This window comes from Pseudonocardia sp. EV170527-09, assembly GCF_008369905.1.
Classification (GTDB): Bacteria; Actinomycetota; Actinomycetes; order Mycobacteriales; family Pseudonocardiaceae; genus Pseudonocardia.
The window spans coordinates 1-44,577 of sequence record NZ_VRMC01000051.1 but is presented as its reverse complement, the minus strand read 5'-3'; the positions used below and the strand labels follow the sequence as shown (position 1 = coordinate 44,577).

Below are 44,577 nucleotides of genomic sequence, written 5' to 3'. Positions count from 1 at the left end.
CCGACCCGAACCCGTCTCGTTCTCAGCAGAGCCCATAGGGTCTGATGTCATCACTCACAGTGCCCATCCCGCCGGACGCTGAGGTCCGGCGTGTCGGGCCGGAACCACCGTTCGTTGCACAGGCCCCCTGCATCCTGCGTCGACGAAGGACTGCGGACGGGTGTCGAGCCGCGGTCGGGGCGCAGGAGACCGTCGAGTGCCGCCTCGACCAGTCGTCCCACCGCTTCGGCATCGATCTCCCCGTGACCGACGAGCAGCCGGAAGATGAGGGGAGAGAAGAGCAGGTCGATCGCGGTGTCGGCGTCGATGTCGGGATGTGCCTCGCCGCGAGCCTGGACGCGTTCCCAGAGCACTCGCGTCTGGGCCCGGCGATGCTCGAAGAACCGGTCGCGGAGCTGCTCGGCGGCCTGAGGATCGCTCGCGGACGCTCCGATGAGCTGGCGCAGGACAACCCCGGCGGGGCTGCGGTAGTAGGCGGCGACATGACCGACCTGCTCGAGCAGGTCCCGCCGGCTGTCGCCGGTATCGGCCACCGGGACGTCGTGGCTCATGGTTTCGGCGAACGCGTCGATCGCGAGGGCGAGACGATGCGGCCAGTAGCGGTAGATGGTGGGCTTGCTGACTCCCGACGCGGCGCTGACCGCCTCGATGGTCACGGCAGGCACACCCTTGTCGCGGAGGATGTCAGCAGTCGTGGCGAGCACGGTGGCCTGGATACGGGGGTCGCGGGGGCGCCCCGGCCGGCGCGGCGGGGCGGCGTGCGCCGCCGCCCCGCCGTCGTGGGCCTGCGGGCTCAACGGACCGAGGGCGCTGCGGGGCGGGGGCCGCCCACGCTGCCGGGGCCGTAGCGTTCGCCGCTGACCCTCTCTCCGAGCGGCGCCAGCTCCGAGAGCGCCTGCTCGTCGAGGACGAGGTCGAGCGCGGCGAGGTTCTCCCCGATCCGCTCGGGACGGGTGGTACCAGGGATGGTGGTCACCGAGGTGCCCAACCGCTCGGCCTGCGCGTAGGTCCAGGCGAGCGCGACCTGTGCAGGCTTGGCGCCCAGTCGCTGCGCCACGGCCCGCACGACCTCGGCGATGCCCTCGTTCGCGTCGCCCGCCTCGCCCTGGAACCGGGGGTTGCGGCTGCGGAAGTCGGTCGGGGCCAGCTTCGTGCGATCGATCGTGCCGGTCAGGAACCCGCGTCCCAGCGGGGCGTAGGCGACCAGACCGACACCGAGCTCGGCCATCACCGGGGTGACCTGTTCGACATCGCGGGTCCACAACGAGTACTCCGACTGCACCGCAGCTATGGGGTGCACCGCGTGGGCTCGGCGAAGCTCCGCCGCACTGACCTCGGAGAGTCCGAGCGCACGGACCTTGCCCTGGCTGACCAGCTCGGCCATCGCGGCGACGGTCTCCTCGATGGCGACGTCCTGCGGCGGGCGATGCAGGTAGTACAGGTCGATCACATCAACGCCCAGACGCAGCAGCGAGGCCTCGCAGCACCGCTGGACGTAGGCGGCTTCGCCGCGGAAGCGACGGTTGGCGTCGCCGCCGCTGCGGTCGATGCCGAACTTGGTCGCCAGCCGGACCCGATCCCGCCGGTCATGGATCGCCCGACCGGCCAGGACCTCGTTGTGCCCGGAGCCGTAGATGTCGGCGGTGTCGAGCAGCGAGACGCCCTGCTCGATCGCCTCGTGGATCGTCGCGATCGAGCGGTCCCAGTCCGCCCCGCCGTAGTGCTCGCTCATCCCCATGCAGCCCAGTCCCATCACCGGGACCTCGATGTCTCCCAAGCGGTGTGATCGCACGATCGCGCTCCTCATATAATTTACGTAACGGAACGTAACGCAATCTACTCCCTGCTCGGCGTCGAGACCAGGGCGTGTCGAGGAACAAGGCCCCCTCCGCCCAGATGCCGCGTGGGTCGGCCGCGCCGGCGGTTGCCGTTCGAGCACTGCCGCGGGGACTGCGTGGACGCCGACCCAGGAGCCCGTTGGGCTCCAGCGGGAGCGCGAACCCCCGCGGACGTACGAGCAACCGCCCGCTGCGGCCGATGACGACCCCGGACCCGGCCGGAACGGGTGCGCGCGGACAAGGCCTACTCCTCGCGCGCGATCCGCCGACGTCTGCGCGAGCGCCGGATCGTCGCTGCCGTTCCGGAGCCCTCCGACCAGCAGGGCACCGCAAACCACGCGGCGTCCGGCCGCCCGGAAGCTGGCGCGACGACGTAGCAGTTCACCGGCGGGTGTCGAAGTCGCGGAAGCGACACCGGGCCGCGAAACCGCCACCGACGGAGCCGGCCCGCCGCTCGGTCCAGATCTCGCCGTGCCTCCCCATCCGCAGCGGTGGTCGTGCCGTCCTCGCTCCGCTCGTCGGCAGGTCCCCGAGACCTTCCGTGGGGAGACCGTGTGAGTAGATCAACTCACCTCTCACAGAGGTCGACAGCAAGGCTGTGACCTGGGCTTTTGTGCGGCGGGCCGGGCTCGAACCGGCAACCTGACGGGTTATGAGTCCGCTGCTCTGACCAATTGAGCTACCGCCGCGGCGAGCCGGAGGATACCGGAACCGGCACACTCCGAACCGCCGTCACCCCGGTCCTCCGACAGGGCCGGAGCACCCCCGGCATAGGGTGCCTCGGCATGCGGCTCGGTTACCTCACGCACGTCACCGGTGACGATCCGTCACGCGCCTACCGCGAGACGATCCGGCTGGCGGAGCGGGCCGAGGAACTCGGGTACGATTCGTTCTGGGTGGCCCAGCACCACGACGGACACCTCGGCGGGCGGTTGCCGTCGCCACTGGTCCTGCTGGCCGCGGTGGCCGAGCGGACCCGGCTGATCCGGCTCGGGACGGCGGTCGTCGCGCTGCCGCTGGAGGACCCGCGCCGGCTCGCCGAGGACGCCGGGGTGCTCGACGCGCTCTCCGGTGGGCGGCTGGAGCTCGGCATCGGGGCGGGAGCCGACCCCGACGCGGCGCGACGCTTCGGGCGTCACCACGACGACCGGCACCGCGACACCGTCGCCGCGCTCGACGTCCTGCTGGAGACGCTGCCGCCCGGGCTCGCCACGCAGCGGGTGTGGTGGGCGACGGGGACGCCGTCGTCGGTCGACGCCGCCGCGGTCCGCGGGGTGGGGGTGCTGTCGGGCAGGCCGCCGTCGTCGCACGGCGGGGTCGTCTCCGACCTGGCCCGGTACTGGACCTACGCCCGCGGGGTGCCCCGGGTCGCGCTGTCCCGGCCGCTCCCGGCGGGCCACTCGACCGGCCGGATCATCGACGAACTGCTGGCAGACCCCGCACTGCCGTGGGCGGGCGAGATCATCGTCCAGGCCCAGCCGTCGACGGTGCGGGCCGACGTCCACGACGAGGTGATGGAACGGACCGCGCGCTTCGTGCGGCCGTTCCTCGGGGTGGCGGGGCCGGCGCACGGGGCCGCGGTCGTCGAGGCGGTCGACACCGACGACGACCACCCGCCGGCGATGCGGCCGCGGCCCGTGCTGCGACCCCACCGTTAGGTGTGACTCCCAGCTGGGTCGTCGACGCGGACCGCCGGCACCGGGGCCTCCCGACGCCGCCTCGACACCCGCGCGCCGCGTTCCGCGGAACGCTCACCCCCGGCGCGCGAGCTCGGCCAGCCACTTCTTGAGCAGCACCGTCTCGGGCACCCCGAGGACGTCGTTGTCGTCCGGCAGCGTGAGCAGGGCCGCCGCTGCCGCGCCGACGCCCGGTTCCCCGGGCGCGCGCTCGCCCTGTCCGCCGGTGATCGCGGCGAGGGTGGCCTCCCGCATGTCGGCCGACAGCCCGGGGTCCGGGCGTGCGGTGATGATCTGGCGCAGGGTGACGCCGACGTTGGCGGCGAGGATGTGCGCCGCGGCGCGTTCCGGGGTCACGGTCAGTCGTCCCCGGCGGTCGGCCTCGCGGGTCAGGCCGAGCAGGGCCGCGGACGGCCCGTCCTGGGCCGCGGGCCGTCGTCCGGGTGTGACCTGGCCGTACATGAGGGCGTAGAAGCCGGGGTTCGCGATGCCGAACGAGACGTGGGCGTCCCAGCCGTCGCGGATGTCCTGGATCGGATCCCCGCTGGACTCCTGGGCCCGCTTCGCGGACAGGTACTGCTCGAACCCGTGCTCGACGACGGCGTCGAGCAGACCTTCCTTGCTGCCGAAGAAGTGGTACAGCGTCGGGAGGCGCACACCGGCGGCGTCGCAGATCGCCCGCAGCGGCACGCTCTCCCCCGGCGAGGCCGCGATGAGGTCGGCGGCCGCCCGCAGGAGCCGGTCGCGGGTCCCGGTCTCCGCCGGTCGATCTTCCACCGGCCCACTGTAGGGCGGCCGCGCGGCGCCGGGACGGCGACGGCGGCCTTCCGGCTGCCGCCGCGCCCCGGCGCTCACGACGACGTCCTCACCGCGTGGTGTAGCCGCCGTTGGCGAAGATCGTCTGACCGGTGATCCAGTGCCCCTCGGTGGCGAGGAACCGCACGATCGGGGCGATGTCCTCGATCCTGGTGAGCCGCCCGCCCATCGCCTGCGACTTGTGGAACTCGACCCGCTCCGGGGTCTCCTGCGGGTAGAAGAACGGGGTGTCCATCGGACCGGGCGCGATGCTGTTCACCGAGATGCCGCGGTCGGCGAACTCCTTGGACGCGGCGCGGGTGAAGTGCTCGACCGGGGACTTCCCACCGGCGTAGGTGGAGTAGCCGTCGGTGAAGGCGGCCAGCAGCGCCGTGACGATCGTGATGATCGAGCCGTTGTCGGAGACGCTGCGGCCGGCCTCCTTGATGAAGAAGTACGCGGCCTTGGAGTTGATGTCGAACATCGAGTCGTACTCGGCCTCGGTGGTCTCCACGATCGGCTTGCGGAGCACCTTGCCGACGGCGTTGACGGCGACGTCGATCGAGCCCAGCGAGCCCGTCGCGTCCGCGAAGAGCTTCTCGACCTCCGCCGGGACGGTCAGGTCCCCCTGCAGGAGCACACCCTCGCGGCCCGCGGCCTCGACCGCCTTCAGCGTCTCCTCGGCCTCGGCGCGCGAGGACTCGGAGTTGTAGTGGATCGCGACGTTCGCCCCCGCCTCGGCGGCCTGACGGCTGATCAGGCCCCCGAGGTTCTTGCCGCCCGCGGCGACGAGCACGTTCCGGCCCTGCAACGACTGTGTGGTCATGCGCTCTCCCAGATCGAATGTATCGCTTGTATATCCCTGTGTATCAGCTATACACAGCGTTGTCGACCGGGACCGCTCAGAACGCCCAGGTGCCGGTCATCAGCGCGACCCCCGTGACCGCCAGCAGTCCGACCACGACGTGTTCCCCGGTGCCACCGGTCCGGAACCGCAGCATCCGCGGCCAGCGGATCCCCACAAACGGCCAGAACGCGAACCGGTTCCCGTTCGAGGTCAGCTCGTCGCCGATCGCACCGATCCAGCAGCCCGCACCGGCCGCGACACCGGTCCAGACCGCCGTCTGGCCGGGCAGCAGGTACCCGGTCCCCCACCACGCCAGCAGCCCGACCGCGGCCGCGAACACCGGCGAGTGCGACAGCCCGCGGTGCGACACCCCGGTCGTCACCCGCGACAGCCACCGGATCACCCGGCACAGCAACCAGGTCACCGGCGGCAGCGCCCGCGCCGCGACGCTCGACGGATGGTCCAGGTCCGGCGCGAACGCGGCCAGCGCGCACACCACCACGACCACCGGCGCCAGCATCGGTGGCGGCGGCACCGCCGAGCACACCGCGAGCCCCAGCACCGCACCCGACAACGCGTGCGTACGCCCCATCATCGTGACCCCACCTTCTCCGGAAGAACACGGAACGTAATCACGTGCCACCGTCCCGACCGGTCCCCGACACGCGCGGGACGGTCTTGACCACACCCGGTGGGCCGCGCAGGCTCGCACCGTGACGCAGCGGTGGCGCAACTGGGCGGGCAACCAGCGCACCCGTCCGATCAGGACGGTCCGGGCGCGCGACACCGGCGATGTCGTCGACGCCGTCCGCCGGGCCGCCGAACAGGGCCTGCGGGTGCGTCCGCTCGGCAGCGGCCACTCCTTCACCGGCATCGGCGTGCCCGACGGCGTCGGGCTGACGGTGCCCGCCGACCTGGCCGGGCTGCGGTGCGACGGCGCGCTCGTGACCGTCCCGGCCGGGGTCACCCTGCACACGCTCAACCGGTGGCTGTGGGCGCGCGGACGGGCGCTGCCGAACCTCGGCGACATCGACGCCCAGACCGTCGCCGGCGCGATCTCCACCGGCACCCACGGCACCGGCGCCGGGTACCGCGGCATCGCCGACGCGGTGCGCGGGCTGCTCCTCGTCGACGGCACCGGCACGGTGCACACCCTCGACGCGACCCGCGAGCCCGACCTGTTCGACCTGGCCAGGGTCGGGCTCGGGGCGCTCGGGGTGATCGTCGAGGTGACCCTGGAGACCGTCCCCGCGTTCCACCTGCACGCCCGCGAGAGCGCCCGCCCGCTCGCCGAGGTCCTCGACGGTCTCGACGCGCTCGTCGCGGCACACGACCACGTCGAGTTCTACTGGTTCCCGCACACCACCACCGCGGTGCTGAAGACCGACGACCGGACCGGCGCGACCGCCCCCCGCCGCAGCCGGGCCGCCGCTCTCGTCGGCGACGAGCTGCTCGGCAACGGCGTGTTCGGGCTGGTCCAGCGGGTCGCCGCAGTAGCACCGCCGTCGGTACCGCGGCTCAACCGGGTCATGGCCGGACAGATGGCCGCCGGGGAGTACGTGGCCCCGTCCTACGCGGTGTTCTGCAGCCCGCGCCGCGTGCGGTTCCTGGAGATGGAGTACGCCGTGCCGCGGGCCGCGCTCGGTGAGGCGTTCGCCGGACTGCGGGCCGCCGCCGCCCGGCACGCCGCGGACGTCGCGTTCCCCGTCGAGGTCCGGGTGCTCGGCGGCGACGACATCGCACTGTCCACCGCGTACGGACGCGACACCGCCTACCTCGCGGTGCACGTCCACGCGCGACGCCCGCACGAGGCGTACTTCGGCGCCGTCGAGTCGGTGCTGTCCGCACTGGACGGACGTCCGCACTGGGGCAAGCTGCACACCCGCACCGCGGAGCAGCTGCGGCCCCGCTACCCGCGGTTCGACGCGTTCGTCGCCGCGCGGGACCGGCTCGACCCGGAGGGCCGGTTCCGCAACCCCTACCTCGACCGGGTCCTGGGGGTTCCGTGCACGTCGACGACCTGACCACGCCCGCGCTGCTGGTCGACGCGGCCGCGCTGGAGGCCAACCTCGCGGACATGGCGGCGCTGCTGCCCGGGCCGCGTCTGCGCCCGCACGTGAAGGCGCACAAGACGACCGAGCTGGCCCGACGACAGGCCGCCCACGGCCACACCGGGTTCACCTGTGCCACCGTGCGCGAGGTGGAGGGCATGGCCGCGGCCGGTCTGGGGGCGGACCTGCTGCTGGCCAACGAGGTGCTCGACGCGCGCCGGCTCGGTGCCGTCGTCCGGTCCGGGGCCCGGGTGACACTCGCGATCGACTCCGAGCAGACGCTGCGCGCAGCCGTCGACGGCGGCGTCCGCGAGGTGCTGATCGACGTCAACATCGGACTGCCGCGCTGCGGGATCGCGCCGGCCCGCGCCGGGGCGCTCGCCGACGCCGCCCGCGCCGCCGGGCTGACCGTGCGCGGGGTGATGGGCTACGAGGGCCACCTGCAGATGCTCCCCGACCAGGCCGAACGGGCCCGGCTGACCGCCGAGTGCACCGACCGGCTCCGCGCGGCGCACGCCGACGTCGGCGGCGAGATCGTCTCCGGCGGCGGCACCGGAACACACGCGTTGAACACCGCGTGCACCGAGATCCAGGCCGGGTCCTACGCGCTGATGGACACCGCCTACACCGCCGCCGGGCTGCCGTTCCGCCAGGCGCTCACCGTGCTGTCCACGGTGGTCTCCACGACCGCGCCGGACGGCGACATGCCCGGCTGGGCGGTCGCCGACGCCGGACTCAAGGCGTTCGGCATGGACCACGGCAACCCCTCCGTCCCCCGCGGGAACGTGTGGTTCTGCGCCGACGAGCACCTCGTGTTCGCCGCCGACACCCCACCGGCCACCGGCGACCGGGTGCGGATCGCGCCCGCACACGTCGACCCCACCGTCGCCCTCCACGAGCGGATGCACGTCGTGCAGGGCGACCGGGTCGTCGACACCTGGGCGGTCGACCTGCGCGGCTGGTGAGGTCAGCCGGCGTCGATGCCGCCGCCCGGGGGCCACGGGTCGGGCACGATCGCGTACCGGCCAGGTGGCCCTACGCCGCGTCCGACCGCGGAGCAGGGCCCGCCCGCTCACACCCAGCGTTGCGCCAGCGCGGCCAGCCCGGCCGCGAACGCGCCGTTCGCGAACAGCCCGGCGAGCTCGCCCTCGTCGGCGCCGTCCGCATCGAATTCGGTCCACCACTCACCGAAGGTGTGCCCGACCGCGGTGACCGGGGCCAGCCGGATGGTGGAGACGTAGCGGCGCACTGGGAACGGCGACTCGAGGATCTCGTAGGTGAGGGCGTGCCCGCGCTCGTCGAGTGCGGTCAGCTCCTCGACGACGGTGCCGCCGCCGTCGGCCAGTGTCAGGCGCCGCTGCGCACCGATCTCGCTGCCGGACGCGCCACGGATCAGCTCGCAGGTCGCGATCGCCGGGTGCCAGCGGTGGAGGCCACCGAAGTCACGGACGTGCGGCCACACCTCGGCCAGCGGTGCCGTGATCACGGCGCTGGAGTAGGGACGGGGCATCGGGAGCTCCTCCTCGGGAGTGTCAGGACTGCCGGCGCAGGTGAGGGGCCTGTACCGCGAGCTGGTCGAGCTGACCGCGGCGACCTCGCCTCCCTGCCCGGCGGCGGGGCGGGCATCCGCGCGCCGTCACCGCTCCAGCACCTTCTTGAACGCGCGGGTCTGCTCGGTCAGCGCGGTCTCGGTCGGCAGCCGCTCCATCGACGAGGCCCCGTAGAAGCCGTGGCAGACCGTCGCCGAGCGCAGCACGTGCGCGGCGTCCTCCGGCATCGCGACCGGGCCGCCGTGGACGAGGACGAGGACGTCGTCGCGGACCTCCAGCGCGGCCTGCCCCCACTCGTCGACGAGCGCGACGCAGTCGTCCAGGGTCCTCGCCGTGCCGGCGCCGATCGCGCCGCCGGTGGTGAGCCCCATGTGGCACACCACGATGTCGGCGCCGGCCCGGGCCATGGCGCGGGCGTCCTCGGCGGAGAAGACGTACGGCGTGGTCAGCATGTCCTTGGCCCGCGCCGCGGCGACGAGGTCGACCTCCAGCGCGTAGCCCATGCCGGTCTCCTCCAGGTTGGCCCGGAAGGTGCCGTCGATCAGCCCGACGGTCGGGAAGTTCTGGATGCCGGCGAACCCGAGCGAGGACAGCTCGTCGAGGAAGCGGTCGGTGAACAGGAACGGGTCGGTGCCGTTGACCCCGGCCAGCACCGGGGTGCGGCGGACCACCGGCAGCACCTCGGCCGCCATCTCGACGACGATGTCGTTGGCGTTGCCGTAGGCCAGCAGCCCGGCCAGCGAGCCGCGGCCCGCCATCCGGTAGCGCCCGGAGTTGTAGATGACGATGAGGTCGATCCCGCCGGCCTCCTCGCACTTGGCCGACAGCCCGGTGCCCGCACCGCCGCCGACGATCGGCTCGCCGCGGGCGGCCATCTCGCCGAACCGCTCCATCAGCTCCGCGCGGGTGAACCGCCTCATCGCCGCACCTCCTGCCAGGCCGAGACCACCGCGTCGGCGAACTCGGGGTCGTTGACGTGGTGTGGCACCCGCCGGACGTTCCCCGGGGAGTCCACACCGGACTCGATCGCAGCGAACAGCGCCGCGTCGGCCTCGGGATCGTGGAACGCCGCGCTCGACGCGTCCAGTGCGGACACCCCGCCCAGCGGGAGCAGGAACCGCCACGGCCCGGTCAGCGCGTTCATCTTCGCCGCCAGCCAGGCCCCGATCTCCCGGTTCTCGTCGACGGTGGTGCGCATCAGGGTGACGTTCGCGTTGTGCTCGTGGAACAGCCGGTCGGCGAACCGGCCCGGGACGGTGTCCCGAGCGCCGAAGTTGACCATGTCCAGGGCGCCGCAGGAACCGACCCACGGCACCGCGGTGCGGGCGATCGGGTCCAGCCGGTCCGGGCCGCAGGCCATCACCCCGCCGACGAGCAGGTCCGCGACCTCGGTGGTGGTCAGGTCCAGCACCGAGTCGACCAGGCCGGAGTCGACGAGCTTCTCCATCGACGGGCCGCCGGAGCCGGTGGCGTGGAAGACCAGTGCGTCGACGTCGTCGCCGAGCCGCTGGCGTACCGCGGTGACCAGCGGGGTGGTCACCCCGAACATCGTCAGCCCGACGGCGGGCAGGTCGGCACCCGTCTCCGGCGGCGGAGCGGTCACGGCGGCGGCCAGCATGTGCGCGGCGTTGGCCAGCACCCGTCGCGAGATGCGGTTGAGGCCCGCGATGTCGGTGACGGCGTAGAGCATCGCGACGTCGCTCGTCCCCACGTAGGGCGCGGTGTCGCCGGAGGCGACCGTGGAGACCATCAGCTTGGGCACCCCGACCGGGAGGTCGCGCATCGCCGGGGTGACCAGCGCGGTCCCGCCCGAGCCGCCGAGCCCGAGGACGCCGCCGACGTCGTCGCGGCCGGCGAGGAAGGCCCGCAGCGCCCGGGTCATCGCCCCCACCGCGCTGCCGCGGTCCCCGGTGAACACCGCGTCGGCACCGTCGGGGTGGCAGGCAGCCACCTCGGCGGCGGTGATGTCCGGACCGGGGCTCGCCGCGCCGGAGGTGGACACGTCCACCCGGCGCACGTCGGCGCCGTCGGCGGCCATCAGCTCGGCCACGAAGGCCAGCTCGGCGCCCTTGGTGTCGAACGTGCCGATCACGTACGCGGTCCCCACACCGGAGTTCTACCCGGACCCGGGTACCCGGGGCGAGGGTCGGAGCTCGGACGGCGCAGGGCACCATGGACACGCCCCCCTTCCGCCGGGCTCGTGACCTCGGGGCCCGTGACGTCGTTGGAGAGACATGCTCGGTCAACCGGACGACCCGCGTGGCATCGTGCTCCCGCTCGACGGGCGGCCCGGCGGGACGGAGACCGGCGCCCCCGAACGCAACGGTGGCCCGCGTCCCCTCCGCAACGGGAGCCCGCCTCCCGGCCCGGCGCTGCTGCTGAGCTGGGCCCCCACCCCGGCCGTCGACGACGACCGCACCTGGGCGACGTTGTCGGCGTCGAGCGAGCTGGCGCGGCGGCTCGCGCCCGACGCGGGCCGCGGTCCCGCCGCCGGGCTCACCTTCCGGCTCGCGCTGCCCGAGGCGTTCGGCGCCGAGCCGCTGCTGCGCCTGGCCGGCGGTGAGACGGCGGCGGCGGCCCCCGGGTCGTCGGCACTGGTGCCGGTCGCGCCCACCGCGCCCGGTGACCGGCACGGCGCCGGGCTGGGCCTGCTCACCCTGACCACCGCGGCCGAGATCGCCGCGACCGGCACCCAGACCCGGGTGCTCGACGAGCTGACCGCCGCGGTCGACCAGCTGGCGCCGTCGTGCGTGATGCGACTGGACTCGCGGCTGCGGGCGGCCGAGGAGTCGCTGCGCGAGGCCCAGACCGAGCTGCTCGAGCGCGGCTCGCTCGTCGTCGACGGCGCCCGGACCGACAGCGGCTCCCCGTCGCGCGGGCTCGAGACGGCGGTCGCGAACCTGTCGGTGCTGCGCCACCAGACGCACGCCTGGATCGCGGGCTGGGAGCGGGCCGTCGCCGGGGCGGATCCGTCGGGCACGCCCGGCCTGGCGCTGCGCGACGCGCTCGGCGAGGTCGGCAAGCTCGGCTGGACCGGGTTCCCGGCCGCGGTGCACGGCGCCTACCAGGCGCTCGTCCTGGACGCCCGGCGCATCCTGCTCACCGCGGCGGACCACCTGCTGCGCGCCCCGAACCGGCCGCTGACCGCGCTGCGCCCCCTGGTCGAGAGCGACCTCGCGGGCCGGGCCGCGGACGTCGCGCGGCTGCACCGGCTGCTGACCACGCTGTCGATGCTGCCGCAGACCGTGCGCAAGCGCTCCGGCGGGATGATGCCGAACCTGATCGCCGACCAGGCGGCGGCCAACGCACGCAGCCAGGCGCTGTTCACGCGGATGGCGAACGCGCTGCGCTCCCCGGTGTGGGACGGCCGCGTCGTCGTCGAGGTGCGGTCGCTCGACTCGGGCGAGCTGCAGGTGCTGCGCCCGATCTGACCCGGGACACGCCACGGCCCTCCCGTCCGGCGCGGTGCCGGTCGGGAGGGCCGTGGACGGGTGTCGCGGTGGGTCAGCGGGCGACGGCCTTGGCGCGCTTGCGCGCGTCCTTCGCCGACGCCTTGGCCTGCTTGGCGGCCTCGGCACCGGCCACCGACGCGCGGTCGGCCAGGTCCGAGCCGAGCTTCGCGGCCTGGGACTGGGCCTGGGTGACCAGGGTGGAGAAGCGGTCGACGTACTCGGGGACACGCTTCTCCGCGCGGGCGGCGGCCTTGCGGGCCTGCTTCTCCCAGCGGGCGCGGCGCTTCTCGGCCTCGCGCACCCACTTGCCACCGGTGCGCCCGGCGGCCTTGCGGTACTGGGCACCCTTCTTGTCCACGAGCTTCTCGAGCCGGGCGCCACGCTTCTCGGCCGCCTTCGCCAGCTTGGCGCCACGCTTCTCGGCGACCTTCGCCTTCTTCTGGGCCGCCTTCGAGGTGCGCTCGGCGGCGGCCGAGAGCTGCTCGGACCAGGTGGAGGCCTTGTCCGAGGCGACCTCGGACAGGTGCGCGGCCTGCTCGGAGGCCTTGCCGCCCCACTCGGTGGCGCGCTCGCGCACGACCGGGCCGTACTCCTCGACGGCCCCGGCCAGCTTCTCCCGGCTGCCCGCGGCGGCCGCGGCGATCGAGGTGCCCGCGCCGGCCAGTCCTGCGGCGAGCTGGGCACCGGTGTCCGAGCCGGAGCCGGAGAGCCGGGCCTGGGCCCGCTCGGCGGCCTTGCGCGTCCGGTAGGCGTGCGACGGCTTGCCGTGCGTGTCGGCGGCCGCGATGAGCAGCCCGCCGAGGAGGCCGACGTTCTTCAGGAAGTGGATCTGCTCGTTGGCACGCTTCTGCTGGTCGGTCTCCTCCCAGAAGCGGTGCCCGGCCAGCGTGGTCGGGACGAGCGAGGCGGCCAGCGCGGTGGCCGACAGGCGGGGGAACTTGCCCAGGGCGAGCAGGGAGCCCGCCACGATCTTCACACCGGCGTCGACCTTGACCAGGGTCTCGTTGTCCGGGCGCCGCTCCAGCGGGGCGTTCTCCACGACCTTGTCGATGGCCGGGGCGGCCTGGTCGAGGACGGGCTTGACGGCGGACGACAACGCGTCGGCATTCCGCAGCTCGTTGATTCCGCCGAAGATGAACACGGCGGCGAGGGCGGGTCGGGCTACACGTCGCAAGACTGGCATGGGGCACCTTTCCCCGGCCCGCCCGTCCGCAAACCCGGGGTGGGTGTGGCGTCACCGCCACGGGGTGGCAATCATGCCCGGGTGACGAACGGACGGCGGGCCATCGGGCTCGACATCGGAGGAACGAAGGTCGCCGGAGCGATCGTGGGCGAGGATGGCACGGTCCACGCCGAGCTGCGGCGCAACACCCCGGACACGTCCGATGCGGACACGATGACCACCCTGTTGCGGGAGATGGTCGAGGAGCTGCGCGGCGGCACCGAGGGCGCGGACGTCTGCGCGATCGGCGTCGGTGCCGCGGGGACCGTGGAGTGGCCGGTCGGCCGGATCCGCTGGGCACCCAACAACAACTACGAGAACTGGGACGTGCGCGGCCTGCTGGAGGCCTCGTGCGGGCTGCCGGTGGTCGTCGACAACGACGGCAACGTCGCCGGCCTGGCCGAGGCCCGGCTCGGCGGAACCCGCAACGACGACATGGTGCTGCTGACCGTCGGCACCGGCATCGGCGCGGGGATCGTGCTCGACGGGAAGATCTACCGCGGCCCGCACGGCCTCGGTGCCGAGGTCGGGCACATGAACGTCAACCCGGACGGCCCGAAGTGCGGCTGCGGCAACCACGGCTGCCTGGAGGCCGTCGCGTCCGGGACCGCGTTGACCCGGATGGGGCGCAGCGCCGCCCTGCACGACCCGCGGGGCATGATCGCGACCCTGGCCGAGGAGGCCGGGGGCGAGGTCACCGGCCAGCACGTGACCATGGCCGCGATGGCGGGCGACAGCACGGCGGCGTCGCTGTTCCAGCGGCTCGGACGGTCGCTGGGGATCGGCATCGCCAGCATCAACGCGATCTTCGAGTTCGAGGTCGTGCTGATCGGCGGCGGACTCGTCGACGCGGGCGAGCTCCTGCTCGAACCGGCCCGCCGGGCGGCCCGCGAGTTCCACTACGGCCCGCCCGAGGTCCGCCCGATCCCGCCGGTGCTGCCCGCCACCTACAAGGGTGACGCCGGGAAGATCGGTGCGGGACTGCTGGCACTCGAGGAGACCTGATCTCGCTCCGCGACCGGACCGGGGCGCGACTACCCTCGGACGGGTGACACTCCTGCTCGGACCGGTGCTGCGGCACGTCGACGAGACCAGTGCCCTGGTCTGGGTGCAGACCTCCGGCCCGTGCAGCGTCTCGGTGCTGGGCTGCGACGCCGAGACCTTCGAGGTGGCGGGCCACCACTTCGCCCTGGTGCAGGTGACCGGGCTGACGCCGGACACCCGCACCGCCTACGAGGTCCACCTCGACGGCGAGCGGGTCTGGCCGTTGCCGCACTCGCCGTTCCCGCCGAGCCTGATCACGACGCGCGGCGCGGATTCCGAGGCCCACCAGCGGATCGTGTTCGGCTCCTGCCGCTACGTGAAGCTCGCCGACCCGAAGCAGGCCCGCCGGTACGGCCTCGACGCACTCGACGTCTACGCCGGCCGGATGGCCGGGCTGCCCCCGGAGACCTGGCCGACCACGCTGCTGCCGCTCGGCGACCAGGTCTACGCCGACGAGCTCACCCCGCAGACCCGGCGGCGGATCGCCGGGCGCCGGGAGCAGCACCCGGACTGGCCCGACGACGAGATCGTCGGCTTCGACGAGTACTCGGGCCTCTACCGCGACACCTGGTCGGACCCCGAGGTGCGGTGGATGCTCTCGACCGTCCCCACAGCGATGATCTTCGACGACCACGACGTCCGCGACGACTGGAACACCTCCGGCGCGTGGCGCGAGCAGATCGCCCGCGCGCCGTGGTGGTCCGAGCGCATCCGCTCCGGCCTGGCCTCGTACTGGGTCCACCAGCACCTGGGCAATCTCTCCCCCGCCGAGCTGGCGGCCGACCGGACCTGGCAGGAGGTGCAGGCCGCCGACGGCGACGTCTGGCCGCTGCTGTCGCAGCGGGCCGCCCGCTGGGACGTGGAGACCGGCACCGGCGACGCCCGCGGCAAGGACGAACGCTTCTCCTTCTGCTGGGAGCTGGGCCGTACCCGGCTGATCGTCCTGGACTCCCGCAACGGGCGGATCGTCGAGTCCACGCCGCGGCGGATGGTCTCCGACGCCGAGTTCGACTGGATCCGGTCGAAGGCGCTGGCCCCCGGCGTCGTGGACCACCTCGTGCTGGGCACCTCGGTGCCCTGGCTGATGCCGCAGGTCATCTCCGATCTGGAGGCCGCGACCGAGAAGGGCGCGAACGGCTCCGGCCGCGTGGCGGCGGTCGCCGAGTGGGCCCGCCAGGAGGCCGACCTGGAGCACTGGCCCGCGTTCGGCCACTCCTTCGCCCGGCTCGCCGAGCTGATCCGCCAGGCGTGCCGCCCGCGTGGCGGGGACGCACCGCCCGCCACGGTGTCGGTGCTGTCGGGCGACGTCCACCACTCCTACGCCGCCGCCGCCGACGTGCACACCCACTCCCCCGGGGACCGGCCGGGCCGCGGACCGGAGGGCACCCGAGTCCATCAGCTGACCTGCTCGCCGGTGCACAACGTGGTCCCCGCGGTGATGCGGGTGATGTTCCGGATCACCTGGTCGCGGCTGCTGGGCAGGGTGACGACCCGCTGGACCCGCCGCACCGGGGCCGGCAGCGCTGGGGTGGCCTGGGAGCGGACGGCCGGCCCGCTGTTCGGCAACCTCGTCGCGACCCTGGAGACCGACGGGCGACGGGCGTCGTGCCGGTTCGAGCGGCCCCGCTCGGCCGCGGTGCTCGACACCGCGGCCGAGGTCGTGCTGACCCCGCAGTCGCCGCCCGCCGCGGCGCAGCAGCGCGCGGGGACGGTCCCGGCGGGCTGAGCGCGACGCCGGCACCGCTGTCCCCCGCCATGCCCGCGCAGGCGCGTGACCGGTCCCGCTCAGAACCCGGTGCGGGCCAGCCACCCCGTCCAGACACCGGCGTCGCCGAGGACCTGGAGGCGGTCGTCGTCGGCGGGGATCCGGCGGGTGACGCCCTGGAGCAGGTCGGCGGCGGTGCCGCGGACGGCGGCGTCGCCCTTGCCGTGCCCGTGCTCCCAGACGACCCGTCCGCCCGCGCCGCGGACCATCCACTCCCCCGCCCCGTCCGGGACGTCGTCGGTGGCGTGCAGGTGCAGCGTGGCGCCGTCGGCCAGCGGCGGCTCGTCGGCGGCGGGGCGGGCGGCGAGCAGACCCAACCACTCCGAGACACCGTCGGCGGCCACCTGCGGGTCGAGGGGGAACGGCGCCCCGAGCGCGACGGCGGCATCGGCGCGGTGTACCGTCGCCTCGTGCAGCCGACGCCGCACCCACCACGCCGAGGGCCGTGGCCCGGTGAAGGTCCACACCGGCGCGGTCGGCCCCGCCGCGACGACGGCGTCGAGCAGCTCGGTCGCGCCGTCGCGCAGCCACTGCGCCGCGACCTCCGGGCCGCCCTCGGGCGGCTTGCCCCCGGGCACCTCGCGCGGGTCGAGGGCCTCGGTCGCACCGGTGGCGACCATCCGGGCCGCCCACCGGTGCCCGCGCCCGACGTGGCGGAGCAGCTGCAGCAGCGACCAGCCGGGGCAGGTCGGGACGGGGGTGGCCGGGTCGGCCGTCGCCAGCAGCGCGGCGAGCCGGTCGTTCTCGGTGAGCAGGACGGCGGCATACGGGTCGACAGCGGTGCGCTCCGGTGTCGTGGTCATGAATTCGTACCCCCGGTCGCGGAACATGTGGGTGGGTTGCGGCGAGTCGTGCATGACGGTCGCCCGATTCGGGTAGGCATGGATCATGCCGCCTCATCGCGACTGGACGCGACGGGGCGCGGGGCGGGCGCTGCTGTACTGGCCGTTGACGGCTTTCCTGTTGGTGGCCGCGTTCCCCGCGTACTCCGTGGTGCTGGTCATCGCCTCCGGGATCCTGCTGCCCACCCTCGGCCTCGTCGCCGGTCTGGCCGGGAAGCGCTGGCGGGCGCGCAAGCTCGCCCGGGCGCGTCGTGCGCTGTCCGACGTCGTGGACACCACCCCACCCGCCGAGGACGGCGCCGTCGCCCACGAGGACGGGTCCGACGCGGCCGGTCCGGGGGCGGCCTGGCCGACCGGCCGGCACGCACGGCGGGCCCGCGAGCAGGCAGCTCCGGCCGCCGAGGAGCCCGCGGCACGCGACGCGGCCTGACCCGCACCGCACGACCCGCTGTGACGCTCGCCGACTTCCTTGTATGTCCAATACTAGGATGTCAAACTAAACCGGCCGGGACACCGCCGTCCGCCCGGCGGGAGGAACGTCGCCGATGAGCACGGAGATGAGCACGGGCACGAACGCGCAGGCCGAGCTGCACGTCCCCACGCATCCGGTCCGTTTCGTGACCGCGGCCAGCCTGTTCGACGGGCACGACGCCGCCATCAACATCATGCGCCGGATCCTGCAGCGTCAGGGAGCCGAGGTGATCCACCTCGGCCACAACCGCTCGGTCGACGAGGTCGTGACCGCCGCGATCCAGGAGGACGTCCAGGGCGTCGCGATCTCGTCCTACCAGGGCGGACACGTCGAGTACTTCTCCTACCTGGTCGAGCTGCTGCGCGAGCGCGGCGCCGGCCACATCAGGGTCTACGGCGGGGGCGGCGGCGTGATCGTCCCCGAGGAGATCGAGCTGCTGCACTCCCGTGGCGTCTCCCGGATCTTCTCCCCCGAGGACGGCCAGCACCTGGGCCTCCCGGGGATGATCAACATCATGATCCGCGAGTGCGACACCGACCTCGCGCCCCGGCCGCCGTCGTCGTTCGACGGGCTGTTCTCCGGGGAGACCGCGACGCTGGCGCGGGCGCTGACCCTCGCCGAGTCCGGAACGCTGCCCGCGGAGGTCCGCGAGCGCGTCGCCGCGTCCGAGCGGTCCGTCCCGGTCCTCGGCATCACCGGCACCGGTGGTTCCGGCAAGTCCTCGTTGACCGACGAGCTGGTGCGCCGCTTCCGGCTCGACCAGGAGGACAAGCTCCGCATCGCGGTGCTCGCCGTCGACCCGACCCGGCGCAAGGGCGGCGGTGCGCTGCTCGGCGACCGCATCCGGATGAACGCGCTGTCGTCCGGGTCTGCCGGCGCGGGAGGCGGTCACAGCCCGGTGTTCTTCCGCAGCCTCGCCACCCGCGGCGGCGACGGCGGCTCGCTGCCCGAGCGCCTCGGCGACACCATCGCGGTGCTGCGCGCGGCCGGGTTCGACCTGGTCGTCGTCGAGACCCCGGGCATCGGCCAGGGCGACGCGGGGATCGTCCCGTTCGTCGACCACTCGCTGTACGTGATGACGCCGGAGTTCGGCGCCGCCTCGCAGCTCGAGAAGATCGACATGCTGGACTTCGCCGACGTCGTCGCGATCAACAAGTTCGAGCGCCGCGGCGCCGAGGACGCCCGGCGCGACGTCGGCCGCCAGCTGGTGCGCAACCGCGAGGAGTTCGGTGCGACCTGGGAGGACATGCCGGTCTTCGGCACCTCGGCCGCCACCTTCAACGACGACGGCGTCACCGCGCTCTACCAGCACCTGCTCGGCCTGCTCGCCGAGGACGGGCTGGCCGTCGGCGAGGGCAGGCTCCCCCGCGTCACGACCAAGACCTCCAGCCACCACGCCGCGGTCATCCCGCCGGACCGGGTCCGCTACCTCGCCGAGATCTCCCAGGCCGTGCGCGGCTACCACGCCGACACCGAGTCCCACGCGCAGGCGGCCCGCACCGCCCAGCACCTGCGCACCGCCGCCGAGCTGGTCGGCGGCGACGACCTGGCGCAGGCGCTCCGCACCGCCGAGAAGAAGGTCCCGGCCGAGTCCGCCGAGCTGCTGGCGGCCTGGCCGTCGCGGGTCGCGGACTACTCCGGCGACGAGTACGTCTACACCGTGCGCGACAAGGAGTTCCGCACGAAGCTGACCAAGGAGACGCTGTCCGGCAGCAAGGTCCGCCGGGTCGCACTGCCCCGCTTCGACGACGACGCGGCGCTCCTGCGCTTCCTGCGCAAGGAGAACCTGCCGGGCTTCTACCCGTTCACCGCCGGGGTGTTCCCGTTCAAGCGCGAGGGCGAGGACCCGGCGCGCATGTTCGCCGGCGAGGGCGACCCGTTCCGCACCAACCGGCGGTTCAAGTACCTCTCCCAGGACTCCGACGCCAAGCGCCTGTCGACGGCCTTCGACTCGGTCACCCTCTACGGCCACGACCCCGACACCCGCCCCGACATCTACGGCAAGGTCGGCACCTCGGGCGTCTCGATCGCGACGCTGGACGACCTCAAGGCCCTCTACGACGGCTTCGACCTCTGCTCACCGACCACCTCGGTGTCGATGACGATCAACGGCCCGGCGCCGACGATCCTCGCCTACTTCCTCAACACCGCGATCGACCAGCAGGTCGAGCGGTTCCGCGACGAGCAGGGCCGCGAGCCCGACGCGGGGGAACGCGAGGAGCTCGTCGCCTACGCGCTGGCGAACGTCCGCGGCACGGTGCAGGCCGACATCCTCAAGGAGGACCAGGGCCAGAACACCTGCATCTTCTCCACCGAGTTCTCGCTGCGGATGATGGCCGACATCCAGGAGTGGTTCATCGCGCACAAGGTGCGCAACTTCTACTCCGTCTCGATCTCCGGCTACCACATCGCCGAGGCCGGGGCGAACCCCATCAGCCAGCTCGCCTTCACCCTCGCGAACGGGTTCACCTTCGTCGAGAGCTACCTGGCGCGCGGCATGGACGTCGACGACTTCGCGCCCAACCTGTCGTTCTTCTTCTCCAACGGGATGGACGCCGAGTACACGGTGATCGGCCGGGTCGCCCGCCGCATCTGGGCGATCGCGATGAAGGAGCGCTACGGGGCGAACGAGCGCTCACAGAAGCTGAAGTACCACGTCCAGACGTCGGGGCGGTCCCTGCACGCGCAGGAGATGAACTTCAACGACATCCGCACCACACTGCAGGCGCTCTGCGCGCTCTACGACAACGCGAACTCCCTGCACACCAACGCCTACGACGAGGCGGTCACCACGCCGTCGCAGGAGTCGGTGCGCCGCGCGATGGCCATCCAGATGATCATCAACAAGGAGTGGGGCCTGTCTCTGAACGAGAACCCGCTGCAGGGCTCGTTCGTCGTCGACGAGCTCACCGACCTCGTGGAGGAGGCGGTGCTGCGCGAGTTCGAGTCGATCGCCGAGCGCGGCGGTGTGCTGGGCGCGATGGAGACCGGCTACCAGCGTGGCCGGATCCAGGACGAGTCGATGCTCTACGAGCACCGCAAGCACACCGGTGAGCTGCCGATCGTCGGCGTCAACACCTTCCTGAAGCCGGCCGACCCGGACGAGCAGCCCCAGGAGATCGAGCTGGCCCGCGCCACCGAGGCCGAGAAGCAGTCCCAGCTCGACCGACTCGCGGACTTCCAGTCCCGGCACCGCACGGAGGCCGAGCAGGCGCTGCGGCGGCTGCAGGACGTCGCGACCGGCGACGGCAACGTGTTCGACGAGCTGATGAAGGCCGCACGGGTGTGCTCGCTGGGTCAGCTGACGACGGCGTTCTTCGAGGTCGGCGGGCAGTACCGGCGGAACATGTGAGGTCGGGGCGGGCCGGGTGATCCCGGCCCACCGGGCCGGGGCCGCGCCCCCGCTGCCGCGGGGGCGGGCCTCTCACCAGCGGCCGCGCCGGTTCGGGATCCGCGCGGCGGCCAGGCCGACAGCGGCGAGCGCCACCGCCAGTACCCCGTAGGCGATCCCGGCGGCGAGGCCCGGGTCGTCGGCGGCGGTGACGGCGGCGGTCAGCACCGACACCGCCGCGATCCCGCCCATCTGCCGGAACATGATGCGCAGCCCGGACACCGCGGCCACCTCGTCGGGCACCAGGTGCATGCCGGCGTTGTTGGCGGCCGGGCCGGACAGGCCCGTGCCCAGCCCGAGCAGGGTGGACCCGGCCAGCAGCCACACCGTGGGCCCACCGAACAGGGGCGTCACCGCGGTGACCACCAGCCCGGCGACGACGGCGACCAGCCCGCCGAGCAGCAGCGGCCGGAACCCGAGCCGGCGCAGCAGCGCCACCGCGACCGCCGAGGTGACGATGGTGCCGATCGCGCGGCCGGTGAGCAGTGCCCCGGCGACGAACGCGGGCAGGTCGTAGCGGACCTGGGCGTAGAGCGGCAGGGTCGCCGAGAACCCGATCACCACGGCGCCGAAGACGACGTTGGTGACGTTCATGATCCCCAGGCCGCGGCCGGCGAGCAGGTGCACGGGGACGACCGCGTCGGGCCGCCGCCGGGCGTGCCGGACGAACACCGCACCCGCCACCAGCGCGACCACGCCGGCCAGGACGGTCCAGCCCGGCCCGGACGCGGGCGAGCCGAGCCGGGTGATGGTGAGCATCGTGGCGAGCAGGGTCAGGACCAGCAGTGCGATGCCGGCGACGTCGATCCGGGCGGTGCGTCGATGCGGCGGGTCGTCGACCAGGGCCAGCCCGACCGCGACGAGCAGGATCCCGATCGGCACGTTCACCAGGAAGATGCCGTGCCAGGTCCAGGTGGTGAGCACCAGCCCGCCGACCAGCGGTCCGAGGATCGCGCCGATCGGGAAGACGCTGGTGAACAGCGCGAGCGCCCGGTCCCGTTCCCGGCCGAACTGGTGCGCGACGATCCCGTTGGCGGCCGGCAGCATCACGCCGCCCGCGAGGCCCTGCACCAGCCGGCAGGCGATGAGCACGCCGATCGAGGGGCTGAGCGCGCTCAGCGCGGACATCACCGTGAACACGGTGACCCCGGCCAGGAACATCCGGCGGCCGCCGAAACGGTCGGAGAGCCACCCGCCCAGCGGCAGCGCGAGGATCTGCCCGACGGCGGCGACGGTCACCACCCAGCCGGTCCAGGCCAGGTCGGCGCCGAGGTCGCCGCTGATCGTGGTCAGCGCGGTGGCGACCGACGTGCCGTCGAGGGAGAACATCAGCAGCGCCAGGCCGACGACGGCGAACACCGGCACCCGGCGGGGCAGCGGGTCGTCCCCGGGCGGGCCGGCAGAGCCGTCCCCGGGTGGGCGGTGGGTGTCGTGGGCGGCGTCGGTCACGTGGTGGGCACACCTGCCTTCCCGGAGGAAACGGACATGATGTGCTTACCACAAGCTAATCACCTCGGGCGGGGCGGCCAGCTCGCGATCCCCCTGACCTGTCCGGCGTCAGCGGCGGGAGCGGTTGCGGCGACGGCCGCGGTTCCAGCCGCCGAGGATGCCGATCGCCTCGACGAACGACTCGGCGGCCTTGGAGAGCTTGCGTCCGGCCTTCCGCATCGGGTTCCTCCGAAAGTTCTGTGGTGCTGGGAGCGAGACCCCACCGTGACAGACCGCGACGGGCCGCGAACACGGGGGCACTGCTCCGCAGGGGTGGCGAACCGGACGGCACTACTCCCCTGCTCCGGGTGCCCACCACCCGCTCGGACGACCACGACTCGGCGTGTCGGGTGGCGACGACACCGACGGAGCAGCGCCGTGGCCGCTCCGACGGGTCACTGGTCCAGGTGGGGAGAAGCGCGTGTCACACCGCGGGCGCCGGGGTCCGGCGCAGCACGAGCGCCAGCGCCAGCGCGCCCAGCAGCAGCACGCTGACGTAGCCGGTCACCCCGACCCAGCCGGCGTGGTCGTAGGCGACCCCTCCGAGGGCACCGCCGATGCTGGACCCGGCGTAGTAGCCGACCAGGTACAGCGACGAGGCCTGGGCCGGCACCGCCCCCGGCAGCGTCGCCGAGCGGCGCCCCACCCACGAGCTGGCGACCGAGTGCGCCCCGAAGAAGCCGACGGTGACCAGCAGCAGCCCCGCGAGGGTGGTGGGCAGCAGATCGGGCAGGGTCACCCAGATCCCGGCGAGGGCGAGCAGCGTCGCCACCCACAGCACGGGGCGGCGCCCGAACCTGTCTCCCAGCCGCCCGGCACCGGTGGAGGCCCAGCTGCCGGCGAGGTAGCCGAGGAACACCAGCCCGACGAGGGTGCCGGGCAGCGAGAACGGCGGGGCCAGCAGCCGGAAGCCGAGATAGTTGTAGACGGTGACGAACGCGCCCATCAGCAGGAACGCCATCCCGAACAGGCAGAGCAGACCCCGGTCGGTGAGGTGGCGACGCAGCGGCCCGCCGAGGTCGCGCAGCCGGGTGCGGGCCGGGGTGGGCGCCGTCGCGGGCGGCAGGAGCAGCCGGAAGGCGACGGTCGCGAGCACCGAGACCACACCGACCGCGGCGAGGCCCGCCCGCCAGCCGCCGAGCTCGGCGACCCACGAGGCGACGAGCCGCCCGGACAGCCCGCCGAGGGTGTTGCCGGCGATGAGCAGCCCGACCGCACCGCCGAGGTGCCGCGGAGCGACCTCGTGGGTGACGTGGGCCATCGACAGCGCGGGCAGTGCCGCGAGGGCGATCCCCTGCAGCCCGCGCACCAGGACGAGGGTCTCGAACGTGGGCGCCAGGGGGGCGAGCAGCGCGAGCACCGCCGACGCCGCGAGTGCCCAGGTCATGACCCGCGCCCGCCCCCAGGACTCGGTGAGCGCGGACAGCGGCAGTACGGCGAGGGCGAGCGTGCCGGTCGTCGCCGACAGCACGAGACTGGCCGTGGACGAGGAGACGCCGAACTCCGCCGAGAGCGTCGGCAGCAGCCCCTGCACGCTGTAGACCAGCACGAACGTCGCCAGACCGGACAGCCACAGGGCGATGCCGAGCCGCCGGTAGCCGGGCGTGCCGCGCTCGTGCGGCGGGGCGGGCCGGGTGGCGGTCGAGGCTGGGGGGTGCTCGGTCGTTGTCATCGCATACGACCGTAGGCACTGTCGATGCATGCGTCCAATGCATGCATCGAAGCCGTAGCATTCGTCCATGCATGAGTCGTTGGCGCCGGCGCTGCACCGGTTCGTCGCGGTCGCGCGCGACGGTCACCTCACCCGCGCCGCGGAGCGGATCGGGGTCCCGCAGTCCACGCTGTCCCGGGCGATCGCCCGGCTGGAGGACGAGCTGGGCGTCGCGCTGTTCCGGCGGGCCGGGCGCGGGCTCGCGCTGACCGTGGCCGGGCGCACGCTGCTGCCGCGGGCCGAGGCCGCACTGGCCGAGCTCGCCGCGGGCGTGGCGGAGGTCGCGGGCGACGCCGACCCGGTGACCGGCCGGGTCGCACTCGGCTTCCTCGGGACAATGGGCACCACCGCCGTGCCGGGCATCCTGCGGGAGTTCCGGGAGCACCACCCGCGGGTGCGGATCGAGCTGGTGCAGGTGCCGCACGCCGCGCTGCTGGAACGGGTCCGCGACGGCCGGGTCGACCTGGCGCTGACCTCCCCGATGCCCGACGAGCCGGGGCTCGTCGCGACCCCGCTGGCCGAGGAGGAGCTGCTGCTGGCGGTGCCGTCCGGGCATCGGCTGGCGGGCGCGGACTCCGCGGATCTCACCGAGGTCGCCGACGACCCGTTCCTGCTGTTCGCCCGCGGCTACGGGCTCCAGGGGGTGGTGGAGTCGTGGTGCGCGCAGGCCGGATTCCGCCCACGGCGGGCGTTCGAGGGCGGGGAGACGGCGACGCTGCGTGGCCTGGTCGGGGCCGGGCTGGGCGTCGCGCTGCTCCCGGCCGGACCGGACGTGCCGGGCGTGGTACAGGTGCCGGTGCACAGTCCGCACACGGTCCGGACGCTGGGGATGGTGCACGCGACCGACCCGCGGCCGACCGCACCGGTGCGGGACCTGCGGGCCTTCGTCGTCCGGCACGGGCCGCGCTGGCTGGTGCCGACCGGCTGAGCCGGCGCCGCCGGCCCGACCGGGACGCCCGGGCCGACCGCCGTCCCCCCGGCCGGTCGGCCCCCGCCGGGTTACGGTCGACACCATGACTGCGGGAGTGGGGGCACCGGTCGACGACGAGGGCCACGAGGTCGGCGTCCCCGGCACCGTGCGGCGGGTCGTGTCGATCGTGCCGTCGCTGACCGAGGCGCTGGAGGCGACCGCGCCCGGCATCGTGGTCGGCGCGACGGACTGGTGCACCCACCCCGCCGACCTCCGTGCGGAACGGGTCCGCGGGACGAAGAACCCCGACGTCGAGCGGATCGTCGCGCTGGCGCCGGACCTGGTCGTCGCCAACCAGGAGGAGAACCGGCTCCCGGACCTGGACGCGCTGCGCGCCGCGGGGCTCCCGGTGTACGTGACCGACATCCGCGACGTCGACGGCGGGCTCGACTCGCTGGGTCGGATGCTGGCCGCGTGCGGGCTGGACGAGCCGGGCTGGCTGCGCGAGGCCCGTGCACTGTGGGCGGCGGTCGAGCCCGCCCGCGACCGTCGCCGGGCCGTGGTCCCGATCTGGCGCAGGCCCTGGATGGCGGTCGGCTCGGACACCTTCACCGGTGCCGTGCTGGACCGGCTCGGCGTCGACAACGTCCTGGACGACTCCCCGGAGCGCTACCCCCGATTCGACCCCGCCGGGCTGCCCGACCACGATCTCGTCGTGCTGCCCGACGAGCCGTACCCGTTCACCGCCGAGGACGGCCCCGAGACGTTCGACGCGCCGTCGGTGCTGGTCAGCGGGCGGCTGCTGACCTGGTACGGCCCGAGTCTGCTGGAGGCGGCGCGGGAGCTGCCCGGCGCGCTGGCGGACGCGGCCCGACCGGCCCGCTGACCCGGCCCGGCGTCGGTACGGTCGACCCCATGGCGACCGTCGACGAGGATCTGCTGACCACGCTCATCGCGCGGCTCGACCTGGACGCGAAGGTCCGGCTGCTCACCGGGGCCGACTTCTGGTCCACCCCGGCCGAGCCCGCGATCGGGCTGCGCCGGATGGTGCTGTCCGACGGTCCGTCGGGCGTGCGTGGGGAGAGTTTCGACGAGCGGTCCCCGTCGCTGTCGCTGCCGTCGTCGACGGCGCTGGGGGCGACCTGGGACCCGGAGCTCGCCCGCCGCTACGGCTCGACCCTGGGCGCCGAGGCCCGCCGGCAGCACGCCGACGTCGTCCTCGGGCCGACGATCAACCTGCACCGCACCCCGTTCGGCGGCCGCCACTTCGAGGCGCTGTCGGAGGACCCGCTGCTGACCGGCGAGCTCGCCGCCGCGTACGTGGAGGGGCTGCAGGCGCACGGGGTCGCCGCGACACCGAAGCACTACGTCGCCAACGATGCCGAGTCCGAGCGCTTCACCGTGGACAACACCGTCGGCGAGCGGGCGCTGCACGAGCTGTACCTGGCCGCGTTCGAACCGGCCGTCACCCGGGGCGGGGCCTGGGCGGTCATGTCGGCCTACAACGCGGTCAACGGAGCGACGATGAGCGAGAACCCGCTGCTCGCCGAGCCGCTCACCGGCGAGTGGGGCTTCGACGGGCTCGTGATGTCGGACTGGGGCGCGGTGCGCACCACCGTCGCGTCGGCGCGCGCCGAGCAGCATTTGGTGATGCCCGGCCCGGTGAGCACCTGGGGCGAGCGGCTGGTGGCGGCCGTGCGCGACGGCGAGGTCGAGGAATCCGTCGTGGACGGCAAGCTGCGCCGGCTGCTCCGCCTGGCCGCCCGGGTCGGCGCGCTCGACGGGGCACCGACCCCGCCCCCCGCCCCGGCCCCCGGGGACGGCGCCACCGTGGCCCGCGAGCTCGCCGCCGCGGGCAGCGTCCTGGTCCGCAACACCGGCGAGCTGCCGTGGGACGCCTCGTCGCTCGGGACGGTCGCGGTGCTCGGGCACAACGCCGCGCTGGCCCGCACCCAGGGCGGCGGGAGCGCCACGGTCCGGCCCGCCGCGGTCGTCGCGCCGCTCGACGGGCTGCGCACGGCACTCGGCGGGGACCGTGTGCGGTACCGGCTGGGCGCGCAGGTCGCCGAGGGGGTGCAGCCGTTCGACCCGGCGACGGTCACCGACCCGGTGACCGGGGAGCCCGGCCTGCGCGCGGTGTTCCGTGCCGCGGACGGCACCGCGCTGCGCAGCGAGCACCGGCTCGGGGCCTCGCTGATCTGGATGGGCGGCGAGATCCCCGGCGGCGCCGAGAGCGTCGAGGTGTCGACGCGGTGGGCACCCGAGCCCGGGGCGCACCGGATCGGGGCCGCCGCCGTCGGGCACGTGACGGTGAGCGCCGACGGAGCGACCGTGCTCGACACCGAGGCCGTCCTCACCGGCGACGAGGGGCCGGGCGCGGCGATCTTCGAGGCGCCGTCGGTGACCGCGGAGATCACCACCGACGCGCCCGTCGACCTGGTGTTCCGGTTCCGCCCCTCCGGCGGTGAGGCCGGGATGGCGCTGTTCGCGCTGACCGTCGGGACCGAGACCGTCGTCGCCGACCCGCAGGCCGAGGTGGCGGCGGCCGCCGCGCTGGCGGCGGACTGCGACGTCGCCGTCGTGGTCGTCGGGACGAACGACCGGATCGAGAGCGAGGGCTTCGACCGCACCTCGCTCGCACTGCCCGGCCACCAGGACGACCTGGTCCGGGCGGTCGCCGCGGCCAACCCGCGCACCGTGGTGGTCGTCAACTCCGGCGCGCCGGTGCTGCTGCCCTGGCGCGACGAGGTGGCCGCGGTGCTGCTCGGCTGGTTCGGTGGCGAGCGGTTCGGCGACGCCGTCGCCGACGTGCTGCTCGGGCACGCCGAGCCGGGCGGGCGGCTGCCGACCACCTGGCCGGCCACCGGCGAGGAGCGCTCGGTGCTGTCCGGGCGCCCGACCGAGGGCGTCCTGCGCTACGACGAGGGCGTCCACCTCGGGCACCGCAACTGGCTGCGCCACGGCGAGACGCCGGCGTACCCGTTCGGGCACGGGCTGGGCTACACCACCTGGACCCTCGACGACGCCGTCGCCGGGCCCTGGTCGGCCGACGGCGTCGCGGTGACGGTCACCCTGACCAACACACCGGCGACCGGGCGGGCCGCCAGGTCGTGCAGGCCTACCTGTCCCGGACCGGCTCCGACGTCGAACGCCCCGCCCGCTGGCTGGCCGGCTGGGCCGTCGTCGACGCCGCCCCCGGCACGACGACGGCCACCGTGACGGTGTCGCGGCGCGCGTTCCGCCACCGCGCGGGCGGGGTGTGGGCGACCGAGCCGGGCGCCTACGAGCTGCACCTCGGGTTCTCGGTCGCCGACACCCCGCTGCACGCGACGGTGGAGGTCGTCGGCGAGGGCTGAGCGGTCAGCCCGCGGCGGGTGCGGGCACCCGGTGCAGGCCGACGCCGAGCTCCTCGATCCGGCGGGTCGCCGCCGCGGGGAGCTCGGCGTCGGTCACCACGAGGTCCAGCTCGTCGAGCCCGGCGACCCGGAAGCGCTCGTGGGTGCCGTACTTGGTGCTGTCCGCGAGCAGCACTCGGCGGCCGGACGCCGCCATCGCGGCGCGCTTGAGCATGACCTTGTCCGTGGCGTGGATGGTCACGCCCCGCCCGGCGTCCCACGACCCGGTGCTCAGGAAGCACAGGTCCACCGCGAGCGCCCCGAGGGTCGCGGCGGCCAGCGGACCGGAGGCCGAGTCGCTGTCCGGGTCGACCGCCCCGCCGGTGTGCACGGCGTCGATCCCGGACAGCCCGTGCAGCGCCCGGACGGTGCCGAAGTCGTTGGTCACCACCGTGACCCCGCTGCGCCCCGAGAGGTGGGCGACGACCGACTCGCAGGTCGTGCCGGCGTCGAGGAAGACGACCATGCCGTCGTCCACCAGGGACGCGGCGTGCTCGGCGATCGCCCGCTTGCGCGGCAGCTCCAGCGCCGCGCGTCCGGCGCGCGCCCGCGGCGGACGGCCGGGCTCCTCGGCCAGCCGCACCCCGCCCTGGACGGCGACGACCCGGCCGGCCTCCTCCAGGGTCGCGATGTCGCGCCGCACGGTCATGTGCGAGACACCCATGAGCCCGGTCAGCGTCCGGATGCTGAGCACCCCGGAGCGGCGCAGCAGGCGCAGCAGCTCCTGGTGACGCTCCTCCGGGATGAGCGGTGCCGCCACGTACCCCTCCGTCTCCACGGGTCGATCGTACGAGCCGTCACACAGATTCACACATGCTGTTCTTCTGTATGAATCCTGGTGCTAGCGTGTGCCTCGATGTTACGGAAGCTGGATGTTCTCAACGCCGTGGACCGCACCGGGACGATCCTCATCGTCCGGCTCGACGACCCCGAGGAGGCCCTCGCGGTCGCCCGTGCGGCCGTCGCCGGCGGCGTCCGGGTCCTCGAGATCACCTACTCGGTACCCGGGGCGCTCGATGTCGTCCGGACGCTGTCGCGCGAGTTCGCGGGCGACGGCGTCGCGGTCGGCGTCGGGACCGTGCTGGACGAGGCGGCGGCGTTCGCCGCCGTCCAGGCCGGGGCACAGCTGCTGGTCAGCCCGCACCTGTCGCCCGGCATGATCCGCGCCGCCCAGCGGTACGGCGCCGTCTCGGTCAGCGGGGCGTACACCCCGACCGAGGTCGTTGCGACCCTCGAGGCCGGCGCCGACCTGGTCAAGCTGTTCCCGACCGAGAACGCGGGCCCGGACTACGCGCGGGCGCTGCTGGCGCCGCTCCCCCAGGCGTCGCTGGTCCCCGCCGGTGGGGTCACCACCGGCAACGTCGGGGACTGGTTCGCCGCCGGGGTGCACGCGGTCGGGGTCGGCAGCTCCGTCACCAAGGCCGCCCGACCCGACGGCGACATGTCCCTGGTCACCGCGGCCGCCGCGGACTTCCTGGCGGCCGTCGACGCCGCCCGGGCCTGACCCCGGGGCACACCCCCCCCGGTTACGAAGGAGTGACTGCATGACCGACATCGCGAGCAGCGCGGCGGCGACGTCCACCACCCCGCAACGGCCGCCCCGCATCCGCTGGGTCCTCGTGGCGTTCCTGCTGATCGGCGGGATCGTCAACTACCTGGACCGCTCGACGCTCAGCGTCGCCAACACGACCATCGCCGAGGAGTTCGGTCTCGGCCCGGTCGAGATGGGCCTGCTGCTGTCGGCGTTCGCCTGGCCGTACGCGATCGCGAACCTCCCGGCCGGCTACCTCGTCGACCGGTTCGGCCCGAAGTGGATGTTCGCCGCGGCCTCGGCCGCCTGGTCACTGGTCGGGATGGTCACCGCCGCCGCCCAGTCCTTCGGCGCGCTCTACGCGCTGCGGGTCGCGCTCGGCGTCACCGAGGTGCCGTTCTTCACCGCCGCGCTGTCGGTGAACCAGCGGTGGTTCGGCCGCTCGGAACGGGCCCTGCCGGTGGCACTGGTCAACACCGGCTCCCAGGTCGCGAACGCGATCGCGCCGCCGCTGCTCACCTTCCTCTTGCTCACGATGTCCTGGCGCGGCATGTTCCTGGTCGTCGGTGCGCTCGGCGTCGTCGTCGCGCTGGTCTGGCTGCGGATCTACCGCGACCCCACGCTGCGCGAGCAGGCCGCGATCCACGCCGAGGAGGCCCTCGCCGCCGGGCCGGTCGTGCCGGACACCGCGAAGGTCGGCTGGGGCAGCCTGCTGCGCCGCCCGAACACCTGGTTCATGGTCCTCGGCGCGTTCGGCATCTTCTACACCGTCTGGGTCTATCTGACCTGGCTGCCCAGCTACCTGCAGACCTCGCTGGGCTTCTCGCTGAAGGAGAGCGGCTGGCTGGCCGCGCTCCCGTTCCTGTGCGGCGTGGTCGGCGTGCTGTTCGGCGGCTGGCTGTCCGGGCGGCTGATCGGCGCCGGGGTGGCCACCGTGCGGGCCCGCAAGATCCCGATCGTCGGCGGCGCCGTGCTCGCCGCCGCCGCGGTGCTGCCGGCGGCGTTCGTCACGCACGTCCCGTCGGTGATCGCCCTGCTGAGCCTGGGGTACTTCGCGGCCCAGGTGCCGATCGGCTGTCTGTGGACGCTGGCAGCGGACATCGCACCGGCCCACCAGGTGGCCTCGCTCGGCGCGATCCAGAACTTCGGCGGCTTCGTCGGCGCGGCGGTCGCACCGGTGGTCACCGGGGCCATCCTCGCCGCGACCGGCGGCAGCTACACCTGGGTGTTCGTGGTCGGCGGGGCACTGCTGCTGCTCGGCGCGCTGTCCTACGGCGCCTTCGTGCGGGACCGGTCGTGAGCGTGCTGTACCTGGTCGTCGGCCCCGCGGGCTCGGGCAAGTCGGGCGTCGCCCGCCGCCTCGCCCAGCGGGTCGGCGGTGCCTACCTCGACAAGGACGACGTGGCCACCGGGTTCACCGAGGCCCTGCTCGCCGCCGCGGGCACCGACCCGCACGGCCGTGGCGACAACCCGTACTACCGCGACGTCGTGATGGACCTGGAGTACGCGGCGCTGTGGCGGCTCGCCGCGGCGAACCTGCGGCTCGACCGGCCGGTGGTGCTCGACGCGCCGTTCCTGCGCTGGTTCGAGGAGAAAGGCCACCTCGGCGCACGGCGCCGCGAGCACGCGGTCCCCGACACCGCCGCGGCCGTCGTCGTCGAGGTGCACGCCGACGGCGCGACGGTGCGGGAGCGCGTCGCGCGCCGCGGGCTGGCCCGCGACCGGGGGAAACTCGCCGACTGGGACCGGTTCTGGGCCTCCGCCGGCGCGCGCACCTGCCACTGGACCGGCGCGACGCACGTGACGCTGGACAACTCCGCCGACGACGTGCCGGTCGACGACCTCGTCGACCGGCTCCTGGCGGCCGTTCCCGGCTGAGCCGGGCCGGTCCGGGTCAGCCGGCGTGCGCGGCCCGGAGCAGGTCGGAGCACTTCTCCCCGATCATCATCGTGGTGATGTTCGGATTGACCACCGGCAGGAACGGCATCGCCGACGCGTCGGCGACCCGCAGACCCTGCACCCCGCGGACCCGCAGCTGCGGGTCCAGGACGGCGTCCGGGTCACCGTCGGCGCCCATCCGCGCGGTGCACGCCGGGTGGTAGACGGTGTTGTGGGTCTTGGTGATGTAGTCGGCGAGCTCGTCGTCGGTGACCGCGTCCGGGCCCGGCGCCAGCTCGGCGGCGATCCACTCCTTCAGCTGCGGCTGCTCGGCGATGCGGCGGGCCAGCCGGATGCCCTCGGTCATCACCCGCATGTCGTGGCCCTCGGGGTCGGTGAAGTAGCGCGGGTCGACCCGGGCCCGGTCGCGGAAGTCGCGGGTCCGCAGCCGCACGGTGCCCCGGGACCGGCCGCGGGTGACGTTCGGGGTGAGACAGAACCCGTTGTCGGTGGTCGGGTAGCCCCAGCGCAGCGTGTTCATGTCGAACGGGACCGAGCCGTAGTGCATCATCAGGTCCGGCCGGTCCAGGGCCGGGTCGGTGCGGTGGAACAGCCCGATCTCCCACCACTGGGTGGACTCGGTGACCATCGGCTTCGCCGCGTCCCAGAAGACCAGGCCCTCCACGTGGTCGTCGAGGTTCGACCCGACGCCGGGCAGGTCAGAGCGGACCGCGATGCCGAACTCGCGCAGGTGCTCGCCCGGACCGATGCCGGAGAGCATCAGCAGCTTCGGGGTGTCGATCGCCCCCGCCGAGAGGATCACCTCGCGGTCGGCGTGCACCGTCTCGCGGCCGGGACCGATGCCGCGCTGGTACTCCACGCCGGTGGCGCGGGTGCCCTCGAACAGCACCTGCGACGCCCAGCAGTCGGTGCGCACCTCCAGGTTCGGACGCGAGTCCAGGATCGGGTGCAGGTAGGACACCGACGCCGAGGCGCGGGTGCCGTCGGGGAAGGAGTTGATCTGGAAGTACCCGGCGCCGTCGGTCACGGTGTGGCCCTCGTTGAACCGCACCGTCGGCATGCCGACCTGCGCGGCGGCAGCCAGCACGGCGTCGCCGCAGGGGTCCTTCGCGGGGATCTGCATGAGGTTGACCGGGCCGGAGCGGCCGTGGCCGTCCCAGTCGCCGTCGTTGGTCTCCAGGCGCCGGATCAGCGGCCAGCACTCCTCGGCGGACCAGCCGGTCAGGCCGGACGCGGCCCACTCGTTGAGGTCCTCCCGCGGGGTCCAGAAGGCGATGCAGGAGTTGTGCGAGCCGCAGCCGCCGAGCACCTTCGCGCGGGCGTGGCGCATGTGGGAGTTGCCGCGCTCCTGCGGCTCGACCGGGTAGTCCCAGTCGTAGCCGGAGTCGAGCAGCGCCATCCAGTCGGTGAGCCGCAGGATGTTCGGGTCACCGACGTCGGACGGCCCGGCCTCCAGCAGCAGCACCCGTACCGCGGGGTCCTCGGAGAGCCGCGCGGCGAGCGCGCAGCCCGCCGAGCCGCCACCCACCACGACGTAGTCGAACCGGTCGGTCATGCCGTCTCCCCCATGCCCTGCTCGATCTCCTTCGCCCGGTGCTCGGGCAGGCAGCCCAGCCCGTGACGGCCGCGCAGCCGGAACCAGGCCAGCCCGGCCAGCGCGACGACGCCGATGAACAGGAACGCGACGAACCGCAGCCACCCGGTGCCGTAGACCTCCTCGCGGGGCCAGGCCAGGTTGATCGCCATCGCCGCGCCCCACAGCACCGCCAGCACGTTGACCGGCAGGCCGAGGCGCCCCAGGGAGAAGTACCCCTTCTGGCCCTCGTCCGGCCACCGCCCGCGCAGCCGCCGTACCAGCATCGGCACCGTGACCAGCAGGTACGCGATGTAGATCATGATGATCGCCACACTGGTGACCGCTGTGAAGACCTCGGGCACGCCGACGTTCGCGACCAGGATGAGGATCGCGACCACGCCGACCACGATCGCCGGCACCACCGGCGTCTTGTGCTTCGGGTCGATCCGGGCCAGCACCGACCCCGCGGGCAGCGCGTTGTCCCGGGCCATCGCGAACATCAGCCGGATCGCCGCGGTGTGCACCGCGAGCAGGCAGACGATCACCGCGATGCTGATGGTGATCAGGAAGATCCGGCCGATCGTGCCGCCGGCGACCTCCAGCAGCACGAGCTGCCCGCCCCCGTCCTTGCTGCCCAGGCGCGGGTCGGCCAGATCCGGTGCGGCCAGGATGATGCCGAGCAGGATCAGCCCGCCGAGCACGAACGAGGCGATCACCGCACGCAGGATCGCCGCCGGGGCGGTGCGCCGCGGGTCGACCGTCTCCTCGCCGAGCGAGCTGGCGGTGTCGAAGCCGTACATGACGTAGGCCGAGGCGAGCGCCGCGACGAGGAACGTGCCGAAGTACCCGCCGCCGCCCGCGGCCGGGGCCGGGGTCTCGAACAGCACCGAGACGGGGTTGCGGATGCTCAGCAGCAACGCCACGACGATGACGACGGCGGCGATCAGCTCGATGAACACCCCGGTGGAGTTGATCCGCGTCATCAGCTTCACCCCGACGGCGTTGATCACCGTGGTGAGCACGATCAGGATCGCGCCGAGCAGCACGCCGTTGACGGCGGCGTCGCCCGCGTCGGAGGCGTCGCCGACGAGCTGGAAGCCCGACCAGATCTGCGGGAACGTGAGTTGCGCGGCCAGCGCGACCGCCGCCAGCGACACCACCGAGGCGGTGAACATCATCCAGCCGGCGAGCCAGGACACGGTCGGCCCGGCCAGCTGCTTGGACCAGTTGTAGACCGACCCGGCGACCGGGTAGCGCCCGGCCAGCTCGGCGAACGACAGCGCCACCATGAACTGCCCGGCGAACACCATCGGCCAGGACCACCAGTAGGCCGCGCAGCCGGTGCCGAAGCCGAAGTAGAACAGCTGGAACGTGCCGGTCAGGATCGAGATGTAGCTGATCCCGGCCGCGAAGCTGGCGAACTTGCCGATGCTGCGGTCGAGGGTCTGGCTGTAGCCGAACTCGGCGAGCCCTCCCCCGTCGCCGTCCGCATCCGGTGCGGGATCCCGCCGGGTGGGTTCGGGAACGGTCATCCTGGACCTCCTGGGCCGTTTCGTCGCGCCATCATGGCGGTATCAGCGGCCCGAGAACCATCCCTGGGGCTGCGGAGCCGTGTTGGTCCAGACGTGCTTGATCTCCTGGTACTCGGCCAGCCCGGTCGGTCCCAGCTCGCGACCGTTGCCCGAGCGGCCCATGCCGCCCCACTCCGCGCCCGGGAAGTACGGGTGGAAGTCGTTGATCCAGACGGTCCCGTGGCGCAGCGCGGACGCCACCCGGTGGGCGCGGCCCATGTCGGCGGTGAACACCGCGCCGGCCAGGCCGTACTCGGTGTCGTTGCCGAGCCGCACGGCCTCCTCCTCGGTGCTGAACCGCTCCACGGTCAGCAGCGGGCCGAACGTCTCCTCACGGATCAGCCGCGATCCCGGCGCCAGGTCGGTGATGACGGTCGGCAGGTAGAAGTAGCCCTTCGCCAGTTCCGGGTCGTCCGGACGGGCACCGCCGCACCGGACGGTGGCACCCTCGGCCCGTGCCGCGGCGACGAAGTCCTCGATCTTGGCCAGGTGCGCGGCGGAGACCAGCGGACCGACCTCGACACCGTCGGTGAGACCGTTGCCGAGGCGGATCAGCTGCGCGCGGCGCACCACCTCGTCGACGACGGCGTCGGCGACCGAGTCCTCGATGATCAGCCGGGCGCCCGCGGAGCAGACCTGTCCGGAGTGCAGGAACACCGCGAGCATCACGTAGTCGACGGCGAGCTCGAAGTCGGTGTCGGCGAACACGATGTTCGGGTTCTTCCCGCCCAGCTCGACGGCGGTGCGCTTCACGGTCTCGGCCGACGCCCGGATGATCTTCTGCCCGGTGGACAGCCCGCCGGTGAAGCTGACCATGTCGACGTCGGCGTGCTCGGTGAGCGGGGCGCCCACCGAGGGTCCGTCGCCGAGCACGATGTTGACCACCCCGGCCGGGATCCCGACCTCCTCGCACAGCTCGACCAGCACGATCGAGGTGAGCGGGGTGACCTCGCTGGGCTTGATCACCATCGTGTTGCCGGCCGCGATCGCCGGGGCGACCTTCCAGGACAGCTGCAGCAGCGGGTAGTTCCACGGTGTGATCAGCGCGCACACGCCGACCGGCTCGTGCACGATCCGCGACACGACGGCCGGGTTGCCGGTGTCGACGATCCGACCGGCGTCCTTGTCGGCGAGCCCGGCGTAGTAGCGGAAGACGGCCGTGACGTCGTCGACGTCCTGGCGGCCCTCGGCGATCGTCTTGCCGGTGTCGAGGGTCTCCAGCCGGGCGATCTTCTCCCGGTCCCGGACCAGCAGGTCGGCGATCCGGCCGAGGAGCTCCCCGCGCTCGCCGGTGGTGGTCCGCCGCCACGGTCCGTCGTCGAAGGCCCGGCGGGCGGCGGCGACCGCACGGTCGACGTCGTCGGGCCCGGCCTGGTCGACCTCGGTGACCGTCGAGGCGTCGTAGGGGTTGACCACCGGGGCGGTCCCGGCGGACCCGGTGGTCCAACTTCCGTCGATGTAGAGGCTCGGCACGGCGCGAGCTTTCACCGGAAACGGGTCGGTGTGCAAACCCGGGCCCGTCGTCCTTCCCCGGGAGATGGTCACGCTTTCCGGCCGCCCCGCGTGGCGACGTGCCGAATGCCGGGTTAGGGTTGCGCCATGAGCAACACGGTGCGCGGACGGGAGCCCGGGGTGCAGTCGGTCGACCGGGCCATCACCCTGCTCACCCTGCTGGCAGACCGGAGCGAGGCTGGGGTCAGCGAGCTCGCCGCCTCGCTCGACGTCCACAAGTCCACCGCCTTCCGGCTGCTCGGCGCGCTGGAGGAGCGCGGGCTGGTCGAACAGATCGCCGACCGCGGCAAGTACCGCCTCGGGTTCGGACTGATCCCGCTCGCCGGGCGCGTCGCCGAGCGCCTGGAGGTCACCACCCAGGGCCACCCGGTCTGCGAGACGCTCGCGGAGCGACTCGGCGAGACCGTCAACATCGCCATCCCCGACCGCGGGTGGGCAGTGAACGTCGACCAGGCCCGGGGCCCGTCGATGGTCACCACGTTCAACTGGCTCGGCCGGATCACCCCGATGCACAACACCTCCAGCGGCAAGGTGCTGCTGGCCTCGGCCGTGCTCGACGACCCGACGACGATGCCGGACACGGTGCCGGACGAGGGGCGCGAGGCGCTCGTCGAGGAGCTGCGCCGGGTCCGCAGGCACGGGTATGCGTGGTCGCTGGAGGAGCTGGAGACCGGGCTCAACGCGGTCGCGGCACCGGTGCTGGACCACGGCGGCGCGGTGGTGGCCGCCCTGTCGGTGTCCGGGCCGGCCTACCGGCTCCCGGCCGAGCGGATCGAGCGGATCACCCCGGAGGTCGTCGCCGCGGGGCGGGAGATCAGCCGTCGCATGGGTTTCTGGCGCGACCGCTGAGCCGCGGGCCTACGGCTGAGCCGCGGGCCTACGGCGGTGGGGCCGGCGCGGACCCCTGCAGGCGTTCCAGCACCGGGGGCAGGGTGCGTTCCAGCTCGTCGCCGTGCCGCTCGAACTCGCGCCGCAGGAACGGCGCCGCCAGCTTCAGCAGCCCCTTGAGCCGCACCCGGGCGTGGAAGCTGACGACGCTGCCCCCACCCTCGGCGGGCTCGACGACGATCTCCTCCGTCGCGCTGACCGCCGGGTTCTCCGCAACGAACACGACCCGGCCCGCCGTCAGCTCCTGCAGCGTGTGGTCGAGCTCGCTCTCCCGCCCGCCCCACACCGCTACCGTGCGCCAGGCGGCGCCGACCGCGATCGGGCCGCCACCGTCGGAACGGGTGCTGGAACGCACGGTCGGGTCCCAGATCTCGCTGTTCCCGTGGTCGGACAGGTAACGGAACACCGTCTCGGCAGGGGTGCGCACCGTCATCACCCGCTGGACGCCGACCACGACGCTCCTCTCCCCGGCCGGGGCCGACCGGGCCCCGGCCCGCTGCTCCGACCGGCGCAGATGGTCTCACGGCGACCGGTCATGATCGAGAGCACCCACACCGGATTCCACCGAACGCCCGTGCCGGGGCCGCGCGGCACGCACACTCCTGTCCGACGCGGGCGGGCCGGGCGGGCCCGCCACCGACGACGGAGGTGCCGCGGTGCACGACCGAGACCGACCGGGGACCCGGTGGACGAGCGGGCGGCCCGTGCCCGGCCCGCACCCGTCGTCGGGCGGGGTGGCGCGTTCCGACCCGGACGGCCTCGACGCCGCCGCCGCGGCGCTCGACCACATCGCCGACGACCTCGCCGACGACACGGCGCTCGTGGGCCCCGCCGCGCCGGTGCCGGGTTTCGCGGCCGGGACGGCGGCCACGGCCTGGGAGGACGCGATGGCGCGGGCCACCCGGGAGCACGCGGAGCACACCGCGTCGACGGCGTCGGCCCTGCGCGCGGCCGCCACGTCCTGGCGCGCCGCCGACGACGACGCCGCGACGGCGTTCGCCGGGCGCGCCTCGTGAGCGCCGGGCCCGCCCTGCGCGACCTCGTGACGGCCGACCCCGGTTCGTGGCTGCGTCGCGCCGGTACCTGGGACGGCTTGTCCCGGGCCCTGTCCGAGCGCGCGGCCGAGCTGGAACGCTCCGCACCGCGGTCGTGGACGGGGGCCGACGCCGACGCGGCCGCGCTCGACCGCGCCGAGCAGGTCCGCCGGCTGCGCGACGACGCGGGCACCGCGACCCGGGCCGCGCAGGTGCTGGGCACCCACGCCGGCGAGGTCCTCGACGCCCAGCGTCGGCTCGTCCTCGCCGCGCTGGCGGTGCACCCGCAGTTCGTCGTCGACCTCGAACGCGGCACGCTGTCCGCCGGCGTCGGCGCGCACTGGCTCGGGGTGTGGCAGCTGCCCGCGATGGTCGCGCGCTTCGGGGCGGACCTGGCCCGCCTGTCCACCGCGGTGGCCGACGCCGTCGGTGCCGCGGCCCGGTCCGACCACGCCACGGCCGCCGCACTCGATGCGCTCCGCCCGGCCCCCGCGGCGTCCCCCCGGCCGGTCGCGCCGGCCGCGGCGCCACCCCCCGGTGCGGGCGCCGGGGCCGTGCGGTCCTGGTGGACGGGGCTGCCCGAGGTGCGACGGGAGCAGCTGCTGCACACCCGGCCCGAGCTCGTCGGCGGGCTGGACGGCGTGCCGGTCGCCGACCGGGACCGGGCGAACCGGGTCCTGCTCGACGCCGAGCTGTCCCGACTCCTGGCCCGGGCGGCGCTGCTCGACCGGGCCGGGGACACCGCGGGCGCGGACCGCGCCCGGCGGGCGTCGGCCGGGCTGGAGGCGACCCGCCGACGCCTGGACGCCGGTGACGCGTACCTGCTCCGGCTGGAGCGCGGGAGCACCGGCGGGCGGCTCGTGCTCGCCGTCGGCGACCCGGAGCACGCCGCGCACGTGCTCACCCACGTCCCGGGGACGACCGCGGGCTGGGACGGGGTGCCCGGTGACCTGGCCCGGGTCGAGGCGACGCGTGCCGCCGCACGGGCGGCCGCGGCGGACGGCACCGTCGCCGCGGTGCTGTGGACCGGCTACGACGCGCCACCCGACCTGGTCGCGGCGGCGGACCCGGGGGCCGCCCGCGCCGCCGCGGGAGACCTGCGCTCCTTCCAGGACGGTCTGCGGGCCGGGCACGCGGGACCGGTGCACCTGACCGTCGTCGGGCACTCCTACGGCTCGACGGTGGTCGGGAACGCCGCCCGGGGCGGCGGCCTGGCTGCCGACGACGTGGTGTTCGTCGGCAGCCCCGGCACCGGCGCGGGACACGCCTCCGAGCTCGGCACCGCACCCGGGCACGTCTGGGCGACGACCGCGCGGCACGACCCGATCGACCGGGTGCCCGGGGTCGAGGGCTTCGCGACCTCGCGCGGGTTCGCCCCCACCGGGCTCCTGCACGGTCCGAACCCGGCGGCACCGGGTTTCGGTGCCCGGGTGTTCGACTCGGCCCCCGGTTCGGCGCTCCCCCGCGCCGACGACCCGGCCACCCCGAACGACGAGTCCGCGTTCGCCGCCGCGCACGGCGGCTACTGGGATCCCGGCTCGCCGAGCCTGCGCACGCTCGGCCGGATCGTCGCCGGAGCGCCCGTTCCTTTGTGACGCTCCGTCACCTTCGACCTGCGTTGCGAGACGACCGCACGTCCGGCCGGCCGAACGACCAGCCGCTCAATGAACCAGTGATGGGGCAGGTCACACGTAGTCGTCAGACCGACCGCGACTAGCCTGTCCCGGACGCGGCCACGGGCAGTAGCATTCGGGCGTGACCGAGACCGAGAGCAGACCGGCACGGCGCACCGGCCGCCCGCCACTGACCGACCGCGCGACACTGCTGGCCGCTGCGCGCGAGCTCGGCTTCTCCGACCTGACGGTCGGCGCGGTGACCGCGCGGGTCGGGGTGAAGTACTCCACGTTCTACCGCCACTTCCCCAGCCTGGAGGCGCTCGTCGCCGCGCTGGTGGACGACGTGGTGACCGACGGCGTGTTCCCCGCGACCGACGAGGGCCGTTGGCAGGAGCAGATGCTGGCGTTCGCGGCGGCGACGTTCGACGTGATGGCCGAGCACCCGGGCCTCGCCCCCGCGATGGTGCGGCTGCCGGAGTCCCCCGAGGCGTTGCTGTCGGCGTTCCGGCGGCTGACCGACCGGCTGCTGGAGTCGGGCTTCACCGCGGAGGACGCGGTGCTCGGCGCCTCGACCGCCTTCCAGATGGGCATGCAGCCGTGGCTGGCGGCCAACCCCCTCGGCATCGGGGACGCGCGCCGTCGCGACCAGGTGCTGGAGTCGGCCGAGCCGTTCGACGCCCAGGTCCGCTCGGTCTTCCGGGACCGGATCGACGACCCGCCGCGCAGCTGGACCCTGAGCCGCGTCGAGCTCGTCATCGCCGGGCTGGAGACCCGCCTGGCGTCCTGACCCCCGACACGACGACGCCCGGGGTGCTTCGCGTGAGCACCCCGGGCGTCGGCGTCGGATCAGGCGGTCAGGTGGGAACGACCTGGTCCGCCTGCGGACCCTTCTGACCCTGGGTGACCTCGAAGGTCACGGTCTGCCCCTCGTCGAGGCTGCGGTATCCGGAGGACTGGATCGCGCTGAAGTGGACGAACAGGTCCTGCCCGCCTCCGTCCGGCGTGATGAACCCGTACCCCTTCTCCGCGTTGAACCACTTGACGGTTCCCTGTGGCATCCGGATGTCTCCTCGCGTCTTGCCGGTTCCTACGGGGTGGAGATTAGCCGTACCGGACCCCGCTGTGCTACAGGCGACGTGCTATCGGGTACCTGCGCGTCGTGTCGGACGTCCCGTTCGCCCGGTTCTCCGGGGCCGGCACCGGCTCACCGGCGCGGGATCAGCCCGCCCGCGTAGAGCGCCCAGGCCACCAGCAGCGGCTGTCCGGCCAGCCGCGCGGCCCGCTTGGCGTCGGTGTCGAGGCCGAACCCGTCGACGCGGTTGCGGTACTGGGAGACGTTGCCCGGGAAGATGGCGGTGAAGAACGCGGCGGCCAGGCCGCCGATCCGGCGGCGCTCCTTCGGGAGGCCGGCCAGCGCGGCGCCGAGCGCGATCTCGGCGGCCCCGGAGAGCAGCACGACGTCGTCGGTGTCCATCGGGACCCACGGCGGGACCTGGGCACGGAACTCGCGGCGGGCGAAGGTGAGGTGCGAGGTCCCGGAGAACACCAGCATCGCGCCGAGCGCGAGGCGGGCGAGGTCCTGCCGGGTACGGGTCGCCGTCGTACGCGTCATGGTCCGACCGTGCCACGGCGCGGGCGGCCGGGCGCGCCGGACCGCACCGCCGGGTGACCCGTCAGGGACGCCCGCGCAGCTCGATCCCGGCCGGGGTGGTGGCCCCCGCCAGCCCGCAGACCAGGTCGAGCTCGGCGACGACGTTCTGCAGCACCTGCGCGACGCCGCGGGCGCCGTCCAGGGCGAGCCCGTGCACGAACGGGCGCCCCAGCAGCACGGCGCGGGCGCCGAGCCGGACCGCGGTCGCGACGTCGGCCCCGGTCCGCACCCCGGAGTCGAGCAGCACCGGCAGCGCGTCGCCGACCGCGTCGACGACACCGGGCAGCGCGTCCAGCGAGGCGACCGCGTGGTCGATCTGGCGGCCGCCGTGGTTGGACACGACGACCCCGTCCACACCGGCATCGGCGGCGCGGCGGGCGTCGTCGGGGTGCAGGACCCCCTTGAGCAGGATCGGCAGCCGGGTCCGCGAGCGCAGGGTCGCCAGGTCCTCCCAGGACAGCCGCGGTCGCGAGTAGACCCGCAGGAAGGTCTCCACGGCCGCCCGCGGGACGGGCGAGCGCAGGTTGTCCCGGAACCGTCCGGGGGCGTTGCGGGTGATCTCGAGCAGGGTCCGCACGGCCTGCGGGGTGACCTTCGGCGGGGACCCGGCCGACGGCGCGGCGAGGGTCTGTTCCACCAGGCGGCGGAACACCGGGTCGGAGGTGTACTGGGCGATCCCGATGCCCCGGGCGAAGGGCAGGTGCCCCAGGTCGAGGTCGCGGGGGCGCCAGCCCAGCATCGTGGTGTCGAGGGTGACGACGACGGCGTCGCAGCCGGCGGACTCGGCGCGGCGCAGGAAGCTGTCGACGAGCTCGTCGGAGGTGGACCAGTACAGCTGGAACCAGGTGGGGCCGCCGACCGCGGCGATCTCCTCCATCGGCGCCCCGGCCTGGTTGGAGATCACCATCGGGACCCCGGCGGCCGCGGCTCCGCGGGCGACGGCGAGGTCGGCCCCGCGCCGGACCAGGTCCAGCGCCCCGATCGGGGCGAGCAGCAGCGGCGCGGGCAGCGTGCGGCCGAACAGCTCGACGGTCAGGTCGCGCTCGCCGACGTCGCGCAGCACCCGCGGCACGATCTCCCGACGGGCGAACGCCGCCCGGTTGGCGCGCATCGTGGTCTCGGCGCCCGCGCCGCCGGTGACGTAGGCGTCGGCGCGCCGGCTCATGGCCCGCCGCGCGCGACGCTCCAGCTCGTCGGGGCCGGTCGGGACCCGTGGACGGGCGCCGGAGACGCCGTCGCGGTAGATGCGGTCCTGCCGAGCCCGGCCCGGTGCCGTCATGGCGTCCTCCCCCGTCGTCGCGCGGGTCAGCCTACGGGCCGTGCCGACCGCCCCGGACGGACGCCGGACCGGGCCGCGTCCGGCGGTCGGGTGCGGCGTGGTGGTCAGTGCGGGTCGGCAGCGTTGAGCCGGGCGACGACGTCGGCGTACTCGCCGCGGGCCTCCGCACGGCGCAACGGCAGCACCCGCTCGACGAGGACCTCCCCGCCCAGGGTCGGGGCCTCGAGCAGCGTGAGGACCTCGGCGACGAAGTCGTCGAGCGGCATCGCGATCGGGCTGTCCTGCTGGCCGGGCAGCAGTTCGGTCGCCACCGAGGGCGGCACGATCTCGAGGAGCTCGACGGTCGTGTCGGCGAGCTGCAGGCGCAGCGACTCGGTGAGCATGTGCACCGCGGCCTTGGTGGCGTTGTAGCTGGGCGTCGCGGCGAGCGGCACGAACGCCAGCCCCGACGACACGGTGACCACCGACGCGACCGGCCGCCCCCGCAGGTGCTCCACGAGCGCACCGATCAGCCGGATCGGGCCGAGCAGGTTGGTGGTGACGACCTGCTCGGCCGAGGCCAGGAACCCCTCGGGGGTGTGCCAGTCCTCGACCCGCATGATCCCGGCCATCGCGACGAGCACGTCGAGCAGCTCGCGGCGCCGGCCGCCGAGGACCACGGTGTTGCCGCGCTCGTGCAGCGCCAGGGCCAGTGCGAGTCCGATGCCGCTCGTCGAGCCGGGGATGAAGACGGTGCGTCCGGTGATCTGCATGTCCCCACCGTCGCCGCGCGGCGGACGGGGGCGGCAGAGACCGGTCATCGGGGGATCGCCGGTCCCTGGTTGCCCGGCGGGTGCCCGCGGATACTCGGTGACGTGGACCGTGCAGCCCTGGCCGACTTCCTGCGCCGGCACCGCGCCCGCCTCCGCCCCGGCGACGTCGGGCTCCCCGACGGTGCCCGCCGGCGCACGGTGGGGCTGCGCCGTGAGGAGGTCGCGACGCTCGCGGTCATGTCGACCGACTACTACACGCGGCTGGAACAGCAGCGCGGGCCGCAGCCCAGCGACCAGATGCTGGCGTCGCTCGCCCGGGCGCTGCGGCTGGGCACCGAGGAACGCGACTACCTGTTCCGGTGCGCGGGCCGGAACGCGCCGGCGTCGGGCCCGGTGTCCGAGCACGTGGCCCCGGCGCTGCTGCGGGTGCTGGACCGGCTGCACGACAGCCCGGCGCTGATCCTGACCGTGCTCGGCGAGACGCTCGTGCAGAACGAGATGGCCCGGGCGCTGTTCGGCGACCACACCCACCACGCCGGGCTCGCCCGCAGCGAGGTCTTCCGCTGGTTCACCGACCCGGACGCCCGGCGCATGTACCCGCCCGACGACCGGCCCCGCCAGAGCCGCGCGCAGGTCGCGACGCTGCGGGCGGCACTGGCGATGCTCGGGCCCCGGTCGCGGGCCGGCGAGCTGGTGGGGGTGCTGTCGGGCCTGTGCAACGAACGGTGGTTCCGGCCCGACACGCCGGACCTCAGCGTCCGGCGGGATGGGCACTGTGAGTGATGACATCAGACCCTATGGGCTCTGCTGAGAACGAGA

At 74.0% G+C, this 44,577-nt stretch carries 41 protein-coding genes, 1 tRNA gene and 1 pseudogene; 21 read left to right on the top strand and 22 right to left on the bottom strand.

The annotated features are described in order from the left end of the window. Positions 1 to 50 precede the first annotated feature (50 nt). Together FVA95_RS17045 and FVA95_RS17040 are read right to left on the bottom strand one after the other, a co-directional pair. The gene (locus FVA95_RS17045; protein WP_161992336.1) at positions 51 to 704 is read right to left on the bottom strand and encodes a TetR/AcrR family transcriptional regulator; all 654 of its coding nucleotides are present in this window, start codon (positions 702 to 704) and stop codon (positions 51 to 53) included. A gap of 89 nt (positions 705 to 793) precedes the next feature. Next, positions 794 to 1,807 carry an aldo/keto reductase gene (locus FVA95_RS17040; protein WP_149665103.1) on the bottom strand — a complete coding sequence of 338 codons (1,014 nt, stop codon included), beginning with the start codon at positions 1,805 to 1,807 and terminating at the stop codon, positions 794 to 796. Positions 1,808 to 2,041: 234 nt separating this feature from the next. On the opposite strand from FVA95_RS17040, the pseudogene FVA95_RS32980 reads away from it, so the two are divergent. Continuing rightward, positions 2,042 to 2,161, top strand: a pseudogene (locus tag FVA95_RS32980) (IS5/IS1182 family transposase); the annotation flags it as partial. Between the two features lie 291 nt (positions 2,162 to 2,452). Here FVA95_RS32980 and FVA95_RS17030 read toward each other — a convergent pair. After that, a tRNA-Ile gene (locus FVA95_RS17030) sits at positions 2,453 to 2,527 on the bottom strand. Between the two features lie 96 nt (positions 2,528 to 2,623). Between FVA95_RS17030 and FVA95_RS17025 the strand changes: the two genes are divergently transcribed. Then, on the top strand, positions 2,624 to 3,496 hold the full coding sequence (locus FVA95_RS17025) for an LLM class flavin-dependent oxidoreductase (protein ID WP_149665102.1): 873 nt from the start codon (positions 2,624 to 2,626) through the stop codon (positions 3,494 to 3,496). A 93-nt stretch (positions 3,497 to 3,589) separates the two neighbouring features. On the opposite strand, the gene FVA95_RS17020 is transcribed toward FVA95_RS17025, so the two are convergent. The 3 genes from FVA95_RS17020 to FVA95_RS17010 form a co-directional block, all read right to left on the bottom strand. Further along, complete coding sequence (locus FVA95_RS17020) at positions 3,590 to 4,291, bottom strand: TetR/AcrR family transcriptional regulator (RefSeq protein ID WP_149665101.1); 702 nt, start codon at positions 4,289 to 4,291, stop codon at positions 3,590 to 3,592. A gap of 88 nt (positions 4,292 to 4,379) precedes the next feature. Continuing rightward, complete coding sequence (locus FVA95_RS17015) at positions 4,380 to 5,135, bottom strand: SDR family oxidoreductase (RefSeq protein ID WP_020627460.1); 756 nt, start codon at positions 5,133 to 5,135, stop codon at positions 4,380 to 4,382. 76 nt (positions 5,136 to 5,211) lie between these two features. Further along, the gene (locus FVA95_RS17010; RefSeq protein WP_161992335.1) at positions 5,212 to 5,748 is read right to left on the bottom strand and encodes a metal-dependent hydrolase; all 537 of its coding nucleotides are present in this window, start codon (positions 5,746 to 5,748) and stop codon (positions 5,212 to 5,214) included. Positions 5,749 to 5,869: 121 nt separating this feature from the next. Here FVA95_RS17010 and FVA95_RS17005 point away from each other — a divergent pair, with 121 nt between their 5' ends. Both FVA95_RS17005 and FVA95_RS17000 read left to right on the top strand, forming a co-directional pair. Next, the gene (locus tag FVA95_RS17005; RefSeq protein WP_149665099.1) at positions 5,870 to 7,180 is read left to right on the top strand and encodes a D-arabinono-1,4-lactone oxidase; all 1,311 of its coding nucleotides are present in this window, start codon (positions 5,870 to 5,872) and stop codon (positions 7,178 to 7,180) included. After that, complete coding sequence (locus tag FVA95_RS17000; RefSeq protein ID WP_149665098.1) at positions 7,162 to 8,172, top strand: alanine racemase; 1,011 nt, start codon at positions 7,162 to 7,164, stop codon at positions 8,170 to 8,172. The genes FVA95_RS17005 and FVA95_RS17000 overlap by 19 nt, the downstream gene beginning before the upstream one ends. A 107-nt stretch (positions 8,173 to 8,279) precedes the next feature. Here FVA95_RS17000 and FVA95_RS16995 read toward each other — a convergent pair whose 3' ends face one another. The 3 genes from FVA95_RS16995 to FVA95_RS16985 form a co-directional block, all read right to left on the bottom strand. Continuing rightward, on the bottom strand, positions 8,280 to 8,717 hold the full coding sequence (locus tag FVA95_RS16995; RefSeq protein ID WP_149665097.1) for an SRPBCC family protein: 438 nt from the start codon (positions 8,715 to 8,717) through the stop codon (positions 8,280 to 8,282). Between the two features lie 126 nt (positions 8,718 to 8,843). Beyond that, complete coding sequence (locus FVA95_RS16990; protein WP_149665096.1) at positions 8,844 to 9,677, bottom strand: phosphoenolpyruvate hydrolase family protein; 834 nt, start codon at positions 9,675 to 9,677, stop codon at positions 8,844 to 8,846. Beyond that, positions 9,674 to 10,864: a Tm-1-like ATP-binding domain-containing protein gene (locus FVA95_RS16985; protein ID WP_149665095.1), complete on the bottom strand. Its 1,191-nt coding sequence runs from the start codon at positions 10,862 to 10,864 to the stop codon at positions 9,674 to 9,676. Before FVA95_RS16985 ends, FVA95_RS16990 begins: the two co-directional genes overlap by 4 nt. A gap of 127 nt (positions 10,865 to 10,991) precedes the next feature. On the opposite strand from FVA95_RS16985, the gene FVA95_RS16980 reads away from it, so the two are divergent. Further along, positions 10,992 to 12,188 (top strand): hypothetical protein, encoded by a 1,197-nt coding sequence (locus tag FVA95_RS16980; protein WP_149665094.1) that lies wholly within the window; start codon positions 10,992 to 10,994, stop codon positions 12,186 to 12,188. Between the two features lie 73 nt (positions 12,189 to 12,261). Here the strand turns inward: FVA95_RS16980 and FVA95_RS16975 are convergent, their stop codons facing one another. After that, positions 12,262 to 13,392: a DoxX family protein gene (locus FVA95_RS16975; protein WP_149665093.1), complete on the bottom strand. Its 1,131-nt coding sequence runs from the start codon at positions 13,390 to 13,392 to the stop codon at positions 12,262 to 12,264. Between the two features lie 81 nt (positions 13,393 to 13,473). Here FVA95_RS16975 and FVA95_RS16970 point away from each other — a divergent pair, with 81 nt between their 5' ends. Together FVA95_RS16970 and FVA95_RS16965 are read left to right on the top strand one after the other, a co-directional pair. Further along, positions 13,474 to 14,436: an ROK family protein gene (locus tag FVA95_RS16970; RefSeq protein ID WP_020626789.1), complete on the top strand. Its 963-nt coding sequence runs from the start codon at positions 13,474 to 13,476 to the stop codon at positions 14,434 to 14,436. Between the two features lie 43 nt (positions 14,437 to 14,479). Continuing rightward, positions 14,480 to 16,201: an alkaline phosphatase D family protein gene (locus FVA95_RS16965; RefSeq protein WP_149665092.1), complete on the top strand. Its 1,722-nt coding sequence runs from the start codon at positions 14,480 to 14,482 to the stop codon at positions 16,199 to 16,201. Positions 16,202 to 16,260: 59 nt separating this feature from the next. On the opposite strand, the gene FVA95_RS16960 is transcribed toward FVA95_RS16965, so the two are convergent. Continuing rightward, on the bottom strand, positions 16,261 to 17,043 hold the full coding sequence (locus tag FVA95_RS16960) for a maleylpyruvate isomerase family mycothiol-dependent enzyme (RefSeq protein ID WP_149665091.1): 783 nt from the start codon (positions 17,041 to 17,043) through the stop codon (positions 16,261 to 16,263). A gap of 85 nt (positions 17,044 to 17,128) precedes the next feature. On the opposite strand from FVA95_RS16960, the gene FVA95_RS16955 reads away from it, so the two are divergent. Continuing rightward, the gene (locus FVA95_RS16955; protein WP_149665090.1) at positions 17,129 to 17,512 is read left to right on the top strand and encodes a hypothetical protein; all 384 of its coding nucleotides are present in this window, start codon (positions 17,129 to 17,131) and stop codon (positions 17,510 to 17,512) included. A gap of 127 nt (positions 17,513 to 17,639) precedes the next feature. Further along, positions 17,640 to 20,906 (top strand): fused isobutyryl-CoA mutase/GTPase IcmF, encoded by a 3,267-nt coding sequence (icmF, locus tag FVA95_RS16950; protein WP_149665089.1) that lies wholly within the window; start codon positions 17,640 to 17,642, stop codon positions 20,904 to 20,906. A gap of 72 nt (positions 20,907 to 20,978) precedes the next feature. Here icmF and FVA95_RS16945 read toward each other — a convergent pair whose 3' ends face one another. Together FVA95_RS16945 and FVA95_RS16940 are read right to left on the bottom strand one after the other, a co-directional pair. After that, positions 20,979 to 22,394 carry an MFS transporter gene (locus FVA95_RS16945; RefSeq protein ID WP_149665088.1) on the bottom strand — a complete coding sequence of 472 codons (1,416 nt, stop codon included), beginning with the start codon at positions 22,392 to 22,394 and terminating at the stop codon, positions 20,979 to 20,981. A 463-nt stretch (positions 22,395 to 22,857) separates the two neighbouring features. Further along, complete coding sequence (locus FVA95_RS16940; protein WP_149665087.1) at positions 22,858 to 24,105, bottom strand: MFS transporter; 1,248 nt, start codon at positions 24,103 to 24,105, stop codon at positions 22,858 to 22,860. Positions 24,106 to 24,172: 67 nt separating this feature from the next. On the opposite strand from FVA95_RS16940, the gene FVA95_RS16935 reads away from it, so the two are divergent. The 4 genes from FVA95_RS16935 to FVA95_RS32035 all read left to right on the top strand — a co-directional run bounded on the left by FVA95_RS16935 (position 24,173) and on the right by FVA95_RS32035 (position 28,410). Continuing rightward, entirely contained in the window at positions 24,173 to 25,072 is a 900-nt protein-coding gene (locus tag FVA95_RS16935; RefSeq protein ID WP_149665086.1) for a LysR substrate-binding domain-containing protein, read from the top strand. Positions 25,073 to 25,157: 85 nt separating this feature from the next. After that, positions 25,158 to 25,940, top strand: a complete 783-nt coding sequence (locus FVA95_RS16930; RefSeq protein WP_149665085.1) for a helical backbone metal receptor — start codon at positions 25,158 to 25,160, stop codon at positions 25,938 to 25,940. 29 nt (positions 25,941 to 25,969) lie between these two features. Continuing rightward, positions 25,970 to 28,273: a glycoside hydrolase family 3 protein gene (locus FVA95_RS16925; RefSeq protein ID WP_205015885.1), complete on the top strand. Its 2,304-nt coding sequence runs from the start codon at positions 25,970 to 25,972 to the stop codon at positions 28,271 to 28,273. Continuing rightward, positions 28,165 to 28,410, top strand: coding sequence for a fibronectin type III-like domain-contianing protein (locus tag FVA95_RS32035; protein ID WP_205015884.1), 246 nt, complete (start codon positions 28,165 to 28,167; stop codon positions 28,408 to 28,410). The genes FVA95_RS16925 and FVA95_RS32035 overlap by 109 nt, the downstream gene beginning before the upstream one ends. Positions 28,411 to 28,414: 4 nt before the next feature. On the opposite strand, the gene FVA95_RS16920 is transcribed toward FVA95_RS32035, so the two are convergent. After that, positions 28,415 to 29,227 carry a DeoR/GlpR family DNA-binding transcription regulator gene (locus FVA95_RS16920; RefSeq protein WP_205015883.1) on the bottom strand — a complete coding sequence of 271 codons (813 nt, stop codon included), beginning with the start codon at positions 29,225 to 29,227 and terminating at the stop codon, positions 28,415 to 28,417. 78 nt (positions 29,228 to 29,305) lie between these two features. Here FVA95_RS16920 and FVA95_RS16915 point away from each other — a divergent pair, with 78 nt between their 5' ends. From FVA95_RS16915 to FVA95_RS16905, 3 genes are read left to right on the top strand one after another with little or no spacing between them, the layout of a single operon-like run. Further along, a complete protein-coding gene (locus FVA95_RS16915; RefSeq protein WP_149665084.1) occupies positions 29,306 to 29,953 on the top strand; it encodes a bifunctional 4-hydroxy-2-oxoglutarate aldolase/2-dehydro-3-deoxy-phosphogluconate aldolase in 648 nt (215 codons plus the stop codon). Between the two features lie 40 nt (positions 29,954 to 29,993). Beyond that, positions 29,994 to 31,280 carry an MFS transporter gene (locus FVA95_RS16910; RefSeq protein ID WP_149665083.1) on the top strand — a complete coding sequence of 429 codons (1,287 nt, stop codon included), beginning with the start codon at positions 29,994 to 29,996 and terminating at the stop codon, positions 31,278 to 31,280. Continuing rightward, positions 31,277 to 31,858, top strand: a complete 582-nt coding sequence (locus FVA95_RS16905; RefSeq protein WP_149665082.1) for an AAA family ATPase — start codon at positions 31,277 to 31,279, stop codon at positions 31,856 to 31,858. Before FVA95_RS16910 ends, FVA95_RS16905 begins: the two co-directional genes overlap by 4 nt. 16 nt (positions 31,859 to 31,874) lie before the next feature. Here FVA95_RS16905 and FVA95_RS16900 read toward each other — a convergent pair whose 3' ends face one another. From FVA95_RS16900 to FVA95_RS16890, 3 genes are read right to left on the bottom strand one after another with little or no spacing between them, the layout of a single operon-like run. Continuing rightward, positions 31,875 to 33,434, bottom strand: coding sequence for a GMC family oxidoreductase (locus FVA95_RS16900; RefSeq protein ID WP_149665081.1), 1,560 nt, complete (start codon positions 33,432 to 33,434; stop codon positions 31,875 to 31,877). Then, entirely contained in the window at positions 33,431 to 34,987 is a 1,557-nt protein-coding gene (locus tag FVA95_RS16895) for an APC family permease (protein WP_149665080.1), read from the bottom strand. The genes FVA95_RS16900 and FVA95_RS16895 overlap by 4 nt, the downstream gene beginning before the upstream one ends. Before the next feature lie 42 nt (positions 34,988 to 35,029). After that, entirely contained in the window at positions 35,030 to 36,499 is a 1,470-nt protein-coding gene (locus tag FVA95_RS16890; RefSeq protein ID WP_149665079.1) for an aldehyde dehydrogenase family protein, read from the bottom strand. Positions 36,500 to 36,625: 126 nt separating this feature from the next. Between FVA95_RS16890 and FVA95_RS16885 the strand changes: the two genes are divergently transcribed. Continuing rightward, positions 36,626 to 37,387 (top strand): IclR family transcriptional regulator, encoded by a 762-nt coding sequence (locus FVA95_RS16885; protein ID WP_193564369.1) that lies wholly within the window; start codon positions 36,626 to 36,628, stop codon positions 37,385 to 37,387. Positions 37,388 to 37,415: 28 nt separating this feature from the next. Here FVA95_RS16885 and FVA95_RS16880 read toward each other — a convergent pair whose 3' ends face one another. After that, positions 37,416 to 37,880 carry an SRPBCC family protein gene (locus tag FVA95_RS16880; protein ID WP_149665078.1) on the bottom strand — a complete coding sequence of 155 codons (465 nt, stop codon included), beginning with the start codon at positions 37,878 to 37,880 and terminating at the stop codon, positions 37,416 to 37,418. Between the two features lie 250 nt (positions 37,881 to 38,130). On the opposite strand from FVA95_RS16880, the gene FVA95_RS16875 reads away from it, so the two are divergent. From FVA95_RS16875 to FVA95_RS16865, 3 genes are all read left to right on the top strand, one after another. Continuing rightward, positions 38,131 to 38,442 carry a hypothetical protein gene (locus tag FVA95_RS16875; RefSeq protein WP_149665077.1) on the top strand — a complete coding sequence of 104 codons (312 nt, stop codon included), beginning with the start codon at positions 38,131 to 38,133 and terminating at the stop codon, positions 38,440 to 38,442. Then, on the top strand, positions 38,439 to 40,055 hold the full coding sequence (locus FVA95_RS16870; protein WP_149665076.1) for an alpha/beta hydrolase: 1,617 nt from the start codon (positions 38,439 to 38,441) through the stop codon (positions 40,053 to 40,055). Before FVA95_RS16875 ends, FVA95_RS16870 begins: the two co-directional genes overlap by 4 nt. Before the next feature lie 160 nt (positions 40,056 to 40,215). Beyond that, complete coding sequence (locus tag FVA95_RS16865; protein ID WP_020624258.1) at positions 40,216 to 40,863, top strand: TetR/AcrR family transcriptional regulator; 648 nt, start codon at positions 40,216 to 40,218, stop codon at positions 40,861 to 40,863. Between the two features lie 67 nt (positions 40,864 to 40,930). Here the strand turns inward: FVA95_RS16865 and FVA95_RS16860 are convergent, their stop codons facing one another. The 4 genes from FVA95_RS16860 to FVA95_RS16845 all read right to left on the bottom strand — a co-directional run bounded on the left by FVA95_RS16860 (position 40,931) and on the right by FVA95_RS16845 (position 43,758). Continuing rightward, positions 40,931 to 41,134 (bottom strand): cold-shock protein, encoded by a 204-nt coding sequence (locus tag FVA95_RS16860; protein ID WP_020624259.1) that lies wholly within the window; start codon positions 41,132 to 41,134, stop codon positions 40,931 to 40,933. 146 nt (positions 41,135 to 41,280) lie between these two features. Then, positions 41,281 to 41,688, bottom strand: a complete 408-nt coding sequence (locus tag FVA95_RS16855) for a hypothetical protein (RefSeq protein ID WP_149665075.1) — start codon at positions 41,686 to 41,688, stop codon at positions 41,281 to 41,283. A 61-nt stretch (positions 41,689 to 41,749) separates the two neighbouring features. Then, complete coding sequence (locus tag FVA95_RS16850) at positions 41,750 to 43,006, bottom strand: alpha-hydroxy-acid oxidizing protein (protein ID WP_149665074.1); 1,257 nt, start codon at positions 43,004 to 43,006, stop codon at positions 41,750 to 41,752. A 104-nt stretch (positions 43,007 to 43,110) separates the two neighbouring features. Continuing rightward, entirely contained in the window at positions 43,111 to 43,758 is a 648-nt protein-coding gene (locus tag FVA95_RS16845) for an SDR family oxidoreductase (protein ID WP_149665073.1), read from the bottom strand. A gap of 102 nt (positions 43,759 to 43,860) precedes the next feature. On the opposite strand from FVA95_RS16845, the gene FVA95_RS16840 reads away from it, so the two are divergent. Next, on the top strand, positions 43,861 to 44,541 hold the full coding sequence (locus tag FVA95_RS16840; protein ID WP_149665072.1) for a helix-turn-helix transcriptional regulator: 681 nt from the start codon (positions 43,861 to 43,863) through the stop codon (positions 44,539 to 44,541). The last annotated feature ends 36 nt before the right edge of the window (positions 44,542 to 44,577 follow it).

Bases quoted from the DNA above. Each gene is read 5' to 3' on its own strand.
- FVA95_RS17040 (WP_149665103.1), bottom strand. From the start codon at position 1,807: ATGAGGAGCGCGATCGTGCGATCACACCGCTTGGGAGACATCGAGGTC.
- FVA95_RS16990 (WP_149665096.1), bottom strand. From the start codon at position 9,677: ATGAGGCGGTTCACCCGCGCGGAGCTGATGGAGCGGTTCGGCGAGATG.
- FVA95_RS16845 (WP_149665073.1), bottom strand. From the start codon at position 43,758: ATGCAGATCACCGGACGCACCGTCTTCATCCCCGGCTCGACGAGCGGC.
- FVA95_RS16910 (WP_149665083.1), top strand. From the start codon at position 29,994: ATGACCGACATCGCGAGCAGCGCGGCGGCGACGTCCACCACCCCGCAA.
- FVA95_RS17010 (WP_161992335.1), bottom strand. From the start codon at position 5,748: ATGGGGCGTACGCACGCGTTGTCGGGTGCGGTGCTGGGGCTCGCGGTG.
- FVA95_RS16955 (WP_149665090.1), top strand. From the start codon at position 17,129: ATGCCGCCTCATCGCGACTGGACGCGACGGGGCGCGGGGCGGGCGCTG.
- FVA95_RS17015 (WP_020627460.1), bottom strand. From the start codon at position 5,135: ATGACCACACAGTCGTTGCAGGGCCGGAACGTGCTCGTCGCCGCGGGC.
- FVA95_RS16885 (WP_193564369.1), top strand. From the start codon at position 36,626: ATGAGCAACACGGTGCGCGGACGGGAGCCCGGGGTGCAGTCGGTCGAC.
- FVA95_RS17025 (WP_149665102.1), top strand. From the start codon at position 2,624: ATGCGGCTCGGTTACCTCACGCACGTCACCGGTGACGATCCGTCACGC.
- FVA95_RS16850 (WP_149665074.1), bottom strand. From the start codon at position 43,006: ATGACGGCACCGGGCCGGGCTCGGCAGGACCGCATCTACCGCGACGGC.
- FVA95_RS16940 (WP_149665087.1), bottom strand. From the start codon at position 24,105: ATGACAACGACCGAGCACCCCCCAGCCTCGACCGCCACCCGGCCCGCC.
- FVA95_RS16895 (WP_149665080.1), bottom strand. From the start codon at position 34,987: ATGACCGTTCCCGAACCCACCCGGCGGGATCCCGCACCGGATGCGGAC.
- FVA95_RS16930 (WP_149665085.1), top strand. From the start codon at position 25,158: ATGACTGCGGGAGTGGGGGCACCGGTCGACGACGAGGGCCACGAGGTC.
- FVA95_RS16900 (WP_149665081.1), bottom strand. From the start codon at position 33,434: ATGACCGACCGGTTCGACTACGTCGTGGTGGGTGGCGGCTCGGCGGGC.
- FVA95_RS16855 (WP_149665075.1), bottom strand. From the start codon at position 41,688: ATGACGCGTACGACGGCGACCCGTACCCGGCAGGACCTCGCCCGCCTC.
- FVA95_RS16915 (WP_149665084.1), top strand. From the start codon at position 29,306: ATGTTACGGAAGCTGGATGTTCTCAACGCCGTGGACCGCACCGGGACG.
- FVA95_RS16960 (WP_149665091.1), bottom strand. From the start codon at position 17,043: ATGACCACGACACCGGAGCGCACCGCTGTCGACCCGTATGCCGCCGTC.
- FVA95_RS16995 (WP_149665097.1), bottom strand. From the start codon at position 8,717: ATGCCCCGTCCCTACTCCAGCGCCGTGATCACGGCACCGCTGGCCGAG.
- FVA95_RS16975 (WP_149665093.1), bottom strand. From the start codon at position 13,392: ATGCCAGTCTTGCGACGTGTAGCCCGACCCGCCCTCGCCGCCGTGTTC.
- FVA95_RS16935 (WP_149665086.1), top strand. From the start codon at position 24,173: ATGCATGAGTCGTTGGCGCCGGCGCTGCACCGGTTCGTCGCGGTCGCG.
- icmF (WP_149665089.1), top strand. From the start codon at position 17,640: ATGAGCACGGGCACGAACGCGCAGGCCGAGCTGCACGTCCCCACGCAT.
- FVA95_RS16925 (WP_205015885.1), top strand. From the start codon at position 25,970: ATGGCGACCGTCGACGAGGATCTGCTGACCACGCTCATCGCGCGGCTC.
- FVA95_RS16860 (WP_020624259.1), bottom strand. From the start codon at position 41,134: ATGCCACAGGGAACCGTCAAGTGGTTCAACGCGGAGAAGGGGTACGGG.
- FVA95_RS16980 (WP_149665094.1), top strand. From the start codon at position 10,992: ATGCTCGGTCAACCGGACGACCCGCGTGGCATCGTGCTCCCGCTCGAC.